Source organism: Halomonas sp. KX33721, assembly GCF_001596805.1.
Classification (GTDB): domain Bacteria; phylum Pseudomonadota; class Gammaproteobacteria; order Pseudomonadales; family Halomonadaceae; genus Vreelandella; species Vreelandella aquamarina.
In genome coordinates this window covers 1-57,671 of record NZ_LVIA01000029.1, presented here as the reverse complement: position 1 = coordinate 57,671, position 57,671 = coordinate 1, and the positions used below count along the sequence as shown (strand labels likewise).

The window sequence follows — 57,671 nt, the reverse complement described above, 5'->3', positions numbered from 1 at the left end:
AGAAGCCAGCCAATACGTGCAAACCATTGAACACCGCCAAGGCCTCAAAATAGCCTGCCTTGAGGAGATCGCCTGGCAGCAGAAGTGGATAAGCGACGAACGTCTAACCGAATTGGCAAAGCCACTCTCGAAAACTCAATACGGCAAGTACCTACAGCGCCTTTTGATAACCAAACGATAATATCTAGCCACAGACACTCACTGAAAACCTGTTTCGCCACGGACACTCACGGACGGCACGGACAAAACCTTAAATTCTTTATTGGTTTTTGACTTTATTGGTTGTTGCTTTTGACCTTGTCCGTGTTTTCCGTGAGTGTCCGTGGCCAATTAAAACGCAGCTAATTTAGGTGGTCTACCCGCTATGCAATACGAAAAACTCGCTATACCAGAAGTGGTCTTGCTCACCCCTCAAGTGTTCGGCGATGAACGCGGCTTCTTTATGGAAACTTTCCGCCAATCTGAATTTGAACAGCACTGCGGCAACCATACCTTCGTTCAGGATAACCACAGCCTTTCCAGCCATGGCATTTTACGCGGCTTGCACTACCAGCTTGAAAAGCCCCAGGGCAAATTAGTGCGCGTGACTCGGGGGGAGGTGTTTGATGTAGCGGTAGACTTACGCAAAAGCAGCCCCACCTTTGGCCAATGGGTAGGCGCAATGCTGAGCGCAGAGAACAAGCAATTACTCTGGGTGCCACCAGGCTTTGCCCACGCCTTCTACGTGACCAGTGAAGAAGCTGAGTTCCAGTACAAATGTACCGATTATTACAACCCAGGCGATGAATACTGTATTCGCTGGGATGACCCCACGTTAGCAATAGACTGGCCGCTGGTGGACAACAAACAGCCTGGAGTCTCAGAAAAGGATGCCCTAGGTGCACGCTTCAAAGATGCCAGAACATTTGTCTGAACCACTCTCTTTACGTCGTGATAAGTGAAAAACGGAGCTTTCTTGAATGACAGTGACTTTCGGCACAACCCCCTATAGCAACTGGCAATGCCTGGCCCCTTTGCTGGAAGCCTTAGGTTGTGTAATCCCAACGTCGAATGAGTCAAAGCAACATAGCGTTGACCCAATAAGCGAAATGCCTGCAGAAGGAAAGTTACTGTTAGCGTACGCCAGCCCCCAACAAACGCTGGTAAGCGCCATGGAGCAGGGAGCTGCACCCACAGAAGTGCTGACACAATGGGTAGCTCACACCAAGGCGATGATAGAGTGCTTCAAGGCTAACCGAAAGCGAGTGGTGCTCATCAATATCGATGCTGCCCGCCAACACCTGTCACAAAGTGCCATCACGTTAGAGAACCACTGGCAGCAGCAGATTGAATTGCCTGAAGGCCAACAGTCAGATAGCCAATACCCGCCAGCAGAAGCCAACCCTTACTATTGGATGCTGGCGACCCTGGCGGTTCATCAAAGCCAGGAACTGCCACTGTTACTGGCGCAGCTGGAAGCGTGCACCTTGCCCATTGGTGAGCCAGCAACTCCACCAATACAAGAAATTGATCACCTTTATTCAGAACTAACGGCACTTTTCCAGCAGTGTGAAAGCAGCCAAGTGCTAGCACAAGCGCATAAAGCACTGAAAAAAGAGTACCAAGCGTTGGAAACGCAGCATACTAACCTGCTGCAAACACAGCAAAAAGACCAAACGGCTATCAATAATGTTCAAGCCGAACGTGAAGCGCTTCAGCGCCAACTGGAAAAAGAACAGGCCGATCACGCGGCACTCAATGCATCAAACGCTACGCTAGAAAAAGAACACACCACGCTTCAGGCGGCAAAAAAAGCGCAGGAAATCGTACTTACTAATGCCAGTGAAGAGCATCAACTGTTGCTAGAGCAGCTGCATCTAGTGCAAGAAGAACTGGAGCGTTACATAACGGCAGGTAAAGAAGCCGCCTCCGAAAAGGTAAACCTGCAACGCCAGTTAGAAACACACCAAAAAGCGCATCAGAAACTTGAGATAGCGCATGCAGCTCTCAAGCAAGCTCAGCAAAAAGACCAATCCATCATCAAAGAAGTTAACGCAGAGCGAGAAAAGCTCCAAAGCGCACTAAAAAAAAGAGCAGCTGGCGCTTACCAAGATTAACGCTGAAAAATCTACCCTAGCGCATCAGCTAACGGCGTTAAACGCTACCCATGAAGACCAAGCAAAACAGCTCACAGATCTACAGGCCCAAAAAACGGAGCTTCTAAAACAGTGTGAAGCTGCTGAAAAGCAAAAGGCAATGCTGCAAAAAGAGCAAGCTGCCCATGCACAAACGAAAGCTGAAAAATTATCCCTGGAAGGCCAGCATAGAGAAGCACAGCAGGAAGCAGAAGCCAGCCTTTCAACTGTAGAACACGAAAACCAGCTACTTCTACAGCAACTGCACCTAGTGCAGGAAGCATTCGAGGCCAAGTTCCTACAAGCGAAAGAGCAAGAAAAAGAACTTGCCAGAAGAGAATCCCAGCTTAAATACAGCGAACAACAGCACCAGCACAGCGTTAACGCACATCATGCCAGCCAGAAAGAGAGTCAGCTGTTACAACGCCGCCTCGCCAAGCTGCGAGAAATAATGGAAGGCCTAGAGCGCAGTAACAAAGCCTTGAACGGTAATATGTCAGAAGTCAAAAACCAGCTGGCAGCGGCCAAAAAGCACCAGTCAGACTGGGAGCACAAATACCAGCTTGCCGAACGTGAAGGCGCCTTGGCCCTAGCGTCAGCCAACCGGCGTATTTATGAGCTAAGCAAAGAGCTTAACAGTATTACCAAAAGCCCCCGCTGGAAGCTGGTCAGCCCGCTTAATAGCCATGGCAAAAAGAATAAAAAGGTGCGTGCTGAACAGCTTCAGCAGCAGAAAAAACAGGTGGCTCACTCTGGCCTGTTTGATGTGGAATGGTACCTGCAGGCCTATCCCGATATTGCGGAAGCTGGCATAGACCCCATCGAACACTACCTCACGATGGGTGCGTACGAAGGTCGTAATCCCAGCGAAGTATTTGATACTAGTTGGTACCTGCTTTACTACCAAGATGTAACAGATAGTGGCCAGAACCCCCTGGTTCACTATATCCGTTATGGCCAGAAGGAAAACAGAGCCACCCGGCCGGGTGCCTTGGCCTCACTACCCGCGCCAATACAGCAACCGGTTGAAAAGGGGTAAACCAACACCATGTCGATGATTCTTCATATAGGGGCTGGCCAAGCAAGTGAACTCCCCCAGTGGCGAAAAAGTGGTGCCACGCGCATTGTACTGGTAGAACCAAACCCCATGTTGGCACAGCAGCTGCGACACAAAGCAGCAGGTGACGCCACTCTTACCATTGTGGAAGCCGCTGTCACGCCAAGCTCGGCCAACACTCAGCTGTATGAATATAACCTGCCCGAAGCGAATAGCCTGCGCCCAGCCACAGGGCTTAAGAGCCTGTTCCCAGGGTTGAAAACCACGGCAACGCACAGTGTGGCCACCCTTACCCCAACCCAGCTGCTAGCCGACTACGGGCCAGCACAAGGTGAACGGGCCCAGCTGGTGCTGCAAACACCGGGGGAAGAGGGGGCCATCCTCAACGAGCTGATTGAAACAGGCCAGCTCAACCAGTTTCAGCAATTGCACCTATATGCCAACCCAGAACCCTATTACCAGGGTAGCATTGCGGCAAAAGACATTCTGCAGCAACTTGCAGAAGCAGGGTTCGATATCACTGACGTCAATCAGCAAGACCCAGACTGGCCGTATTGGCAACTTACTCGCCATCCACTGAAAGATCAGCTGCTCAGCCTGCAAGAAGAAACAACTGCCCTGAAACAGCAACTTCAAGAACGCCAGCAACAGCTAGAAGCCAATCAACGGCAAAGCAAAAAACAGCAGCAGAAAGCGGAAGAAGTGGCACAGCAAACACAAGCGCAGCTGAAAGAAAAAGCGAACCAACTGGCTGAAGCTCATGCGCAGTGTCAGCAACTAAAAGAAGACAACGAAACGCTAAAAAAAACAGCTCAACCAAGCACAGAAAGTAAGCCAACAGCATCAGCAAACACAGAGTGAAACGGCAAAGCAGCTGGAACAGATTCAACAGCAACAGGTTAATACGCAGCAAACGTTGTCGGCCACCGAAAGCAAGCTAAAAAAAATAGAAGAGCAGCGTCAGGTGGAACAAAGAGCCCATAAAGAACTGCAGCACAAATTTGAAGAAACCCACGGCTGGTTTGTAGGCCGCAAACAGCAAGCAGAAGAGCGCGCTGAAAAGCTAAAAAGCCTGCAAAATGAGCTGAACACTAAGGCAGAGCAGGCGGCTAGCCTAGAAGAAAAGCTAAAAGCAAGTGAAGAAGAGCGTGAAAAATACAAAAATTATTTTGCCAATCGCAAAAAACAGCACGAAGCGTCTCAAGCTCAATTAACAGAAGCTCAGCAAACGCTAAAAGAAAAAGATACCATCATCAGTCAGCTCAGCGAACAGCTCACCACGTTACAACAAAGTAACGAACGCGTTGGGCGACTGGAAAGCAAGTTGGAATCCCTGTTCGGCGAACAGCGCAGCTACATTCAGCAAACCACCAACGCCCTTGGCCAACATGTCACGCGTAGTGCCCGCCAGCAGCGTGATGAACACGCACTAACGCATTACTTACAGCATGGCCAGCGCCCGGTAAGTACTCAGCTGCCTCCCGGCTACGCAGTAGCATTACTAGAACACTACGACGCCACCCAGCATGACGTTGTCGTCGTGTTGGGAAGCGCGAACACTACAGAGTTACTGGCGCAAGGGCTGCTCAACACTCGTTCACACGCGCCAAGGCTTAAAAGTAGCCAGCAGGAATCAGCAGAAAACGAAGTCACGCTTTCTCATGCGGATCTACCACAAGCCATTGTCAGCATTGAGCACCAAAACGCGGCCAGCGAAGCCTTAAAGCAGCGCTTACACAACAAAGGCACGGCCAGAGCCGTGAATACAGTGTATGCCCCCTGGGTAGAGTGCCAAGCGAATGGGCAAGCCACGCTGTTCTACGCAGTAGAACCTACGCTGAAACGGCTTAACCAATGGCTATCAGAAAACGCCCGTGTATTGGTGATAATAGGCGAAGACCTGCCCCAGGCCGGCCACAGCCGCGAAATAGCGCTCGCACTATTGCTACAACAACTGCCCACCCAGCGGCTGGATATAGTGCTGGAAGGTAACCAGTACCCGCAGGAAACCAGCTTGAAAGAAAGCTGGGATAAACTACTTGAAACCCGTCAGCGCCCCGGTCAATGGCTAACGCTCCCCAACGCTTACAGCCTAAGAGTGGAAGGCTAGGTGATGCATTTTAACTAACCTTCATCTTACAACTTAACCAAGAGCCAACCATGGAAAAAGATCTCGTTAAACGCGCCCATGCCGCTTTCAACCAGGGCGACTACCAAAACGCAATTAAACTTTACCAAAATGCTGCTTCCCAATATGGCAAAAACCTTTTTGATGTTAATGTTCGTCTTTGTGAACAAAAGTTAGGTAATCCAGGCCAGGCCATCAAAACAGCATCGCGCAGTGTAGACAATACCCCTGTTGCCAAGCAGCTAGCAGAAACCCAAGCACTGCTGGAACATTACTACCGCCGCTGTCAAGAGCTGGAATATCACCTGCAAGATGCCAGTTAAGTAAGGTAGCTAAGCAAGGAATAGTGCAACACTTCTGCCAAAAACTGCACGGTAGTGATGTCGCCAGCTAAAACGATAACCGATTGAAAAGAAGGCAAGGAATGAAAGTACTGACCGTATTCGGTACCCGCCCGGAAGCCATTAAAATGGCCCCGCTGGCGCTACAGCTCGCCACGGATGAACGCTTTGAAGCTCGGGTGTGCGTTACTGCTCAACACCGCGAAATGCTAGATCAAGTGCTGGCACTTTTCGAACTGACCCCAAACTATGACCTTAATATCATGAAACCGGGTCAAGACCTCAACGATGTAACCTGTGGCATTCTGCAAGGGCTAAAGCCAGTACTGGAAGATTTTAAGCCAGATATGGTACTGGTTCACGGTGATACGGCTACCACCTTTGCCACCACGCTTGCTTGTTACTACCAGCAAATCCCGGTGGGCCACGTAGAAGCAGGGCTGCGCACCGGTAATTTATACTCCCCTTGGCCTGAAGAGGGTAACCGTAAGTTAACCGGCGCCCTGGCCGGCGTGCATTTCGCACCCACGTCCACGTCGCAGCAGAATCTGCTCAACGAAGGCATAGCCCCGGCCAGCATTCATATCACCGGTAACACCGTGATTGATGCGCTTCTTGAAGTTGCGCATAAGCTAGAAACGACCCCTTCGCTTGCTGCCGAACAGGCCAAACGCTTCCCCATGCTGGATGAAAGCAAGCGGCTGATTCTGGTGACCGGCCACCGGCGTGAGAGTTTTGGCGGTGGTTTTGAGCGTATCTGCCAAGCACTGGCAGATACCGCTGAACGCCACCCAGACACCCAAATTCTCTATCCGGTGCACCTCAACCCTAACGTGCGTGAGCCGGTTAACCGCCTGCTGGCCAAGGTAGATAACGTTCACCTGATTGAACCACAAGATTACCTGCCGTTTGTTTACCTAATGAACCAAGCGCATATCATTTTGACTGATTCCGGTGGTATTCAAGAAGAAGCCCCTTCGCTCGGTAAGCCCGTATTGGTAATGCGCGACACGACGGAGCGCCCCGAAGCCGTAGCAGCAGGCACCGTTAAGCTAGTAGGCACCAACGTAGACACCATCACCAGCGAACTTACCCGTTTGTTAAACGATGAAGACGCCTATCAAGCGATGAGCTACGCCCATAACCCCTATGGCGACGGCAAAGCCTGCCAACGCATCCGCGACGTGCTAGCAAGCTCATAAGCTGACAACTTTTTTGCCACAGATTTTCCCACGGACGCTCACGGAAAACACGGACAAGGTCAAAAGCAACCTAAAAACTTAAAAGCTAAAAAGTATTTATGGTTTTGTCCGTGTCGTCCGTGAGGGTCCGTGGCTAATAAATTTTATCAAGGAATCAAACATGCAATTCGACACTATCTCCATGATTGGTCTGGGCTATATTGGCTTGCCTACCGCCGCAGTGTTCGCCTCACGTAAGAAAAAGGTAATTGGTGTAGATGTTAACCAACATGCCGTCGACACGATCAACAATGGCGACATCCATATTGTAGAACCAGAGCTAGATATGGTTGTGCATGCTGCCGTTACTGAAGGATACCTGCGTGCAACCATCACGCCTGAACCGGCGGATGCCTTTATGGTGGCGGTGCCAACGCCGTTTCACACCGACGAAAACGGCCAAAACCACAAAGCAGATCTCAGTTACATTGAAGCGGCTGCAAAATCCATTGCCCCAGTACTGAAAACAGGTAACTTGGTGGTGTTGGAGTCCACCAGCCCTATCGGCGCAACAGAACAAATGGCCGCGTGGCTAGCCGAAGCGCGGCCCGATCTCACTTTCCCCCAAACTCACGGCGAAGCTTCCGATATTCGCATTGCCCACTGCCCCGAGCGCGTGCTACCTGGCCATGTCATTCGTGAGTTAGTCGAAAACGACCGCGTGATTGGCGGTATGACACCCAAGTGTGCGGAAGTCGCCTGCTCGCTTTACAAAATTGTAGTGGAAGGCGAGTGCGTTGCAACGACCGCACGCACCGCTGAAATGGCCAAGCTCACTGAAAATAGCTTCCGCGATGTAAATATTGCTTTCGCCAATGAGCTTTCCACCATCTGCCATGAGCTAGATATTAATGTGTGGGAACTGATTGCCCTGGCCAACCGCCATCCGCGTGTCAATATTTTGACCCCAGGCGCTGGCGTAGGTGGTCACTGCATTGCCGTAGACCCCTGGTTTATTGTAGATGCCTGCCCAGAGCAAGCTAAAATTGTGCGTGCCGCCCGTGAAGTTAACGACGCCAAGCCCCAATGGGTATTAGGCCGGGTGAAAGAGGCGTTAGAGGCTTACCACCAGCAAAACCCCAAAGCACGTCGTAGCGACCTAACCGTAGCCTGCCTGGGTGTGGCGTTTAAACCGGATATCGACGACTTGCGCGAAAGCCCCGCCCTAGGCATTGCCAAACAAGTGGCAGAACTGGGCGCCCAGGTGCAAATTGTGGAACCCAACATCCACCAACTGCCCAAAAGCCTGCAGCACAACAACGTAACCCTGGCCAGCCTGGAACAGGCCCTGGAAGAGGCAGACGTAGTGTGCGTGCTGGTAAAACACAAACCCTTTATTGAAAGCGCCGAACAAATTAAAACAAAAGCCAACGTGGTCGACGCCGTAGGGCTGCTGGGTTAACAGCCAGCACACCAACAGAAGCACCCCTTACAGTAAAGCAGTAGATAACGGACGATCATGGACGCACTCATCAGCAAAGCGATTGAACTGGCCCGGCAACCCCAAACCCCGATAACCCCTATACCCGGCCGCATAGCCTACGTAGTGAGCCACGGCCAGAGCTACGCCAGCAACGGCTACGCCATACGCACCCAGGGCGTGGCCAGGGCACTGAACCAGCACGGCCTGGAAACCCTGTGCTTTGTGCGGCCAGGGCGGCCGTGGGAGCTGGGCGTACTGCAGGGCTCGGTTCAGCCAGAGATGCTGGTAGACGGGGTTAAGTATATTCACTCCCGTTGGCCCCAGGATCAGTCGCCGGAAACGGATCTGGATCGGTTTGAAGCCACCGTGGCGCAATTTGTAAATCTGTTCCGCATCTACCGGCCACAGGTAGTGATGGCGGCGTCTAATCACGAGGTAGGTCTACCTGCAATTACTGCGGCGCGCATGCTCGGGCTGCCATTTCAGTACGAAGTGCGTGGATTTTGGGAAATTTCCAGATCGTCCCGTGAGCCGGGCTGGGAGCAAACGGCTGAATATCAGAAGCACTATGCCCGGGAAACCTGGGTGTGTAACCAGGCCGATTTGCTCTACACGCTCAACCCCATGATGAAGCAGGAGCTTCGCAACCGGGGAGCGCGGGCGCCCATCCGGCTGGTGCCCAATAGCGTTAGTGACGCGGGCCAACCTGCGGAAGCTACAAACCCCGCCCTGCGGCAACAACTCGGCTTGCCAGCCGATGCCTACGTTCTGGGTTATGTGGGTGCGATTACCCAATACGAAGGCCTGGAGCAATTGGTGGAAGCCGTCGCTCGCCTGAAGGCCCACAACGTATACGCACTGATTGTGGGTGGCTACAGCCCCGTAAACAATCAGGCAGCGCCGGAGAAGGCGGGCATAAGTGAAGAGCTGAGGCAGTTGGCTGAAGAACTGCAAGTAGCTGATAGAGTCGTCTTCACAGGGCGGGTAGAGCACAGCAGACTGGCGGGTTACTTTGCCGCCCTTGATGCCACCGTCATTCCCCGCCGGCCGCTGCCAGTATGTGAGCTGGTCAGCGCCATCAAACCGCTGGAATACTTGGCTTCCGGCAAGCCACTTATCGCATCGGATGTCGCCCCCCAAGCTAACCTGCTGGAGCAGGGGCGGCTCGGCTGGCTGTTCCCCAAGGGCAATGTTGAAGCCCTTGCACAAACAATCCTGAAGGTAATGAACGCCCAGCCGGAAGAGCTTACCGCTAAAACCGACGCGGGCAGGGCCGTTGTCGCAGACCACTACCTGTGGGACACCACAGTAGCGCCCATGGTGCGTGGCCTTGAAAACCCGATAGCCAGAAAACCCGGCCCTCGCATCGCCTGTATCATGGACGACTTCACTTACCAGTCTTACAGCCCGGAGGCGAATTTCTATCAGCTTACTCCGCAGAACTGGCAGCAGGAACTGGAAGATTGCGAGCCTGAGCTGTTGTTTATTGAGTCTGCATGGCGCGGTAAAGACGAACTCTGGGGCAGTAAAGTCGGTCACAAGAGTCAGGAAGTACAGGGTATTGTTGAGTGGTGTAAGCGCAACAATGTACCCACCATGTTCTGGAACAAAGAAGACCCGGTACACTTTGAAACCTTCCTGAACACGGCAAAGCTGTTTGACCACGTATTCACAACTGATCTGGACTGCATCCACCGCTACAAAGCAGCGCTGGGCCATAACCGGGTATATTTCCTGCCATTTGCCTGCCAACCCAGACTAACCAACCCCATAGAAACCTACGATCGCAAAGATGCCTTCTGTTTTGCCGGTGCTTATTACGTTCGTTATCCAGACAGAACCAAAGACCTCGAAACCTTCGTGGAAGAGTTCCCCAAGTTCAAACCACTGGAAATCTACGACCGCAACTACGGCAAGAACGACCCCAACTACCAGTTCCCGGCCAACTACCAGCCTTACATCGTTGGCACCCTGCCATTCAGTGAGATCGACAAAGCCTACAAAGGCTACCGCTATGCCATCAACCTGAACTCCATTAAGCAGTCGCAAACCATGTTTGCGCGCCGTGTATACGAACTGCTGGGCAGCAACACCATTACCGTGAGTAACTTCTCGCGGGGCGTACGACTGATGTTTGGTGAACTGGTGCTGACCTCAGACAGCGGTGCAGAAATTGTAAACCGTCTGCAAAAGCTGGAAGAAAATCCGGCCAAGGCAGAAAAGTATCGCCTGGCAGGCCTGCGCAAAGTACTCCGTGAGCACACCTACCAGAACCGGCTGGATTACATCCTGAGTAAGGTGACAGGAAAGCCACACAGCCACCCGCTGCCGGGCTATACGGTGATCAGCCCCGTAGCAGATGAGCCGCAGCTGAAAAACACACTGAACAACTTCAAACGCCAGAACCATGAAGACAAACAACTGCTTCTGGTGTTGTGTGACGGTTTCAACGAAGCCAAGGTAAAAGAGCAGATTTCAGCAGAAGGCTTAACCCATTGCTGCACATGCGTCGCAGAAGAACGGCTGGCCGGTAAGCAGCTTAAAGACCTTACCGACGGCGACCGCTGGGCTGCGGGCTTCAGCCCTGAAGATTACTACGGCCCGAATTATCTTACTGACCTGGCACTGGCAACCCGGTTTACACCTGCCCCGATTATCGGCAAGGCCAGTTACTATCAGGCGCAAGAGGGCGAGCTGCGACAGCAAGGCAAACAGCACGTCTATGCTGGCAGGGTGGCCACGCCGGTGCGGGCCAGTGCCCAGGCGCCGGAAACTCAGGCCGTAGCGGCCAATAAATGGCTAAGTAGCATTATTACGGGCTGGCACACCGGCACAAATCAGCAGGCAATTGATCCGTTTAACTATGTATGGCAAGGCTTGGCGCCCACTGAACCGGCAATAAGCGCTGAGCAGCTGCAGGCGGACGTGGACGATGCACAATTTGATGAGGGCATACCGCTGAATGACCTCACCCAATTGGCCGAACGTACCGTACCTACAGGGGCAACAGAAGACCAGATTCCAACATACAGCGCCGAGGAGCTTTACCAGGTATTTGATAATCCCGGCACCAAGAACGTACAGTTGAAAGTGACGGAAGATGGCATCGTCGTAACCTCAGATCTTGAAGACGGAAAACACGAATACATCTACGTGAAAGGCGGAAATGACCTGCCGCTGAACAAGCTGCAAGACCCCGCCATTGCCGATGATAAGCTTCGCTTCCACCTAGAGATGACTCCTGGCCTGAACCTTAGCTTTGTAGTGATTTTCTTTGGTGAGAACGGCGACCGCTTGCACCACAACATCATTCAGGCTAACAAGAACAATGAGCTGGATGTACCAGAAGGTACTGCAACAGTCCGCCTTGGCTTCAGGGTGTATCAAGCCGGTGAAGGAACCATAAAAAAAGCTCTTGTTGGGCAAGAAAGACTTGTCGCCCGCAAGTGTGCTGGGCCGATCCGATGTGTTGCTGGTGACAAATCATTACCCAAGTTACGACGACCTTTACCGCAACGGCTTTGTGCACAGTCGGATAAAAGCTTACCAAGAAAGAGACGTAGGGGTGGACGTTTTCCGGTTCCGCAAAGACCAGGCAGTAAGTTGGCATGAATTTCAGGATGTAGATGTAATCACAGGCTCACCCACGGCCCTGAGGCGAATGCTGGAAAGCGGAAAGTACCGGCACGTTTTGGTCCACTTCCTGGATGCCGATATGTGGGAAGTGCTTGGTGATTTTATTGATGAGATTAAGGTGACGGTGTGGGTGCATGGGGCTGAAGTTCAACCCTGGTGGCGCCGTGAATACAACTACACCAATGAAAAAGACTTAGAACTGGCCAAAGTCCAAAGTGCTAAGCGCCTCGGCTTCTGGCAGGAATTGCTGAACCCAATGCCTGAGCACTTGTCGCTAGTTTTTGTGTCGCAGTATTTTGCTGAAGAAGTAATGGAGGATGTCGGGTTTAGGTTGCCAGGAAACCAATACAGAATTATTCATAACCCAGTCGATACAGACCTCTTCTCGTTTATTGAAAAATCACCTGAGCAGCGCAAGAAAATACTATCAATAAGGCCCTATGCATCTAGAAAGTATGCGAATGACCTAAGTGTGAAAGCTGTATTAGAGCTGTCAAAAGAGCCCTTTTTTAATGAGCTAGACTTTCGATTTATAGGTGATGGAATATTGTTTGATGAAACACTCTCGCCATTACGGGAATTTCCAAATGTGACGATTGAGCGTGGGTTCTTGGCGCAACCTGATATTGCAAAATTACACAAAGAATATGGTGTATTTCTGTGCCCAACTCGAATGGATGCTCAAGGAGTGTCTAAAGATGAGGCTATGTCATCCGGTTTGGTTGTTATCTCGAACAGTGTGACAGCAATTCCCGAATTCGTGGATGATAGTTGTGGGGTTTTAGCCAAGGAGGATGACTATATTGGAATGGCTGAAGGAATGAAGCGCGTTTTTTTGGATACTGAAAGGTTCAATGGTATGTCGAAAGCTGCTGCAAAGAGGGCAAGAGTCCAAGTCTCTAAAACAAAGATAGTGAAAGAGGAGATTGATGTCTTTTCCGAGAGATAGTTGTGGTTCTTGGGCTTATATTTTGAGGAGATAGCGTGAGATATCATTTTGATTTGTTTGGTGATGGTAAGTTTGTTTATGTGTACATGTATAAAAATGCATGCAGTGTATTTAAAAAAAATAGTATTCGAATCTTTTGAGTCATCAAGAAGATTGACCCCTTTGGAGGCACTTGGTCAGCGCAGAGTGACTATCGAAGCTGCAAAGAACGCTGACGTTCGTCTTTTTTGTTGCTAGAGAACCTATTGGTAGAGTGGTTTCCGGATTTTTGAACCAAGTGGTTACAAAAATTGATCGAAGTTATCCAGAAATGTTTGATCAGTTAGAGGCTGCCACACAAAAGCCAGTTTATGAGATTACATTTCGAGATTTCGTTTTGGAGTATCTAGTGAAAAGCGATTGGTCAAAGGTAAACGCTCATTTCTTGCCCATGAGTGAATGCCTGGCTCCGTTATACTATGATGCCGCGATAGATATTGATAGTTTGTATGAGTCGGCAGTGGTTTTGTTTGGTCAGGATTTTGCTGGCAAAAATTTTAAAAAGAAAATTAATTCAACGTCAGAGAGCGTTGCTGATGAATTCATTAATTTGACGGATATAAATTCATTAGATTTGTTCCATAAAGTGAAGTCGGAGAAAAAATATCCCGACAAAAAGTGTTTTATTGATGATGAGATTGCCACTGTTCTTTCAAAGATATACGCTAAAGATATTGAAGTGTACAGCGAAATATCTGGCGGATCTCCATTTAAGCATTTCGATAATAGGATGAATCGTGCTTCTAAATAGTATAACAAAACTTTTCGATACCAGGAATTTTGGTGACTCAATAGAAGGGGTTTATAAATATAAGTACGAACACCTTTTGTTTTCGTTAAAGCTTAAGCCCGAAGTTTCTTCTTTAACCGTGATTTTCAGTGGTGTTGACCAAAAGCCAGCTCGTTGCTCAATGTCTTATTATGGGCTAAGGGAGGAGCTCAATACGAACGTGTTGCATATAAAAGATAATTTTGGCGCGCACGGATGTTACTTTGCCTGTGTAGCAGGGGACCCTTGGATTCAAGAAGCGGTTAAGGCGCTTATTTTGCATGTTGTGAATATCTTGGGTTCCAGTAAGGATCAAGTTAATCTGATAGGAACATCTAAGGGCGGTACAGAAGCGATCCTGAGTGGGTTTAATTTAGGGTTTGGGAATGTGATAGCTGGTGAGCCACAGATAAGGCTAGGCAATTATCTTATGGCTAGAGGATGGGAGGATTCGGAGGTGTTCAAGTCGATAGTTTATTCAATTTGCGGTAGTGTTCGGCAAGAAAATAAAGAGATTTTGAATAGAGTTTTTATAGATAGAATATGCGAGTTGGCTGAGCATTTCTGTGGGAAATTGACATTGCTTCATGGGGACACTGGATATTATCCCATTCACATAGAACCATTAATTGATGCTATTAATGGGTTTGATGTTGGGTGTGATGTGATCTCCTATGATACGAAGAATCACAATGACATAATACCGGTGTTCTTAGAATATATCAAAGATCAGGAGTTATGATTATTTTTCAATCGGTCATCTAGGTTTGGCTAAATGATTTCGCTTATTAATAATCGCCGTTGCCATAGTCGAGAAGCTTTTCAGATCAACAGATTTAATGATCCTGGAAAGTCTATTAAGGACCTATTGTGTCAGGGGTTCGCGCCTTTCGGAAGAATCCTTCTTAAAAAAGTAATTATCGCCCCGCCTTTTTCCTGGTCTTCCGATCCGTTTCAAGATCGTAACTGGATGTACCAACTCCACGGCTGGCGAATGCTTGATGCGTTTTTCAATCGTATGGTGCCCTCGGACGTTCAGTTCATCGGCGAAGTTATGGCTGACTGGTGGCAATTCTACAAGGCAAACCCCGGTTCAACACCTTGGTTCTGGTACGACATGTCCACAGGTTTACGTGCCTCAAAAATCGCCTATTTGCTCTTTTGGTGCCAGGCAAATAATCAGCCAATACCATTGGCCGAAAAGGTGCTTCAAGGGTTAGTGAACGAACATGTAGCTCATCTTACCAATCCCGAAGAGCTTAACCACGGCAACCATGGCCTGTCCCAGCTTCAGGGCCTGGTGGGATTATTGGCTGCATTGGACAAAACCGGGCGAACATTGCCAAACCAGAGTGCAGCAACGGAATTTGCGGTTAGTAATATGCGGAGCATTTTACTGAGCCAGCTGGGAGAGCAAGGGGTCCACACCGAAGACGCGCCCGACTATCACTTCTTTGCCTTGTCCAAGATCCGGCAGATTCTGGAGGCACCGTGGTGGCAGCGGGATGACATGGCAGATATTCATGCCTTGTTTGATCGGGCGGAGGTCGCCAAAGAGTGGCTGGTAACGCCCTCGATGCATTGTCCGCCAGTCGGCGATTCTGCAGAGGCGGTCAAGCTCAAACGTCACACTCGGTTGGGTCAGTGGCCCCATCAGGTTCAGGAAGAGAGCATGGCCGCCCAGTTGGATGGCTATGGCGTAGTTCGCTCTTTGCCAGAGGTGGCGCTGGCGGACTCCCATTACTTGTTTTTTCAGGGCAGCTTCCACAGCAGTGGCCATAAGCATGCCGATTGCTTGTCGTTTGTATGGCAGGAAGGCAACCGGTACCGGCTTTGGGATTCCGGCAAGTATGGTTATCAGAAAGATGACATGCGCGCTTATTTTCAAAGTACCCGGGCGCATAACACCTTGGAGATTGATGGTAAGGATTTCAGCCGCTCGAAGGCGGATGGTTATGGAAGTGCTATTCAAGAGGTGGCTGCCTGTGCCGGCGGCTGGTTACTCTCTGGAAAGGTATTCCATAAGCGATTGCAGGTTACTCATCAGCGCATTCTGTTTTACCGGCCGGGTATTGGCGTGGATGTGTTGGATAAAGTGGTTAACCACACGCAGGCCATGCGGCGGTATCAGTTGTGGTGGCATTTGGGTGAGGAAACGGAGGTCGCTGTTTCGGGCCAGTCTGCAAATGTTTTATTTCAGGGTGAGCCAGATCTAGTGTTTTCTACTGCGAGCAGTGTGGATTGTTCACCTGAACTGTCAGTATTCCGCGGAGAGGAAAAGCCGAGGCTATCGGGGTGGATTTCACGTGAGTACCTAAAATTCCAGCCTTCAACATGCATGTCTGTTGGCTGGGAATCTCGAGAACCGGAACGGTTTTTTGCAACTTGTTGGCGATTGGCTTCCTGCCCCGATGTACCGCCGGCATTTGAGGTTAGTCCGGCGGGCGTTCAGGCGGATAATCCGGAGCTCTCGGCAAAACTAACTGCCTTGTCGGTTGTATGAGCTGTTCCCGGCGTATGCACCCCAGGGGGTTAAGTGGCCGATAACATATTTGAGATTTCTGTAGATGACCATGCTTACCGCATGGTTCTACCCCATTGGCAAACCGACTACATTCAGGGTTTGCTGGCCACTAAGCACGAACCGTATGAACTGGAAATGTTGCGGGCCATGGCTGGCTTGCTAAAACCCGGTGAGGTGGTTCTGGATGTTGGTGCCAATATTGGTAACCACAGCATGTATCTGGCGGTGGTTGCTGGCTGCAGGGTTTGGGCATTCGAGCCGAACCCGGAGCTTTGTAGCGCATTCCAGAAGAGTATCCGGTTGAACCGTTTGGGGCGCCAGATCACCCACCACTGTAAAGCGATAGGGCGTGGCAAGGGCAGAGCCCGGTTTGTAGAGTTGCTTCCTGAGAATATTGGTGCTCAAGCCCTGGAGTTGCTTGCCCCTGATGATGAGGGTGACGATTCCTACGATGTGATCGCACTGGACATCTTGCGTTTTCGCAAACCGGTGCGGGCGATAAAGGCTGACGTTGAGGGTATGGAGCTCGATGTTCTGGAAGGCGCACGAAAGCTTATTTCCAAAGACAAGCCATTACTGTTCATTGAAGCCCAGGCAGAAGACGATTTTGAGGCGTTGCACACGATATTGGTGGAGTTAGGGTATGTGTATTGGGATACCTTCAACGCAACGCCCACCCATTGCTTTATTCACCGGGATGAATTGGGTGAAGATCAGATCATCGACCACTATTACAGCAAAGGAAAAGACAGCTATAAGCTGTTACTTCAACTGCGACAGACGAAAGATCAGCTGAATTCCGCCAACCTCAAGTATAGGGATGCCATTGCGCGAATCGACACATTGAAACAGAAGTTGTCGGATGCGACCGCAGCCCGCCAAAAGACTGCTGAACAGTATTCAGTGTTGAAGGAAAAGTATGTTGCGGTTGTTGAGCGGCTGAAGGCTCAGATTGAGCGGTTGCGCTCTGGTGGTGACAAAAAATAATGGATATGTAAGCTGCTTAGGAATCGACAGTGTAGCATGATGATCAGGATTCTCACCCAACACGCCCAAACCCTGAATACAACCCCGCTCCGCAGGAAAACGACGCCGGAACACGGCAGTTGTTGCAGCGGGTTTTGGAGTGGCGGCAATAAGCCAGCAGCCCCACGCTCGATATGATGGCGGTTTATCCTATCCATTGGTCGGGCTTTATGTTATTGCTCTGGGCGGCATCTGGGCCAGCCGGCTGGGGCATTTGTCTCAAGGCGTGGGGCTTATGCTTGCGTATGTGTCACTGCTGGCGGCGGCGTTTCTGGTGGGTGAAATACTGCTCACTGTGTTCGAGCTTATGGGTGAAATTCATGTTGGGCTTTGGGCAAACCTGCTGTTCGCCTCGGTGTTCGGGATGTGGGCATTGGTGCATGAAACATTCCTGAAGCCCAAAGGTCAGTGACGGCAAGCTCTGTGTCCGTGAGTGATGCGCCAATCACTGCACAAAACCAACTCCAGGGAAAGGAGCCACATGAAAAACATCATCATTTGTTCAGACGGAACCTGGCAATCTCCGGAATCCGATACCACTACCCACGTACTGCGCCTGGCGGAGGGCATTGCTCCGCAGGACAGCGCCGGCAACAAGCAGGTGGTGTTCTACGATTGGGGCGTAGGCTCGGAGGGCGATAAGTTCTCTGGCGGCATTACCGGCCAGGGGCTGGATAAGAACATTCAGGACTGCTACCGCTTTCTGGTGCACAACTACGAGCCGGGCGATGCCATTTACCTGTTCGGTTTCAGCCGCGGGGCCTATACCGTACGCTCGCTGGCGGGGCTGGTGCGCAATTGCGGCATTCTGCGGCGGGAACATGCGGAAAAGGTGGGCCACGCCTACGCCCTTTACCGCAACCGTGGCCCGGCCAGTGCGCCCGGGCGTGAGAAAGCCGGTGTCTTTCGCAAGAATTATGCGCTGGCGGATATCAGCCGCATTCACTTCATTGGTGTGTTCGACACCGTGGGTGCCCTGGGCATTCCGGCGCCTTTTCTGGGTACTTTGGGTTCCGACAAGTACCTGTTCCACGACACCGAGCCCAGCAGCATCATCAACCACGCCCGCCACGCGGTGGCCATTGATGAAAACCGGCTGGATTTCGAGCCTACCCTGTGGTCTGCAAAAGCCGGCATCGATCTGAAGCAGGTGTGGTTTGCCGGCGTGCACACCGACATTGGCGGCGGTTACCCCAATCACACCCTGGGCGACATTCCCGGGCAGTGGATGGCCGAAGAAGCCGAAGCCTGTGGCCTGGCCCTGGAGCCGCACCTGCTGCTGCGTATGAACCCGGACTACACTGGCCCCAAGCACAATGAATACAAAGGTTTTTACAAGGCTATGCGCCGCAAACACACCCGCCAGCCTGAACCGCTGCTGCATGTGAGTGTAAAGCAGCGCTGGCAGGATGATGCGGTGAAGTACCAAAGCCCGGGGTTGAGGGCTTTGGTTGAGCAGCTGGGGTGGGAGGGTATTGAGCTGGAAGGCTGAGTAGTGTCAGTCACCAGAATACCGCACCCCCACGATAATCTGATAACCTCCCTTTCCACGAATTCACCAACAAGGACCTGTTAAGGCATGGCACGAAGAAAATCCAGAAAGAAGTCGACCCCCAAAACCCAGACCACTCAGACTCAAGCAAGCACAACCACCACACAGGCAACCCCCATGACCAGTTACAACGCCCCTGAAGCCACCGCCACTGCCACCACTGAAGCCCCCGAGCGCAGCCGCACCACCGTGCGCCCGGTAGACCTGGCCGCAGGCATCACCAAAGGCCTGAACGAGCAGCATGAAAACCTGCAAACCAAGGCCAACGCGATTGTGATCAAAGAAGTGTTCGAGCAGATCCGCGCCCAGGTGGAAAGCACCGAAGATGGCGTAATCAGCATTCCCGGCCTGGGTACCTTCAACTGCCGCACGGTTACCCGTGAAGGCGAAGAAGGTGCAGAGCCGGTGCAGGTTAAGCGGGTGAACTTCCGGGTGGCTAAAGCGCCGCAGTAAGTTATGGCTAAGAGCGTGTTGTTGCGCTCACCTTGCATTAATTGGGTACCCCTGTGTCTATTTTGCTAAAATAACTCAAGGATTGGATATGGGGGTATCTGATGATTAGTTTGGTATCGGGGCGGGATGTTCAGTCTGCATTGGCGGGCTACGTACAACAGCGCCGGAAGGCTTTGAAGTGGTCTCGGGCTGCACTGGCTGATCGCAGCACGGTGCCAGCACCCACCATCAAGAAGTTCGAAACCACCGGGCAGATTTCGCTGCGGCAATTTTTGCTGTTGTGGCAATGCGTAGACGACCTGCAGCGTGTTCAAAGCCTGACTCAGGCCTCCGAACAAGAACCGCTGCCGCGTACCCTGGATGAGGTGCTCGCTCAGTGAGCTTCGAGCCTGTTCGTAAACTGATTAAAATACAGGACACCCACTTTTTTGACAGCCTGCTTCGGCGGGCTATGTTGAGATAAATCCCGCCTGACGGACACCGTCATGACTCAGCCTCGTGCCACCCTTATCTCGCTGGAAGCCACGCCCTGGTATCACCTCGTCAATCGCTGCGTGCGCCGTGCCTTCCTGTGTGGCACGGATTCCGTGAGCGGACAGTGCTATGAGCACCGCCGTGGCTGGATCGTGGACAGGCTGCATCAGCTGGCCGGGGTGTTCGCCATCGATGTGGCGGCGTATGCGGTGATGAGCAACCACTATCACTTGGTGGTGCGAGTGGATGCGGCGCGGGCAGGGGAGTGGAGCGATGACGAGGTGCTGCGCCGCTGGACAGCGCTGTTCACCGGCCCGCTGCTGGTGCAGCGCTATCGGGCGGGGGCCGACCTGTTGCCGGCGGAGCGGCAGGCGGTGACGGCGCTGGCAGCCACCTACCGCGAGCGGCTGGCCGATGTCTCCTGGTTCATGCGCCTGCTCAACGAGGCCATCGCCCGCCAGGCCAACGCCGAGGATGGCGTGAAGGGGTGTTTCTGGGAGGGGCGTTTCAAGAGCCAGGCGCTGCTCGACGAGGCGGCGATCCTCAGCGCCATGGCCTATGTCGATCTTAATCCCATCCGCGCCGGTATGGCCGATACGCCGGAGCGTTCCGTGCATACTTCGGTGGCCGAGCGCCTTGGCGAGTTGATGCCCCAACGTGATTCCGTGATGCCGGTGGCGCCGCCAGCGGTGTCCGCTGCTTCGGGCAGGGCGCCGGCCTGGAGTGACATGCTGCCTCGGCAGCCGCTGATGCCCTTCGATGCCACCGCACGGCTGTCCACCGCCATTCCCTTCAGCCTCGAGGACTATCTCGAGGTGGTCGAGACCACCGGGCGCTCGCGGCGAGCCGACAAGCGGGGGCTGATCGAGGCGCGCGTACCGCGGCTTCTTGAACGCCTGAGCATCGACCCCGAGGCCTTCATTGCGGCTTCCACCACACTGCTCAAACGCTTCGGTAGTGCCGTAGGCTCGCCCACCAGCCTGACCGCCTGCTGCGCTTCCCGCCAGGCACGACACCTGAGAGGCATGCGCGCGGCGCGGGAGGTGTTCGCGCGGCGGGTGGCGTGATGGACGCTGGCGTAGATAGAATGCTTGTTATTGCTTGGGGAGTGAGGAAGCATGCCTACGATATCGGCATTCTTTGGCATCCTGAGTAAGATAGAGCCACTGGAGTGAAGGCGATGTATAGAGCTGTACAGGTCGAAGCTCTGCCGGGTTATCGGCTGCGTGTCACCTTCGAGGATGGAACTGAGGGTGAGGTCTCCTTGGCTGATCGTCTTTTTGGGCCTATGTTCGAGCCACTTCGAGATACTTCCTTCTTCAATCAGGTCAGTGTGGATGCATTCGGCGCTGTTTGCTGGCCCAACGGGGCGGATCTTGCCCCTGACGCGCTATACCGTCATGTGGCTGAGGCAGCCTAAGCTTTTTGCGGATATATCGCGGACAGGTTCTGGAGCACGACCCGCTACCTCTGCAGCCGCTGATGCCTTTCTATTCAACCGCACGGCTGCCCAACCCCATTCCCTTCAGCCTCGAGATATCTCGAAGGGCAGCTTCGAACTGGTCGAGACCATCGGGGCGGGCGCTCACACCCAGCCGACAAGCGGGGGCTGATCGAGGCTCACGCCAGGCGCGGTACCTGAGGGGTATGCACGCCGCGCGGGAATTGTTCAATAGGCGGGCAGTGTGACAGTGGGGCCCGCATACCTCGGCAACACCACCTTCGCGCAGCAAGCTGCGCCCCCACTATGGCTCGGGAGACCCCTCAGGGCTGGGCTGTCACACAGTCCCCCTTACAGCTTACGGCTTAAAGCTTACAGCTCCCGGCGCAGCCGGGTTCACCACTCACCACTCACAGGAATCACCATGTGCGGAATTGTCGGCGCCGTGGGCGCTATGGAATGTACGCCCTTTTTGCTTTCGGGCTTAAAGGTTCTTGAATATCGCGGTTATGACTCTGCAGGGTTAGCGGTGCTAACGGCTTCTGGTGCGCTGGTGCGTGCCCGCGCAGAAGGCCGTGTCGCGGAGCTGGAAGCCCGCGTTGCGGAACAGGGTGTTGTGGGTAAGGTGGGTATTGCCCATACCCGTTGGGCGACCCATGGCGTGCCTGCGGAGCGTAATGCCCACCCGCATATTTCCAGTGGCTTGGCGGTGGTACACAACGGCATCATCGAAAACTACGAAACCCTGCGTGAACAGCTTCAAGGCCTGGGGTATACGTTCACCTCAGACACCGACACCGAAACCATTGCCCATCTTATTCAAGCCTGTTTTAAGGGCCAGATTGGCGAACCCGCTGAAAATCTATTCTCTGCCGTGCAGTGCGCCGTGGCGCATTTGCAAGGTGCGTTTGCGCTAGCGGTGGTGAGTGAAGAAGAGCCGGATTGCTTGGTCGTGGCCCGTGAAGGCTCACCGTTAATGCTCGGCATTGCAGAAGACGGCCACTACGCCGCTTCTGATGCCTCGGCGCTGCTGTCCGTCACCCAGCAAATGATGTACCTGGAAAACGGCGATGTGGCGCGGTTAACCCGTGAATCGATCACCCTGGTCGATGCCCTTGGTCAGCCAGCCCAGCGGAAAGTGATGACCTTAAGCCTGTCTGCGAATGCAGTAGAGCTGGGTGAGTTTAATCACTACATGCAAAAAGAGATGTTCGAGCAGCCCCAGGCGTTGGGTAATACCCTAGAAATGCTCAGCGGTGCAGGCCAGCTGCAGCCAGGTATTTTTGGTGCTGAGGCGCACGCTGTTTTTGAGCAGGTGGATTCCGTGCTGATCCTGGCGTGTGGTACGTCTAGTTATGCGGGCATGACGGCTAAGTACTGGATTGAGCAAGTCGCTGGCATACCGTGCAACGTGGAAATTGCCAGTGAATACCGGTACCGCGTTAGCGTGGCGAACCCTAACCAGTTGGTGGTGGTTATTTCTCAGTCTGGTGAAACCGCGGATACGTTGGCTGCGTTGCAGCATGCGAAATCTATGGGGCATGCCCATACGCTGGCGATTTGTAACGTGCCTGAATCTGCCATTGTGCGTGAAACCCTGCTGCGCTTTATTACCCGTGCTGGCCCGGAAATTGGCGTGGCCTCTACCAAAGCGTTTACCACTCAGCTGAGCGCGCTGTTTTTGCTCACGCTGTTGTTGGCAAAAGCGAAACAGCGGTTAGCTGACACTGATGAAAAAGCCTATCTGGATGAACTACGCCACTTACCCATTGCGGTTGAAAAAGTACTGGCGCTAGAGCCAAGCATTAAGGCGTGGGCGCAGCATTTTGCCAATAAGCATCATGCGCTGTTCTTAGGTCGTGGCCGCCACTTCCCCATTGCGTTGGAAGGCGCGCTGAAGCTAAAAGAAATTTCCTATATTCATGCAGAAGCCTACCCCGCAGGGGAGCTAAAGCATGGGCCGTTAGCGCTGGTGGATGCGGATATGCCGGTGGTAGTAGTGGCCCCTAATGATGAGCTGCTCGAAAAGCTCAAAGCCAATATGCAGGAAGTCAGCGCCCGTGGCGGCCAGCTGTATGTGTTTGCCGATGGTGACAGTGCCGTGAAACCGAGTGAAGGCGTTAATGTGCTGGTGATGCCGGAGCATTATGATTTTAAGGTCAGTGGTCTGCTGTCGCCCGTCTTACACGTGGTGGCGCTACAGTTGCTTTCTTACCACGTGGCGCTGGTGAAAGGCACCGATGTGGATAAGCCGAGGAACCTGGCCAAGAGCGTGACAGTGGAGTGAGGGACTCTTACTAACCTTGCTATGGATAAAACCTTTTTTATGCCACGGACGACACGGACAAGAAAAATTCAAAAATAAAACCTTAAAAAGATTTTTGAGGTTTTAGGTTTTCGTCCGTGTTTTCCGTCAGTGTCCGTGGCTCTATAGACTTACTTGCATGTTCAAGCAAGTTGAGTACTAGGTGTATGCGCCTGCGACAACCCCACCCTCTCGGGAAGGACGGTTTGGAAAACATCTCTAAATCTGCCTCGCATTTCACAATATTTTTAATGGTTTGATTTTATGCGTAAATATTTTGGCACCGATGGCGTGCGTGGCCGTGTTGGCGAATTCCCCATGACTCCTAGCTTTGCGATGAAACTGGGCTGGGCGGCTGGTAAGGTTCTTGGGGCGGAAGGCATTAAAGAAGTATTGATTGGTAAAGATACCCGCGCGAGCGGTTATATGCTGGAGTCTGCTTTAGAGGCTGGCTTTTCGGCAGCAGGCGTGAACGTTGCCTTGGTGGGGCCGTTGCCGACACCTGCGGTGGCGTATCTTACCTCCACCTTCCGTGCCGACGCTGGGGTGGTGATCAGTGCGTCTCATAACCCCTTTGACGACAACGGTATTAAGATCTTCGGGCAGGGGGGCTATAAGCTAACCGACGTTCAAGAGCAGGAAATTGAAAGCAAACTGCGTATTGCCTTGGAAGGTGGGATGGAGTGCGTCAGTTCAGACGCGCTAGGCAAAGCGCGACGTATTGAAGATGCCGCGGGTCGCTATATTGAATACTGTAAAGCGGTATTGCCCAGTACATTAAGCTTAAGTGGCTTGAAGATTGTAGTGGATAGTGCCAATGGCGCTGGCTACAAAGTTGCCCCAGCGGTTTATAAAGAATTAGGTGCTGAGGTGCTTAGCATTCACGACCAGCCCAATGGGATGAACATTAATGCAGGCTGCGGCGCGACGGCTATGCGTAGCCTGTGTGCGGCGGTGTTAGAACATGAAGCGGACCTTGGGATTGCGCTAGATGGCGACGCGGACCGCCTGATGATGGTAGACCATACAGGGGCGGTGGTAGATGGTGATGAGCTGCTGTTCCTTCTAGCGAAAGATGCCAAAGCAGCAGGTTACGCGGGGGGCGTTGTTGGCACCCAGATGAGTAACTTAGGGTTGGAGCAGGCGTTAGCCGCGATTGATATCCCGTTTGTGCGCGCAAAAGTTGGCGACCGCTATGTGATGGAGCAGCTTAAAAACACCGGCTGGCGCTTAGGCGGTGAAGGCTCTGGCCATTTGCTAAGCCTGGACCATGCGTCTACAGGGGATGCGGTCATTGCATCGCTACGTGTCCTCACTTCGCTGTTAAACCAGGGCACCACGCTGCATAAGGCGAAGCAAGGCATGAACAAGCTACCCCAGGTGTTGGTGAACGTTCGCTTTAAAGCCAGCACAAATGAAGACCCGCTTGAACGTGCAGCGGTTCAGCAAACCCTTACTGAAGCAGAAGAGAAGCTGGCTACCAATGGCCGCGTGCTGCTGCGTAAGTCTGGCACTGAGCCACTCATCCGTGTGATGGTGGAAGCCAACGACGCTCAGCTTGCTCAGTGGTGTGCTGATCATATTGCTGGTGCGTTGAGGTGAAAATAACACGATGTCAGTAGACAACCTTCCTATGTGGTTTGACAGTACCTGGTACTGCAAACAATACCCAGATGTAGCGGTAGCTGGCGTTGATCCTTATGATCACTACATGCATCACGGTATCAAAGAAGGGCGTCTGCCGTGTCCTTTGCAAGCGCTTAAATGGGATGAGGCGCTTTGGCAACAAACCGATGATGGCGCTGAATGTATCCAGGGATTGCACCGCTTGCTTGAACATGCCAACCCACTAGAAGCGTCTTTCGCGGGGTTTGCACTCGGCCGTTGGTATGCTTGGAAACAGGCGTGGGCGGAAGCAGCGCGAGTATTGGCATGCAGGCCAGTAGATGACGTGTGTTTACCGAACCATTCAGGGCCTGCACTGTTGGAAATAGAGGCGTATACGCGTAGCGGGGCATTTTCCCTGGCCTGGCGAAAGGTAGCTCAGTTGCGTGACCAAGTGCCTGGCTATAAAGATACGTTCCTGGCGGTATCTAACCTGCTCCAGGCGACAGCTGAGCAGTCGGCAGGGGTTGCGGGGCACGTTCAAGCGGCGTTACAGGCGCAGCGTCTTGCATGGTTGAATAATGTTTGGCTTGCAGCAGGGCTTGTGCCTGTGGCGTTGCGCAATCGGCAGCAGCCGTTAAGTATTGATAACCTAGATTCAGTGCGGGCGCATACAAATAAGGCTGACGGGGCTGATCAGCGCCAACGTGCAATAGAAAGTGCAACAAAAAATGCAACAAAAAGTGCCACAGTGTCAGGAGCCGTACCTTTGGTCTCGGTCATTGTGCCAGTATTTAATGCCGGTGATGGGGTGTTAACCGCTTTAAGAAGCCTGGCGGCACAAACCCTTCGGCACCGCTTTGTAGATGCGGTGGAAGTGATCGTGGTGGATGATGCATCTACCGATAACACGGTAGCCGTGGCAGAAGCGTTTGCGGCCCAAACGCCAGGCTTTCGGGTGCTACGTCAGCCAGAAAATCTAGGGGCTTATGCAGCCCGTAACCGTGGGCTTGCGGAAGCTAAAGGGGAGTGCGTTACCGTACACGACAGCGATGATTGGTCGCATCCTCAGAAACTGGAAATCCAGTGGCGTGGGTTGCAGCAGCATCCTGAGTGGATGGCCTGTAACTCTTACTGGGTACGCTGTACGTCTGACCTTGTCTTTACTTCATGGCGGATGGAGCAAGGCTGGATATATCGAAATACGTCATCGTTGATGTTTCGGCGCAAGGTCTTTGAAACATTGGGTTACTGGGATAGAGTCCGTGTAGAAGCGGATACTGAGTACTATTATCGGATCCAAGCTGCTTTTGGCCCCCAGAGTCTAGGTGAAGTGCTGCCTGGCGTGCCCCTTGCGTTTGGCCGAATGGTGCCTACGGCGCTAACCATGCAATCTAGCACGCATTTGGTAACCCAGTTTTCAGGGGTTCGAGCTGATTACCGCAAAGCCAGCGAAGCATGGCACCGTGATGCGTTATCTCCTGAAGATCTTTATCTTCCGGAAGCGCCACGTAAACGCCCGTTTTGGGCACCCATGGTTATCACTGTTTGACGTGTCAAACATTTGATTACAAACAAAGTTGCATGATCAATAAAGTTATAAGGAATACATTGTGTCTGAACACGTACAGCCTTCAAGGGAAGCGCTTCAGCAACAATTACAGAGCCTAAATAAACAGCTGGAGCAGGTTCGTACCTCAATCAAAGCGCGCTTTGAAGAAATAGCCCGTTTGACTGAGCAGTTAGCAAAAGAGCAAGAGGAGGAGACGCGCCTAGTTAATCAGGTCCAGGCGGTAAATCAACAGTTGGCATCGTCAGCAAGCTCGGTCGCATCGCCAGACAGTAAGGAGGCGAAAAGCCAGCAAGAGGACATTGACCTAGTTGCCGCTAGCAATCTCTTTGATGTTGATTGGTACCTAGCAACCTACCAAGACGTTGCAAAGGCGGAAGAGTTCGCCCAGCAGCCCGCGACACACTACACCTTATTTGGCGGTTTTGAAGGGCGTAATCCCTGCCCAGAGTTTGATTCACGCTTTTATCTTCAGCAGTATGATGATGTGCGTGATTCTGGCATTAACCCTCTGGTTCACTACCTGAAATATGGCCGGGATGAGGGACGTTTAATGTCTGCGCAAGTAGAAGATGAATGAGTTTAGCCCCTGAGCTTAAAGACAGGTTGGTAGCGCTGCGGTTGTTTGATGCTGCTTGGTATCTTGAACATTATCGTGATGTTCAGGAGAGCGGTATGGATGCGTTGGGCCATTTTATTAGCCATGGCCTAGATGAAGGCCGTCAGCCAGGCCCAGCATTTGACCCTAATGCTTACTGGCAGGCGAACCCAGATGTAAGAGCGCTTGGGGTGCCGGCGCTGCGCCACTATCTTCAAAGCGGCTATAAAGAAGGGCGGCCGTTAACGGTTAACGAGAAACTGTCTAGTCAACAGACGAGGTCTATCTGGCCAGAATGGCCGTTACCTGGTGGGCTGCCTCATTGGTATAAGCAACATACTAGGCCGCTGGATGATGGTACCGTGCGCATCATGTATGTACTCTCAATACAATCGGGTGGTACACCGCAAACCAATCAAGATTTAATGACGGCGTTAGGTAATCGTTTAGGCGATAACGTTGAATGTTTTGTACTGCGCTGTGTTGAAACCAGCCTGACGCTTTATCTGTTTCGAGACGGTATCTACTTACCGATTGAGCGGCATCAGTTGGCTAAGAAAGTACCCGCATTAGATCATTACTTGGATGGATATGATTTAGCGGTTGAAAAATGGCTGGTTTATTATCGCATTAACGTGATTCATGTTAGGCATATGGTCTGGCAAAGCCTTGGATTAATGGAGGTTGCCTACCAGTCAGACATTCCTGTTGTGTACTCTTTTCATGATTATTATTCCGTCTGCCCGTCAGTGAAATTGCTGGATGAGAATAACCACTTTTGTGCAGGGCGTTGTACCCCCAGCCGCGGTGAGTGCTTCCAGGAATTTTGGCCATCGAATGAAATAACCGCACTTAAGCATGATGCTGTTTATCGTTGGCAACAGCAGTTTGCAGGCAGCCTTGCTTTGTGTCGGGGCTTTGTAGCCACAACAGAGCAAGTGCGTAACGTCATGCAGGATATTTTTCCAGCGCTGCTTAATAAACCCTTTAAGGTTATTCCCCACGGCAGAGACTTTAATAATCTTACCGATTTAGCGGTGGCACCTGCACCCAACATGCCTTTACGGGTAGTGATACCTGGGCATATCTCACGTGCTAAAGGTGCCGAGGTGTTACTTCAGCTAGCTGCTGATAAACGCCTAGCGCATGTCGAGTGGCATGTGCTAGGTACGCTTGATGCAACTCTGATAGACCAAGCACCTAACTCGCTGGTAGTACACGGCCCCTACCAGCGGGATGATTTTACTTCCCTTATCGCTCAAATTCGCCCTCATCTTGGGGCTGTGCTATCCATTTGGCCTGAGACATGGTGCCATACCTTGACAGAGCTATGGGCCGCTGGGCTGCCTGTTATTGGTTTTGACATTGGTGCGGTTGGCGAGCGTCTAAGGGAAACCCAGGCAGGCTGGTTGGCAGACGATATCACGGCAGAATCTGTTGTATTGATGCTGTTAAAGGCGAGTGAAGCGAAGGAGTGGCAACAAGCAAAGCGGCAATTAACCCAATGGCAATTATCTGGTCAGCATTCCTGTTCTTATATGGCAGATAACTATTGGAATTTTTATCAGTCGATTTTAAAGCGTTGAGTGCCGTCAGCTTGAAGGTGAAAAGACACCTGCGATAATCGGTAATAATTCAATACAGTATATGATCAATGCATGGTCAATACATGGAAAGGAATGCTTATGTTCAATATGTCTTCTGCAAAGAAAGGTGAAGGGAAATATAAGGTGGTGAAGCATAATATCGTAAATTCACCTTATACCCTAAAGGTGAAAGGTAAGACGGTTGGTGCTGTTAAAGTTGATGAGCTTGTTAAAGCAGGCGGTAAGTATCGCATTGAGGGTTGGGTGTCAGCGTTGGATGATAATCTTTCACTAGACATTCGCTCTGGCGATATACTTATCAATACAACGTTTAGCCATAAAATTCGTAATGACGTTGCTCAAAGTATGCAGGCGAGTAATCCAGCACTGCTAAGCCAAGGGTTTTTACTCGATTGGGAAGATAGTGAGTTAACGGTCTCTAAAGGGGCGCTAGAATTGGTCTGTCGGTTTGGGTCAGGCATGGACCCCGTCACTTTTACTTTACCTGATGTGACCACCTTCACAGATACCACTGAACGACTACCTGAAACATCCAGTATTGATGGTCAGGTTGAAACAACCAGCCAGACATTACTGCCTGCTTTTTTAACGAGCGCTAATTGGCAAACGCCCGACCCCCTTAAAGCGGCCGCACATATCGACAGCTTTGGTCTTATTCCCTCGCGCTGCGGTTTGATGGCTGGATGGATGGTCGCGCAGCCTGGTTGGGAAATGTGGGGGGTAGATAGCCAAGGTAACGTGCTCAACCTAGCGAGCGCGTTGCGCTACCAGCGCGAAGATATTGTTAGCCTCTTTCGTGATACGTTTGGCCAACGCACCGTCGATGCTGGGTTTGTCACACAGTGGCCCTATCCTATTTCGATAACGGATACTGTGGGAATAGTGGCGTACCACCCCGAAAGCAAGCGGGCCTTTGAAGTCATGCGTAATCAAGCGGTTGAAGTACCTAATGAGCCTGAAGGCTACGCCCGCTGGGCATTTACCGTGCCAACACCTGCCGAAAAGTTTAATGAGCGGTTAAACGGTTGGGAAGGCGAGCTAATCGAAACGATGCTGGCAGAGCGTAGCCGCGCCTTTTCTCACGATGAGAAAGCCCCTGAAGTGATGACCTTAGGGAAGGTACCAGAATCTCCTGATATAAGCTTGATTATCCCTTTATACAGCCGCTGGGACTTTATAGAGCACCAGCTGTTAGCGTTCTCTAAAGACACAACGCTGCTTGAAACCACGGAAATTATTTATGTGGTGGATGATCCACGTATTTTGACGGCCATTTCCAACGAAGTTGAAAATTTACATCGGCTTTACAACGTGCCTTTCAAAGTTGTGTGGGGGCATCGTAATCGTGGTTTTTCAGGCGCTAACAATCTAGGGGTGAGCGTTAGCCGTGGCCGCCAAGTACTGTTACTAAATAGTGATGCGTTTCCAACGTCACCGGGCTGGGCAAACCAATTAAGTACCTTGTTGGACGAAAATCCGCAGTATGGCTTACTGGGTGCTCGTTTGCTGAACCCGGAAGGTGGCTTGCAACATGCGGGCATGGTGTTTTTCTATTCGCAGTCGTGGCAAGTGTGGTTGAATAAGCATCCCTTGGCGGGGTTAGCGCCTGAGCTAGATGACGTCCCAGAAGGTGCTCAAATCGTCGATAAACCTGCCGTGACCGGCGCGTGCGTGATGATGCAACGTTCACTTTATGATCAGCTGGGCGGTTTAGATGAAGGTTATCTGATTGGTGATTTTGAGGATTCAGATCTCTGCCTGAAAGTGCTGAGTGAAGGGTATCAGCTAGGCTACGTGCCTGGGGTGTCGCTGGTTCACTTGGAGCGCCAGTCGTTCTCATCACTGGGCGATACCTCCTTCCGCACGCTGGTGGTGCGGTTTAACGCTTGGCGACATACCAAGCGCTGGGGTAAACAAATTCAATCTGTCATGCAGTCATTTAGCTAAGGAGCACTTTTTACATGGATTCATTGGTAAACCAAGCGGCTCCGCAGCGTGTGTTGGTGATGGCACATGGGCATCCCGATTTTTCCCTCGGCGGCGGCGAGCTTGCCGCCTATAACGTATTCAAGGCCCTGCGCGATGATGATAGCATTGAGCAGGCATGGTTTATCGCGCGACATGACAGCGGCAACGGCCCCACCGGCGCATTTACCCTGCGCCGGGAAAATGAATACCTGTGGCAGCAGTCGCTGGGCGACTCCTTCTTGCTCAAGGCGGCCAACAGCTATGCGGTATGGAATGATTTTCGTCAGCTGATACGCGTGCTGAAGCCTACTGTGGTGAACCTGCATCACTACTTCCATTTGGGCATCGAGCTGCTGCGCATCATCAAGGAAGAGGACCCCAGCATTCGCGTGGTGCTGACCCTGCACGAGTATATGGCGATCTGTCATCAGCAGGGGCAGATGGTCAAACGTGGCTCCAATAAGCTGTGCTTCCGTTCGTCGCTGGAGGACTGCCACCGCTGCTTCCCGGAGTTTTCCAAGGAGCAGTTCTGGCTGCGCCGCAGCTTTATCGGTCAGCACTTCGACTATGTTGATCACTTCGTGTCGCCGTCCCACTTCCTCAAGCAGCGTTATGTGGAGTGGGGGATTCCCGAAGACAAGATCAGCGTGATCGAGAATGGCCAGTCTCCAGAACCCAAGCTTTCACCGCGGATACTGCCTGCCATCGAAGACGCTGATGATATTGTGGACAATAGCATTCGCACGGATGCTGAGAAATATGATATCGAGTATCGTGGTATCCAGCGGGGAGCAAAAGCCCGCGTTACACCACCCAAGCCAACGCGTAATCGCTTGGCGTTCTTCGGCCAGATCAACCCCTTCAAGGGCATCGATATTCTGATGCATGCCATGCTGTCGATGGAGAAAGAAGAGCGCGATAAATTTGTGGTCGAGATACATGGGGCCAACTTCGAACATCAGGCCGACGAGTTCAAGACCTCGGTGATGCAGATGGCAAATATGCTGATGGAGGAGGGCTCGCTGCGCTGGGTCGGCTCCTACGAGCCTTTCCAGGTGCGGGAGCGAATGCGCAACGTCGACTGGGTGATCATTCCCTCCATCTGGTGGGAAAACTCACCCATGGTGATTCAGGAAGCCTTTGTCAATGGGCGTCCGGTCATCGCTTCAGATATTGGTGGCATGAAGGAGAAGATCACACATGAAATCGATGGTTTGCACTTCGAAGCGAGAAACCCGCTTAGTTTGGCACAGGTATTGAAGAAAGCCGCCAGTATGCAGGACGAGGAATGGATGGCATTCCATCAAAATATTCAGGCGCCACTTACATATGAAGAGTGTGCAGTTGAGTATAAAGCGTTTTTTTAATTTTCCGCTTTGTTAACTCTATTGATATTGGTTGCGTAAAATTGGGTGTGCCATGGAAAACGTGAAACTTTATGTTCACATAGGTAACGGAAAAACGGGCTCTACGTCTATTCAGAAGGCTCTTGAGAAAAAACAGGGTGAACTGTTGAAAAATGGCATACTCTATGTTGGTAGATTTATGGAGCTAGCGCCTGTAAAACTATATGAGTGGCAGAACTTCAGAAAAAAAAGAACTTTTCTGGACGTTGAATGACGATGAAAGACTTGAGCAAGCTTCGGCCGTCTTACGTGCTAGTTTAGAAAAACTAGAAAATGTATCTTGTGTTGTATGGAGTCATGAGTCATTTATTAATCGTCATATAACCATGGCGCCTCTCTTGTACGATTTGCAGAAAGAAATACCATGTGACGTATATCCTGTTGCCTATGTGAGACGGCACGAAGATTGGAGTGTCTCTGCTTATTTTCAATGGGGTCTTAAACATAAGACAACACAGGGTTTTGCAATCCCATCGTTCAAAGAGTGGATGCAGTCAAAGCCTGCTAATTTATTTTCAGTAGTGCTAAGTAAGTGGCAAACGACTTTCGGCGAAAATTTTATTTTAAAGAATTTTGATGCAGTAAAAAAATCCTGTTGATGACTTTTTGAAAATATTAGATATGAATGATCTTGATAGCGTGAAAGAGCATTCATATAAATCGCCAAGTTCTGAAGAGCTGTTTTTTAGAACAGTATATAATTTTAGTCATACGGGTGAAGTGCTGCCTGGTAAATTTGATAGAGAAGTGGAAAGTTTTCCATTTCGTCGGCATGTTTTAAAACCTTCTGAATTTAGTAATGAAATACTTCCACATAAGAAAGTGATGGAAGAGGTAAGCTTACGTCTTGAAGAAGATAAAAAGAAAGTAAACTCGTTGCTGGTTAAAAAAAGGCCAGCCCGCTTTGACTGATTCTGGTTCTGATTTTGATTGTTCAGTAGACCAGGAGAAGCTTCTTTCCATCGCTATTCATATGATTGTTAATCAAGAGAAAAAGATTTTCTCACTTGAAAAACGCCTTTCTGAAATTGAATCTAAAAAAGATGATATGGTGCTTTAATGGTAACTCCTGTTTTGTTACGTTCGTTTGGCCGCTCTGGATCAACTTTTATGATGCAGCTATTAGGTAGTCACGAAAATGTATTGTTTGAACGAGCATATCCTTTTGAAAACAGATATTTAACTTATCTGGCGAGAGTCGCTGCGTTAACCGGGATGGCTCCTAATAACGATGATGGCTGGAATCATGATCGTTTGATGCATAATAATATTAAACGAGTTGGGCCACTGCCTTATCAAAATGTATCTGCTTTTGATAAATCCAGCATGCCGAAAACCGTTTTCTCATCACTTTGGGGTGGTTTTTCTAAGTCTTTACATTGCCCGAAAAATGATCTTCCTGTTTTTTACGCTGAAAAAGTGGCACATGATATATGTGCTTTAGTAAATCAGTCTGTCTATACGAAAAATCTCTTCTTGATAAGGGATCCACGAGATGAATTTCTTTCCATAAAAAGCTTTAATAAGAAAAGAGGTTTTAACGGCTTTGGGTGGCAGGAAAATGATACAGACGAAAGTTTTGCATTAAGGCTTTGTCGGTCAAGAAAGAAGTTTATGCAAACAATTTCGAAAATTGATGAAAAAGAAGAGCGCCGTATAATGGTAAGGTATGAGGATGCCATTGAAAATGCAGATAAAACCTGTGTTCGGTTATCTGATTGGCTAGGTGTTCAGTTGGATGCTGAGAGTGTTCAGAAAAACGCCAAGAATTTTCAGCATCATATGACGTCTGAGAAAGTATCAGATTCAGTGCAACGTTGGAAAAAGGAGATGAATGATAGCCTAAAAGACGTTTTCGCCACTGAGCTAGGTGAAGAAATGACTGCTTTAGGCTATGAAAAAAGGTGAGACAGATGTCTAATTCTTTTATTTTGGGTGCCCCTACTCGTGTTTTTCCACATGCAGGTGAAACACCTAGTGACCTTTTCGCTATTACTGGAAATAATACTGGTAATAGTATTTTCAGATACGCCGTACATAAAGCTATAGGCTGGGAGGCGCCACTATTATCTTGGCGACATAGCAGTTCTGATACAAGAAGCTCTATGGTAATACCTTGTGCGAATTTTCTCGGTCCTCAGCAGGACTTAAAAAATAGAGCGGATATACTATCCAAAATACGGAATAGCCTTGTCGCACTAGGGCCCCCCAGAAGGGATCGAGACCATCAACGCCATCGGCCATCGTGCTTATGTGGGCGGGCTGTGGGAAGAAGTTGGCCAGTTGCAGTTTAATTTCCTGGTAGCCCAGGGGCTAAAGCCTGAACACACCCTTCTCGATATCGCCTGCGGCTCACTGCGCGGTGGGGTGCACTTTATCAACTACCTAAACCCCGGCAATTACTTGGGTCTGGATAAAGAACAAGCGCTAATCAACCGCGGTATTGAACATGAGCTAGGCAAAGCCGAACAGTCAGAAAAACAGCCAGAATTTGTAATAAGCGATTGCTTTGAGTTTGATCACTTTAGCAAAGTGCCCGACTATGCCATTGCCCAATCGTTGTTTACGCACCTGGTGGAAGAGGACATTAAGGCCTGCCTGAAAAATCTCAAAGCCTTCGCAGGCGACAAGCCGCTTACGTTTTTTGCAACTTTCTTTGAGTGCGAAACCCCTCAAATGGGCGAGATGGACACCAGCCACAGCCATGCCAAATTTGAATACACTCGAGCGCAGATGGAACAGTTTGGAATAGAGGCTGGTTGGCAGGCGGAATATATAGGTGACTGGAACCACCCGCGTGGGCAGAAGATGGTTTGCTACGTTACTAGCACGGGAGAATTAAATGAGTGAACAAATAGATCGTTTTTTAAGCTCTCTTGAGAACTGGAAAGAAAGTTTTGAGGTTAAGAATTTTGACACAACAGGTGACGATGAGTTAAGCCAGATTATCGCTATGCAGCGAAATAAAGATGTGGATGGTTTGCTAAAAATATGGGAGCGAAAATTAGAGCAAGATTATTTTGAACTTCCGCATCCAATTTTCTCCGATGTAATAACTAGAGCTGTCTATAGTGTTCAGCATGGAATGGCTAATTTTGTTTTTATGGTAGATAGTGGGAACAAGTTTCCATGGGTTTTCGGGCAATGCCAAGGATTTATAGATTATATACTGACTAATGAGTATCATTTTAAAGCATCCTTATCTATTGAAAGTCCAGTTGTTGATAAAATTAAAAATCTTCATAAATTGAAGTCAAAATATTTGAGGTTTGAAAATAGGCGTTTTGGATTTTTGCTCGGCCAGGCTAGGCCGTATCATTTTTTTTTACGACCATTTGAAATATTTTTGTTTTTTAAAAGAATTAAATAATGGCGAATTATATAAACCCCTTCGTGAGGAAAAAAGTTTTTTTAAAATTAATGAAGTGAGTAGCTTTGTTGACGATAATGTTCTCTTATTTCCAGCCGTAATAGGGAATAATACATTAAGCCAGAGAAGTAGTGGTCGAGTAAAAGAGCTTAATGAAAAAATGGAAAAGGCTGTTTATAACAATGCTGTTAAAAATTTTGTTTTTTCAGGAGAAGTTAATGCACTCAGGATTTGGTATGGGATAACTGGCCAGAAAAGAAGTTGGCTGCAACAAGTCGATGGTGCAGAAAATATAATCAAAAAACTATTGCCTCACTTTAATGAGATTGAATTATACGTAGATGGCATGACAGCGTCTGAAGGTAACACCATACGCAATGCCGATGACGAAGCCGTTCTTAAAAAAATAGAGAATCGGTTAGAAGGTCAATGTAGAATACAATCACTCATTGGGCAGGATTATCGCCATAAAGTTCGGGTTTGTAGTACTGTCGATCTCTTTATAGCCAATGCTGGCACAGGTTGCATGGTACCACTGCGCTTCTGTAAAAAGCCAGGAACCCTTCACTCAAACACAAGGTTTTTCACGTTCCCTGATAGTTATCCAGAAACCATAAAGAAGTCTGATAAAAAGTATGTTATCGATGTACAAATAGAAGGTAAAGAAAGAGCGGACTTGTCTAGCTATCACATTCCTTGGCAGCACATTTTTAATCTTACAGCAGAAGTGCTCAATAAAATTAAGGGTACCAATATTAAACCGCTTGAAGTTCCTCCAGTTGAAGAAGTTGCTAAACACTATGATAAACAACAAAAGGCTCAAAAGCAGAAGCTAATGGCGTTCACAGCTATTGAAAATCGAGTCAAGCCCACACACAAAAGCCCTGATATCCTGCGTGAAGTCGCGTTATCTTTCGAGCAGTCTGGTGATATTGAAACCGCCCTCAAAATAATGCAAAAAGCATTGGAGCTTCGGCCCTCAGGCCCTTTTATCAAGAGAAAGGTGCTTGAGTATCAGGCTATTATTGAGAGCGCCAGCCAAAAGGAAAAATGATGAATCTTATGTTTCTAGACTGCACCTTCCGCGACGGCGGCTACTACAATGCTTGGGATTTCTCTCCCGAGCTGATCCATCAATACCTCGACGCCATGCAGGCCGCCGGGGTGGATGTGGTGGAGCTAGGCTTCCGCACGCTGAAGAATCAGGGCTTTCAGGGCCCCTGCGCTTTCACTACCGATGCGTTTATCCGCAGCCTGACCATTCCGCCCGGCTTGACCGTGGGCGTGATGGTCAACGGCAACGAGCTGGTGGGCGAAGTGCCCCAGCAGGAGGCACTGGCGCGGCTGTTCCCCAATGTGGCGGCGGATTCTCCCGTAGACTTGGTACGTATCGCCTGCCATGTGCATGAATTCGAGAAGGCGCTGCCGGCGGTCACCTGGCTCAAGGAGCGCGGTTATCAGGTCGGTTTCAACCTGATGCAGGTGGCGGATCGCACCGAGGAGGAGGTGAAGGCACTAGCCCGTCAGGCCAAGGCCTACCCGATGGATGCGCTCTACTTCGCCGACAGCATGGGCAGTATGAACCCGGATCAGGCGGCGCAGATCATCCAGTGGTTCCGCAGCGAGTGGGAGGGTCCCATGGGCATTCATACCCATGACAACCTGGGCCTGGCGCTCTCCAACACCCTGCGCGCGCTTGACGAGGGGGTGACCTGGGTGGATTCCACCGTTACCGGCATGGGCCGTGGGCCGGGTAACGCGCGCACCGAGGAATTAGCCATCGAGATCGCCGAGCGTCGTGGCAAGCCGGTCAACATGGTGCCGCTGATGGTGCTGCTGCGTGAGCACTTCAAGCCCATGCAGGCTCACTATGGCTGGGGCACCAACCCCTACTACTACCTGGCGGGTAAGTACGGCATTCACCCCACCTACATCCAGGAGATGCTCAGCGACTCCCGCTACAGCGAGGAAGACGTGCTGGCGGTGATCGAGCACCTGCGGGTGGAGGGCGGCAAGAAGTTTAGCCTTAACACCCTGGATGCAGCCCGCCACTTCTACCGCGGCGAACCGAAGGGGCAATGGTCACCCAAGGAGCACTTTGCCGGGCGCGAGGTGCTGCTGCTGGGTACCGGGCCGGGCGTGGCCCGCCACCGCGGGGCCCTGGAGCGCTACATTCGCGACCATAAACCGCTGGTACTGGCCCTCAACACCCAGAGCGCCATCGATGCCGAACTGATCGACCTGCGGGTGGCCTGTCACCCGGTGCGCCTGCTGGCGGACTGCGAGGCGCATACCCGGCTGCCCCAGCCGCTGATTACGCCTTACTCTATGCTGCCGTCAGATGTGCGTGACTCGCTGGGCGAGAAGCAGGTGCTGGACTTCGGCCTGAACGTGCAGGCGGATGGCTTTGCGTTTGCCGAGACGCACTGTACGGCACCTACATCGCTGGTGGTGGCCTATGCCCTGGCGGTCGCCACCAGCGGCCAGGCCTCCCGCATCCTGATGGCCGGTTTCGACGGCTATGGCGCCGACGATCCGCGCAGCCGCGAGATGCAGCAGCTGCTGGAGCAGTACCAGGCCGCCGATGGGGCCCTGCCGATCACGGCGATTACTCCTACACGCTACGGGCTGCACAGCGAGTCGGTCTATGCGCTCTGAGGTGCTTACACGTTCAATCTCATGGAACATTTCTTTTTAACTTCACGAACAAGAGGCCGCTATGCGTAGTGTGGTCATGATTCCCGCCCGCTATGGCTCTAGCCGCTATCCGGGCAAACCGCTGGTGCCCCTGCTGGGCAAGCCAATGGTCCTGTGGGTTGCTGAACTCTCGGCCCGTGCCGTCGGAGCCGAGAATGTTTATGTCGCCACCGAAGATAGCCGCATTGCCGAGGTCGTCGAAGCCGCCGGCTTTCAGGCAGTGATGACCAGCGATGATGCGCTGACCGGCACCGACCGCCTGGCCCAGGCCGCCGAGCAGGTTGAGGCGGATATCTACATCAACGTTCAGGGCGATGAACCGCTGGCCGATCCGGCCGATATTCTCAAGGTGCGCGACGCCAAGCTGGCTAACATGGATGCCATCATCAACGGCGTCAGCTGGGTGGGCGACAACGAAGACCCGCACAGCGTCAATATTCCCAAGGTGATCACCAACGAGCGTGACGAGCTGGTCTACATGTCGCGGGTGGCCCTGCCGGGCTTCAAGGACGCCAAGTGCGCGCCCAAGCGGTACAAGAAACAGGTGTGCGTCTACGCCTTCACCCGGGAGGAGCTGGCCGCCTTCCGTGCTTTCGGCCGCAAGAGCGAACTGGAGCACGCCGAGGATATCGAGATCCTGCGCTTCCTGGAGCTGGGCAAGACCATCCGCATGGTGGAAACCCAGCCCGGTAGCCTGGCGGTGGATGTGCCCGAGGATGTGGCCAAGGTGGAGGCCGCGCTGCGCCAGGCCGGCCGGGTGCCCGCATGAACCACCCGGTCACCGACTACACCACCCTGGTCTTTGACTGCGATGGTGTGGTGCTGGACTCCAACAAGGTCAAGACCGCAGCCTTCTACCAGGCCACCTTGCCCTACGGGGAAGCCGCTGCCCAGTCCATGGTCGATTATCACGTCGCCAACGGCGGGGTGTCGCGCTACAAGAAGTTTGCCCATTTCCTGGAGCAGATCGTTCCTGACTATGCAGAGCAGCGGAATCCCGCCGGCCCAGTGCCTGGCCTGGGGCGGCTGCTGCAGGCCTATGCCGGTTATGTGCAAGATGGGCTCTTGAGCTGCGAGGTGGCCCCGGGGTTGAAAGCGCTCCGAGAGCAGACCCCCAACGCTCGTTGGTTGATCGTCTCCGGCGGCGACCAAGCCGAGCTGCGTGACGTGTTTGCCCAACGCGGCATTGCAGAGTGGTTTGACGGCGGCATTTTCGGCAGCCCCGATACCAAGGACGAGATCCTGGCCCGTGAGCTGACCTCTGCCAATATCCAGCAGCCGGCGCTCTTCCTGGGGGATAGCAAGTACGACTATCAAGCTGCGAGCGCCGCCGGGCTGGATTTCGTGTTTCTGAGCGGCTGGAGCGAGGTGGGGAACTGGCAGCGCTGGGTGGCCAGTGAAGGCATTACAGTACGACAGGATATCCAGGCGTTAACGGAGTAACCCATGCAGATTCTTGTAGTAGGCGGCGCCGGATATATCGGTTCCCATATGGTCAAACAGCTGGCCCGGGCTGGCCACTCGGTGGTGGTGCTGGATAACCTCACCACAGGCTTTCGCGAGCTGGCCTGTCATGGCGAGTTGGTGGTAGGCGATCTAGCGGATACCGCGCTGTTGGAAAGGCTGTTTGCCGAGCACCGCTTCGATGGGGTGATGCACTTTGCCGCGGCAAGCCTGGTGGGCGAGTCGATGCAGGATCCGGGCAAGTACTACCGCAACAACGTGGCCAATACCCTCAACCTGCTGGAGGTGATGGTGCGCCACGACGTGAAGCACTTCATCTTCTCCTCCACCGCGGCGACCTTCGGCGAGCCGGAGTATGTGCCCATCGACGAGGCGCATCCGCAGCGGCCGATCAATCCCTATGGCGCCAGCAAGTGGATGGTGGAGCGCATGCTGCAGGATTTCCATGCGGCCCACGGCCTTAACTCGGTATGCCTGCGCTACTTCAATGCCTGCGGAGCAGATCCGGAAGGCGAGCTCGGCGAGTGCCACGACCCGGAAACCCACCTGATCCCGCTGATCCTGCAGGCGGCCTCCGGCCGACGGGACAGCATCACCGTGTTTGGCCGGGATTACGCTACCGCGGATGGCACCTGCATTCGCGACTATATCCACATCGAGGATCTGTGCAGCGCCCATGCCCTGGCACTGGGTGCCCTGGTGCAGGGCGACAAGCAGGGGGCGCTGGCCTATAACCTGGGCAATGGCCAGGGCTACTCCGTCCAGCAGGTGATCGAGGCGGTGGAGCGCGTGGTGGCTGAGGATGGCCGCACGCTGAGGGTGGAGGAGGGCAGCCGTCGCCCCGGCGACCCGGCCCAGCTGGTGGCCGATGCCACCCTGGCCCGGCGCGAGCTCGGCTGGCAGCCGCAGTATGCGGATCTCGACACCATCATCCGCCACGCCTGGGCGTGGGAAAAGAAGATGCTTCACTAACGAGCAGTGGCATGACTACCACATCATGGTGAAGCGGAGTCTCGTCCGGTCGCCATGCGTCTCGAGTCGATTTCACCAATCGAGTGTTTTTTCAATGATCAAAAATGCCATTAAGAGCTTGCGTTCTGCTGCAAGCTCCGCAAGGCCCGCCGAGGTCGTGCTCCACATCGGTGCTCCCAAGTGTGGCTCTTCTGCTATCCAGCGTTTCTGCGTCGGCCAGCGTGATGAGCTGCTGACATTGGGTTACTACTACCCCGAGCATCCGTTGGATGTCAACGGCGTGTCCGGCGGCCACACCCAGCTCGCCGGAGCCTTGTTGAACGGCAAGCATGAGCAGGCGGCTGCGACTCTACAACGCTGGCTGAAGGAAGCACGCGCGCGCAAGGCGGCTCTTCTGCTCTCTGCCGAGGCGCTGTATGGCCAGCATGAGGCCATGGCCGAGCTATGCCGGGGGCTGCGGGTCAAGGTGGTGGCGTTTCTGCGTCACCCGGTCGAGTATCTGCTGGCCAACCATAATCAGGGCATCAAGCGCCATTTCAGCACCCAGCGCTTGGGGGCGCTGTTGCCTGATCTGTTAGGGCGTTCCACTGGCCATCTGGCTGGTTTGCCGTTGCTACAGTGGGCCGACGCATTTGGGGATGATAACTGCCACTTTATGGCCTACCAGTCGCCCAGCGCTGGTGGTTTGCCTGTAGAAGAGCGCTTCTTGCAGGCTCTGGGCATTCCAGAGAAGCGGATTAGTGGATTGCTGGAGCAAACTCAGGGCATGACCAACCGCAGTTATGTGAAGTCCGCGCTCGAGCTAAAACGGCTTCTCAATACCGTATTGGAGAGTATGCCCTCTGCGCTAGCTCACCAGGTAGATTGGAGCCTTCAAGGCTATTCAGATCGCGCGCGCGGAGAGACTGGCTATACCATGGCCGATCTTACTGAGGAAGTGCGCGAGCGCCTTGAAGAGCATCTGCTTAAGCAAATGGCGCACGTGGTTGAACGTTTCCCTGAACTGCAAGCGGCCGCTGAGGTGCCGCTCGAACAGAGCCACGCACCAGACACTCACTGGCTGGATCTGGCGGCTCCGTTGGCAGCGCTAGAAGCCGATGCGCCGGAGGTCGCACTGGAAATTCAACAGCGCGCAGTGGCCCTGCGCGACCAAGGGCGCAACGACTATGCCTTCTGCAAGCTACTGGACATACTCGGCATTGAATTTAGTGAACCGAGCGGTGCGAAATCAACACCTGGTTTGACTGCGCACCAGCGCAATACGCTGAATAAAGAAAACGCTCGCGAAGCCGACTGTCTGAGAGAGATGGCCGTACTGCTTGAGCGCCAGGGTCTTTTTGAGGATGCGCTATTTGTGATAGAGCGCGCCTCTGCCAAGCGCCCCGAAGGTAAAGGGATACAGCACATTAAGGCTCGCATTGAGCAGAAACACTGGGGGCAGCAGGCTAGCCGAGCGGCACTGATGGATCAGGCGCCCAAGGCAGGTCGTTCATGACCATGCGTAATTCCCAGCTTGTGGAAAAAGCCTCGGTATTACTGGCTAAAAGCCTGCAAGATACCCCGTTGGTACGCCGCCCGATCGTTGACTTTAAGGCTCGTAACCACCTGGTTCGCGCAGATACTCAGATGACTGGTTATACCTGGGAAGCTACGGGTGAGGACCCGCAGTTTTGGCTTACTCGCCATCTGCCGCTACCTGGCTGGCAGATGCTGGAGGTGGCCATGGAGCATGACCAGGCCACGGTGTCGGTGAAGCTCTATCTGGATACCGGCACAGGCTTCAGCGAGGCGCAGAGCGTCTATCTGCCGCTGAAGAGCGGGCGGATCAGCAAGCGACTTTTCTATGTGCCGCGAAAGCTCAAGGCGTTGCGCTTCGACCCCATGGACACTGAGGGATGCTTTTCGCTGACCCATTTGCGAATCGCATGGTTGACCCCTATGTTTGCCCACGACCGCCTAGCGCAGCGCTTGGCCAATATGCACCATGCATACCGCGGCGTGGCAAAGGGCGAGGTGCTACCTGAATTGAGGCGCCAGGCCCGTGAAGCCGGCGTGCACTGGCGTGAACTGGCTCTGAGACACTATGAGGCTACCTTCGAGCGGCAAACTGCGCGCTATAGTTACAACAAATGGTTGGAAGGGCGCCGTGAGCTTTCGGCCGAGCGTGTGCAGCGGGTGATTGAGAAGCTGCCGAGAAAGCCGTTGATTTCGGTGGTGGTGCCGGTCTATAACCCACGCATCGAATGGCTTCGCGAGTGCTTGGAGTCGGTACTGGCGCAGCACTACCCTCATTGGCAGCTGTGCATCGCCGATGATGCCTCGACGAACGCAGAGGTTCGCCAAGTACTGGCGGAGTTTGCCCAACGGGACTCACGTATTCAGGTCGACTATCGTCAGCATAACGGCCATATCTGTGCGGCTAGCAACAGCGCTCTTGAATTGGCGCAAGGTGAATTCGTCGCGCTGTTGGACCACGATGATTGCCTTACCCCTTATGCGTTGTTTCATGTTGCCGAGGCGCTGCACCGTCATCCCGATGTAGGCCTACTCTACAGCGATGAGGACAAGCTCAACGAGGCCGGTGAGCGTTTCGACCCACACTTCAAACCGCAGTGGAACCCGGACTTACTGCTGGCGCAGAACTATATTGGCCACCTTGCCGTGTATCGCACTGGGCTGGTGCGCGAGGTGGGTGGCTTCCGAGAGGGTTTCGAGGGCAGTCAGGATCATGATTTGGCGCTACGAGTGTGCGAGCGACTGGCACCCGAGCAGATTGTGCATGTCCCCTATGTACTTTACAACTGGCGTGCCGGGGCGGGTTCCACGGCGCTGGAGAGCGGCGAGAAGGATTATACCAGCACGGCGGGACTTAAGGCGGTGCACGATAACCTGGTGCAAAAGATTCCGGATGTACAGGTACAGCTTGGCCACTTCGCTAATACCTACCAGGTGCGTTGGCCATTACCTGAGCAGCCACCGCTGGTTAGCCTGATGATTCCCACCCGGGATCGAGTGGAGATCCTCAAACCGTGTGTGGATGCTATTCTCGAGCGTACCGATTATCCGCGCCTGGAAGTGCTGATTCTCGATAACCAGAGTAGCTGTACCGCTACGCTGGACTATATGCGTGACGTGACAAGCCGCGATAAGCGGGTACGCGTGTTGCACTGGAATGAGCCATTTAACTACTCGGCGATCAATAATTTCGGGGCGCGCTATGCCCGCGGTGAGATCCTGGGTCTGGTGAATAATGATATCGAGCCAATCAACAGTGAATGGCTGGATGAAATGGTGCGTCAGGTGTGCCGGCCGGAGATCGGTTGCGTGGGGGCGAAGCTCTATTACCCTAACGATACGGTTCAACACGCAGGCGTTATTCTTGGCATCGGCGGGGTAGCAGGGCACGCCCACAAATATTTCGACCGTAACTCGCCGGGCTACTTCACGCGGCTGCATCTGGCGCATAACCTCTCAGCAGTCACTGCGGCCTGCTTGTTGTTACGTAAGGCAGTGTTCGAGGAAGTGGGCGGCCTTAACGAAGAGCACTTGGCTATCGCTTTCAACGATGTTGACCTCTGCCTGAAGGTGCGTGAGGCCGGTTACCGTAACCTGTGGACCCCCTATGCCGAGCTTTATCACCATGAGTCTATCTCACGCGGGGCCGACGACAACGCTAAGAAGCGTGCCCGTGCTGCTGGGGAAGTTGCCTACATGCGTGAGACGTGGGCAGCTCAGTTGGATAATGACCCTGCTTATAATCCTAATTTAACGCTGGTGCATGAAGATTTTTCGCTCCGTTAGGGATGAGTACTGAAGGGTGAGGAGTTGTGTCGCGAGCGGTAAGCGAAGTGGTGCCGGGGCTGGTGGGGGCCAGTATCGGTTACGCGCTACGGTGTGTGCATCACTCGATTAATGGATTAAAAAAGGATGCATCGTGAGTAGCCACATTCACTGGGTCGTTCTCAGCGACGGTGCGCGGCCAACCGAAGATATCTATTTCCATGAGTCCGCCGCGCCTGCACTGAATTACCAGGGCGTGTTAACCGAGCGCTGTCCTGTTTCTCGCTCTTTTGGCGCTGCGCGGCTGCACGGGCGCTCCTTCAAGCACCGCTTCGCCGGGGTAAACCTGCTGTTATGCCGCTCGCTGCCGTTAAGCTGGCTGCGCTGGCTAGAGCGCAACCGTAATGCTTTTGGTTATATCGTTTATTTGATTGATGATGATATTGCCGCTGCCGCCGTTGATGCCACGCTACCCAGCGCTTATCGCAAACGTATGGCGGGGATCGCCAGCCTTCAGCCCCGCTTACTGGCCCTGGCCGATGAGGTGGTGGCATGCAGCGACCAACTGGCAAGCTACTTTACCCCGCGCCACGCCAAGGTTTCAGTGCTTACACCGCCGTTGCTGGCGCCATTGCCGAGCCAGGAGCACTTATCGGTTACCGCTTCTTCAGAAACGCCGTGGCAGATAGGCTTTCACGGTACGCGGGCGCACCTTCAGGATTTACTGCATATCACACCTGCCTTGGAAGCACTGCAAAAGCAGCGTGATGATACCGAGCTTGAAATCATGCTAGGCCAACATATTCCCAAGCGGTTGGCGGCGCTGCCACGGGTAAAAGCCCCAGCGCCGTTACCCTGGCAGGCTTTTCAGCAGTACCAACGCCAGCGACGAATACACATTGGTTTGGCACCGCTATTAGCAACGCCGTTCAATCAGGGAAAATCGTTTATCAAGTTTTTGGATATTGCTGCTATGGGCGGAGTAGGCATCTACTCCAATCGCTACCCCTATACAGAGGTGGTTCGCCATGGCGAAAACGGCCTGCTAGCAGGGGATTCCCCTGACGAATGGCACACCGCGATGCAGCAATTGCTCAACCACCCTGAGGCGACCGTTAAAATGGCAAAACAGGCGGCCATGGATGCACAGCGCATCGGTGACCCAGCGCACACAATTACTTTTTGGCAGGCGCGGTAGCGTGGTTGAGAACTGAGAAAGCACGCTTCGTTCGTGTGGGCCCGTCAGGCCTTACGGAAGTCGAGTGGTTAATGGTGATTTGTGAGTGGTGAGTGGTGAGTGGTGATTTGTGAATGGTGAATAGGTGATGAAATCAAAAATATCTTCGGAATACACATCCCAGCCCTCACCGCCAACGAGGCAAGTTATCTCGTCGGCTTTAGAACCGCTGACGAGATCCGAAATCGATGCGTTAAGGCAGAAAAAGAAACAGCTAAGCGCCTATTATCAAAAGGTTATACGAGATCAGCTGGCCAATAGGTGAGTTCAGGCCGTCTACAAGCGTTTACCCTCGGTGCCTGATGACAAGGCGGCGTAGCCCGGCTATAATGTGGCTACAAAGTGGCTACGAAAGAGAAGGAGAGAGTCATGAGTGCTGATACCGTGGTCCGAGCCCGCATCGACAGCGAAACCAAAGAGCGCGCCACCGTTGCCCTGGAGGCTATGGGTCTGTCCGTGTCCGACGCCATACGCCTGTTGATGCTGCGGATCGCCGACGAAAAGCGCCTGCCGTTTGCCGTGCAGGTGCCGAACGCCACTACGGCCAAGGTTCTGGAAGAGCTGGAAGCCGGCAAGGGCAAGCGCTTTGATAGCGCGGATGCGCTGTTCGAGGACCTGGGCATCTGATGCTAACCCCAGTACGTTCCAGCCAGTTCAAGCGAGATGTGAAGCGGGTCCAGAAACGCGGCAAGGACATGGATAAGCTCCGGTGCTTGCTGGGTCTGCTGCTCGAGCAAGCTCCCTTGCCGGATGCTTACCAGGATCACCCATTACGGGGGAACTGGAAGGGATACCGAGATGCCCACATCGAACCCGATTGGTTGCTGCTGTATCGCGTAGTGGATGAGGAACTGCACTTGGCTCGTACTGGTAGTCACGCTGATCTCTTCCGCGAGTAGACAAGGCAAGAAAGGATGATACTTTACCTTGCCGGCATGACTGCTCCTGACCATAAATCAAGGGGTTAGGCACCATCATAGGATGATATTCTTTTTTCATCCCACAGGAAGCCGTAAGCCTTAAGCTGTAAGGGGTGAGAGCTTCGCTTGTAAGGGTAAGGGGGAGGAGCGCGGGCAGTCTCCTTTGCCCGCAGCACGGGTCAGTGGGAGGCGAGCTCGTTGAAGAAGGCTGGGTTGTCAAATATTCAGCATCAAACACTTATGGGTAACTGCAAGGTTGGTGGAGCGCTTACTGAAAATGTGTCCGCTCTGACTTGACCAGAACAAAGTGTGGGTTAGTCTTGAATTGTTTTTATTCATGAGTCATGTCGTCATGTTGAAAGGTGCGCGTTGGATAACGCACAACAGGAGTGGCGATTCACGCAAGGGAGAAGCAGATGGACGCCATTATCCAGGCATTTCATGAGCAAACGCCGAATGCCAGTGTCGTGAAGGAACGCATCGCCTTTGGTACGTCTGGCCACCGTGGCCGCGCCACCGAGCGTACGTTCAACGCGGCACATATCATCGCGATTACCCAGGCGGTGGTGGACTACCGCAAGGAAGAGAACTATCAGGGGCCGCTGTTTCTGGGCGTAGATACCCACGCACTTTCACGCCCCGCTTGGGAGTGTGCGCTGCGTGTGCTGGTGGCCAACCAGGTGCCGGTGTTGGTTGAGAAGGGGCATGGTTATACGGCAACCCCGCTGGTCAGCCAGGCCATCATCCATTACAACACTCAGCACCCGCTGGGTGACCCTGCTGCCAAGGCCGATGGGTTGATCATCACGCCTTCGCACAATCCGCCGGAAGATGGCGGCATCAAGTACAACCTGTACCACGGTGGCCCCGCCGATACCGAAGCGACCCGCTGGATCGAACTGCGTGCCAATGCCTACCTGCTGTGCCAACTGAGCGATATTGCTCTGGTGTCGTTGGAAGAGGCGCTGGCCCAGGTGCAGGAGTATGACTTCACCGCGCATTATGTAGCGCAGTTGGGCAGCGTGGTGGATATGGCGGCGATTCAAAAAGCTAACTTAACTCTGGGCGTGGACCCCATGGGTGGCACGGCGTTGCCGGTGTGGCAGGCGATTGGTGAGCATTTCGGCCTGCACCTGGAAGTCGTGAACACCACTATTGATGCCAGCTTCAGCTTTATGCCGCCCGATCACGATGGCAAGATCCGCATGGACTGCTCCAGCGCGGATGCCATGTTGAATCTGCTGAAGATTAAAGACCGCTTCGATATCGCCTTTGGCAACGACCCGGACGCCGACCGCCACGGCATTGTGGATGCCAACGGGTTGATGAATCCGAACCACTTTTTAGCGGTGTGTGTGGATTACCTGATTAGCCATCGCCCGCAGTGGAGCGATTCGCTGAAAATCGGTAAAACGCTGGTCTCTTCTTCGATGATCGACCGCGTTGTGGCTTCGCACAACCGTGAGCTGTTTGAAGTGCCGGTTGGCTTCAAGTGGTTCGTGGATGGCCTGCATGAAGGCTGGTTAGCCTTTGGTGGTGAAGAGAGCGCTGGCGCGAGCCTACTTACCCAAGAAGGGAAAGCGTGGTCTACCGATAAAGACGGTATCGCGCTGTGCTTGCTGGCCGCTGAGATTATGGCCGTTACCGGCAAAACGCCCAGTGAGTATTACCAAACCCTCACCGAACGCTTTGGCGAGCCGTTCTATAAACGGGTTGATACCGCCTGCAGCGCAGAAGAGAAAGCCGCATTTAAAAACCTCACCGCCGATAGCATCACCGACACCACCTTGGCAGGCGACCCCATCACCGCCGTATTGGTCAAAGCACCGGGTAACCAAGCCGCCATTGGTGGTTTGAAAGTCACCACCGAAAACGGCTGGTTCGCGGCACGCCCTAGTGGCACGGAATCGCTCTATAAAGTGTACGCCGAAAGCTTCAAAGGGCCGCAGCATCTCGACGAGCTGATTGAAAGTGCCACCTCGCTGTTATCTGGCGTGTTGAAAGGGTAAGTAGTTCACGTAGCGCGTGGTAAGCGGAGCGCACCCGCGAAGCACTCCGTTAGGAGTGCCGATTTTGGTACTGAGGTGTGAGCCTTCACGGTGGCCTTATCCAGGCGGCTATCGCCGCCTTCGCGGGTGCCTCATTCGCTCGTTGCTCTCGCTCTTTCGTTACGCCGCGCTACGGGGATGTGCAGACACTCGTAGCGCGTGGTAAGCGGAGCGCACCCGCGAAGCACTCCGTTAGGAGTGCCGATTTTGGTACTGAGGTGTGATCCTTCACGGTGGCTTCATCCAGGCGGCTATCGCCGCCCTCGCGGGTGCCTCATTCGCTCGTTGCTCTCGCTCAGTCGTTACGCCGCGCTACGGGGCAAGCACTCCGCTCTAATGGTCCGCGGCACTCTAGGTAGGAACCTGTAGCGCGGCGTAAGCGGAGCGCACCCGCGAAGCACTCCGCCAGGAGTGCCGATGGTGGCACCTAGATGTGATCATTCGCGGTGGCTTGATCCAGGCGGCTATCGCCGCCTTCGCGGGTGCCTCCTTCGCTCGTTGCTCTCGCTCAGTCGTTACGCCGCGCTACGGGGCGGTGCAGACACTCGTAGCGCGTGGTAAGCGATAGCGCACCCGCGAAGCACTCCGCCAGGAGTGCCGATCTTGGCATCGAGGTGTGATCATTCACGGTGGCTTCATCCAGGCGGCTACTCGCCGCCCTCGCGGGTGCCTCATTTCGCTCGTTGCTCTCGCTCAGTCGTTACGCCGCGCTACGGGGCAAGCACTCCGCTCTAATGGTCTGCGGCACTCTAGGTAGGAACCTGTAGCGCGGCGTAAGCGGAGCGCACCCGCGAAGCACTCCTCCAGGAGTGCCGATCTTGGCACTGAGTTGTGATCATTCACGGCGGCTTCATCCAGGCGGCTACCCGCCGCCTTCGCGGGTGCCTCATTTGCTCGTTGCTCTCGCTCAGTCGTTACGCCGCGCTACGGGGCAGGCACTCCGCTCTAATGGTCCGCGGCACTCTAGGCAGGCCCCCGTAGCGCGGCGTAAGCGGAGCGCACCCGCGAAGCACTCCGCCAGGAGTGCCGATGGTGGCACAGAGGTATGATCATTCACGGCGGCTTCATCCAGGCGGCTACCCGCCGCCTTCGCGGGTGCCTCCTTCGCTCGTTGCTCTCGCTCAGTCGTTACGCCGCGCTACGGGGCAGGCACTCCGCTCTAATGGTTCGCAGCACTCTAGGTAGGCCCCCGTAGCGCGGCGTAAGCGAAGCGCACCCGCGAAGCACTCCGCAGGAGTGCCGATGGTGGCACCCAGGCTCGCGCCGGTAGCTGCGTTCCTGCTATATTGTTCGGCATGTCTATTGCATATCGTTTGGCGTGGTTCGATGTTTATGACTTCTCGTGGAAGGCACGCTCAATAAAAGGACGTTAATGATGACTCAAGTACGCAAAGCGATTATTCCGGTCGCGGGGTTTGGCACCCGCCTGCTGCCGATCAGTAAGGCGATTCCTAAAGAGATGGTGCCGGTGGTGGATCGTCCTCTTATCCAACACGTAGTGGAAGAAGCGCTGGCGGCGGGTATCAACGAAATTATTTTGGTTACACGTGCGGGCAAGTCGGCGATTGAAGACCACTTCGATGTCCATTTCGAACTCGAACACTCCCTGGCCAGCAAGGGTAAAAATGCGCTGTTGGAAACGCTTTCGGCCATTTCTCCTAAAAAGTTGAAAGTGACCAGCGTTCGTCAGCCCAATGCGAAAGGGCTAGGCCATGCCATTTACTGCGCTTCCCACCTGTTAGATAAAGACGAGCCGTTCGCGGTGATCCTGCCGGACGTGCTGGTCAAGCCGCAGGTAGGCAGCAGCGCGTGTGATTTAGGCAGTATGGTCGAGCGCTGGGAAGCCTCCGATGCGTCGCAAATCATGGTAGAAGCAGTACCGCAAGAAGACGTTTACCGTTACGGCATTGTGGATTGCGACGAGCCAGCGGCGGGGGAGAGCGCCACTATGCGTGGCGTGGTGGAAAAGCCCCAACCGGAAGACGCGCCGTCACGGCTTTCGGTGATTGGCCGCTATGTGCTGCCGTACCGCATTATGGAGCTGCTGCGCGATCAGCCGCCGGGTGCGGGTAATGAAATCCAGCTAACCGATGCCATCGACCGCTTGATGCAGGAAGGCCAAACCGTGCAGGCGTTCCGTATGCATGGCCGCACCTTTGATTGCGGGCACATCGAGGGCTGGCTGCAGGCCAATACTACGCTTGCCCGCGAGGCGGGTTACGACGTATAACGCATCTCCAAGCAACAAAAAAGCCGCTCAGCTCTCGCTGCAGCGGCTTTTTTGTAAAAATCTATCCATCACTAAAAGGGGAATACTAGCGGCGTAATTAGCAGCACTGCCGCTGAATAGGTGAGGCTAATAGGCAAGCCGATCTTGAAAAAGTCGGTGATTTTGTAGCGCCCTGGTGAATACACCATGAGGTGGGTTTGGTAGCCAAACGGAATTAGGAAGCAAGCACTCGCACCGTAGGCAACGGCCATGACAAAGGGAAGTGGATCCGCCCCAAACGCGTGTGCTGTGCTCCATGCAATGGGAAAGGCCAGCGCGGCGGCGGCGTTGTTGGTGACCGTTTCCGTGAGCAGTAATGTCAATAAATAGCAGCCGATAAAGGCGGCATAAATGCCATAACCGCTGAATATGGCCTGCATGCCATCGGCGAGCAATGCCGCCGCGCCGGAGTTTTCCAGTGCCTGGGCGATGGCCAGGGCAGAGCCAATGATGAGCCATAGTTCGAAAGGGAAACGCCTGCGCAGTTCGGCCATGCTGATCACTTTCAGCAGTAGTAGCGCGCCTAGCAGAATGAGTAAACCGTGAAACAGCGGCAGCCAGTTAGCCGCCGCCAAAGAAATGACGGCCGCAAAACCACCTAGGGTGATCAGGCTTTCCTTACGGTTAAGTTGTGGGCGTGTAAAGCTGCCGCTCAGTAAATGAAAGTTACGGTCGAGGTTACGGTGCTGACGAAAATCCGCGCTGACGGCCAATAATAAACAGTCGCCTACCCGGAGAGGGATTTTACCTAATTGTCCCTCTAAACGTTTGTCTCCGCGACGAATACCCACCACACCTGCGCTAAACATACTGCGAAAATCGACGTCTTGCAGTGTCTTACCCGCTAATTCCGACTCATGCGAGATCACCACTTCGACCAGGTTGGTAGCGAGCAGGTTATCGGCTTGGTGCCCAAACAGGTTGAGGCCAGGAAAGCGCTGCAGTGCCTGCACTTTGCTGACTTCACCGGTAAATACCAGCGTGTCGTCAGCCTGTAGCTGTTCATCGGGAGCCACGGGGCTGATCAGCCTGCCTTGACGCTCAATTTCTAGTAGGTAGAGACCATCTAGGCTGCGTAGCCCGTTCTGCTCGATGCTTTGGCCAATCATGGGAGATTCGGCTTCCACATCGGCGGCCAAGAAATACGAGAGCTTCTCTTCCGTGTCTTCCGGGCGGTGGTGGGGGAGCGCGTTGGCACGCCATAGCAGAACAGCCAGGGTGATCAAGGCAACCGGGATGCCCACCAGGCTAAACTGAAACATTCCCAGCTCGCTGCCGCTGGCGTTCAGATGAAAAGAGTTCACCACGAGGTTCGTCGAGGTGCCCACCAGCGTGGTAATGCCGCCAAGAATCGATGCGTAAGAGAGTGGGATCAGTAGCCGTGAAGGGGCAATGCCTTGCTGGCGCGTAATGGCCCCTAGAAAGGCGGCAACGACGGCGGTGTTGTTCAAAAAAGCCGATAGTACGGCAGTGCTGCCCATCAGCCGTGCCGTCGCCAATTTCGGGTGGCCCTTGAGTAAATGCTTAGACAGCCAGTCGAGCAGCGGCGAGCGCTCCAGCGCCAGCGATACCAGCAAGAGTAACAGCAGCGTAGCCAGTGCTGGGTTGGTGTACTGTACGAGTAACGTGCTCGTATCGATGAATCCCACCAGCAGGTAACCGGCAGCCAATGACACAAACGCAATGGCAGGTTTTATCTTTCCGCTAATCAATAAAACTAACAACAAGGTAATGGATAACAAGACGGCCCAGGGGGTCATGTGGGGTCCTTATGTCAACAGAAAATACATGTCTACTTGCTGGATTTTACGCAGGCTTTTATGATGGTGTCTAATAATTACCATTAGCAGTGTTATTTTTCGCTTTGTTTTTGTTTTTAAAGCAAGGGGTTATGTTTAAAGTTGAGCGCTAAACATTTGTCGCCTGAAGCCCTGAATGAGCAGCGTAAAAAAGCTGTCAGGCTGCGTTTGGATGGCCATACGGTAGCGGTGGCCAGCCAACGTACGGGGTTGTCTGCGCCTACGGTTTCGGCGGCGTGGAAGTCCTTTCGCGAAGGGGGATGGGCTGCCGTACCCGTTAAGCCGCGTGGCCGGACGAAGGGGCAGGGCAATACGCTGGGCGCTACCGCGCAGACCGTACTTTGGGAGGCGCTTTATGGTGCGCCTCCTCAAGGCATGCCGGGCTGGAGTAGCGCTGCGCTGGCCGACTTGGTGAATGTGCACTTGGGGCTAAAGCTCACCCAGCGTGCCATTGAGCACTGGTGGGAAACCGAAGGGTTGCTGCATGCCCCCTGGGAGCTGAATGCGCTAGCCAAAAAGCGCACTCGTGCAGGGCGGTGGTTCGAGAAAACGGTCGCCCCGACGTTCTCTCTCTACCCGAGCGCCGAGCAGCGCTGGCAGGGCGGCGTACGACGTGTGGCGCATGTGCAGCGGGCGCTCTATCAAGTGTACCTGCACGGGGCACGCGGAAAGCTCTACATGCGCTGTTACGAGCGTCCGCCTGCCGCGTTCGATTATCAGGCGGTGTGGGCATCGCTGCCTCGGCCTGCCGCCGTGGTGTTTCATGGCGCGCTGTTCTCGGCGAGCCAAACGCTCACCGAGTGGCTCGACCGCCAAACGACGTTAACGGTCGTGGCGGTACCGGCAGATATCGGTTTGGAACACCGCTAAGGCTTTTTATCCATAGGTTTTTAAGGCAGTGCCGCGAGCGGCCACTTGAAAACGGTTTTTCACACAACGTTGGGAAAGATGATGACATCACTCACCCATTTACAGCGGCTGGAAGCGGAAAGCATCCAGATCATGCGCGAAGTGGTCGCCGAGACCGAAAACCCGGTGATGCTCTACTCCGTCGGTAAGGATTCAGCGGTGATGCTGCATCTGGCGCGTAAGGCCTTTGCCCCCTCGCCGCCTCCTTTCCCGCTGCTGCACGTCGATACCCGCTGGAAATTCCAAGCGATGTACGAATTCCGCGACAAGATGGCCGAAGAGATCGGCATGGAATTGATCGTGCATATCAATCCGGAAGGGGTGGAGAAAGACATCAACCCCTTCACTCACGGTTCGGCCATTCATACCGATGTAATGAAGACCGAAGGCTTGAAGCAAGCACTGGACAAGTATGGCTTCGATGCGGCATTTGGCGGGGCACGGCGCGATGAAGAGAAGTCCCGTGCCAAAGAGCGCGTGTTCTCTTTTCGCACCGCACAGCACCGCTGGGATCCGAAAAATCAGCGGCCGGAACTGTGGAAGCTTTACAACACGCGCAAGCACCCTAAAGAGTCCATTCGTGTCTTCCCGCTCTCGAACTGGACCGAGCTGGATATTTGGCAGTACATCCACCTGCAGAACATTCCCATTGTTCCGCTTTATTACGCTGCCGAGCGTCCGGTGGTGGAGCGTGATGGCGCGCTGATCATGGTCGATGATGACCGCATGCCGTTGGAGCCGGGTGAAGTGCCCATGATGCGCAAGGTACGTTTCCGTACCTTAGGCTGCTACCCGCTGACCGGTGCCGTGGAGTCGGAAGCCGACACGCTACCCGCGATCATTCAAGAGATGCTGTTGACCAAAACATCCGAGCGCCAGGGCCGTGTGATCGACCATGACAGCGCGGCGTCCATGGAGAAGAAGAAGCAAGAGGGGTACTTCTAATGTCGCACTCATCCGATCTGATTGCTGAAGATATCGAGGGCTACCTGAAGTCCCACGAGCATAAAGGTTTGTTGCGCTTCATCACTTGTGGAAGCGTGGACGATGGCAAAAGTACCCTGATTGGCCGTTTGCTGTTCGAATCCAAGCTGCTGTTCGAAGACCAGCTGGCTGCCATCGAAGCCGATTCCAAAAAGTACGGAACGCAAGGCGGTGAGATGGACTTTGCGCTGCTGGTCGATGGCCTAGCCGCTGAGCGCGAACAGGGTATTACCATCGATGTGGCGTACCGCTTCTTCTCCACCGAGAAACGCAAATTCATCGTGGCGGACACGCCAGGGCACGAGCAGTACACCCGCAACATGGTGACCGGGGCGTCTACGGCCGATGCGGCGATTCTGATGGTGGATGCTCGCCACGGCATTCTGACCCAAACCCGCCGCCACAGCTTTTTGATGTCGCTCATGGGCATGCGACACATCATCGTCGCCATCAATAAAATGGACTTGGTGGATTACTCGAAAGCGCGTTACGACCAAATCGTCGAGGAGTACCGCGCGTTCGCCAAGCAGTTGGGGCTTGAAAACATCACCTTCATTCCGATGTCGGCATTGAAGGGCGATAACGTCATCGAGCACAGCGCGAAGATGCCGTGGTATCACGGCACCACGTTGATGGGCTACTTGGAGACCGTCGAGGTAGATGACGAGCGCTTGCAGCGTTCACCGTTCCGTATGCCCGTGCAGTGGGTCAACCGCCCGAATCTCGATTTCCGGGGTTTTACCGGTATGATCGCCAGCGGCGTCGTTCGTCCTGGTGATCCTATTCGTGTACAGCCCTCGGGTAAAACCAGCACCGTCTCGCGCATCTATACGTTCGATGGCGATTTGGAGGAAGCGGTCGCAGGGCAGTCCATCACGCTGCTGCTCGATGACGAGATCGATATTTCCCGTGGGGACATCATTTCTGGCGTCGACCAGCCCGCACACACCGCCGACCAGTTCGAAACCACGCTGGTATGGATGCATGAGGCGCCGCTGCTGCCGGGACGTCCCTACCTAATGAAACTAGGGACTCAGCTCGTATCTGCCACGGTCACCGATATCAAGTACCAAGTAAACGTCAATACGCTTGAGCACACAGCGGGTAAGCAGCTGGACTTGAATGGGATCGGCGTGTGTACGATTAGCTTGAACCGCGCCGTCGCGTTCGATGCGTATAAAGAGAACCAGGATACCGGTGGTTTCATCCTCATTGACCGTATGACGAACAATACGGTCGGCGCTGGCATGCTGCACTTTGCGCTACGCCGCAGCCAGAACATTCATATGCAGCACGTGGATATCGACAAGCAAGCACGCGCGCTAGCCAAAGGTCAAAAGCCTGCGGTGCTATGGTTCACAGGGTTGTCTGGCGCGGGTAAGTCGACCATTGCCAACTTGGTGGAAAAGAAGCTGTTTGGTAACGGCCAGCATACTTACTTGCTGGATGGCGATAACGTCCGCCATGGCTTGAACCGTGACCTGGGGTTCACCGATGCCGACCGGGTCGAGAACGTGCGCCGGGTGGCAGAAACCGCCAAGCTGATGGTCGATGCGGGCCTGATCGTCATGTCGGCCTTCATTTCACCGTTCCGCAGTGAGCGGCAGTTGGCCCGTGATCTGTTGGAAGAGGGTGAGTTCATCGAGATTTATGTGGATGCGCCGTTGGACGTGGTGGAAGCGCGTGATCCAAAAGGCCTCTACAAAAAGGCGCGCCGTGGCGAATTGAAGAACTTTACGGGGATCGATTCCGTCTATGAAGCGCCCGAGTCGCCCGACGTTCATTTGAAGACGTCTGAAATGAGTGCCGAAGAAGCCGCCGATGCGGTAATCGAGGCGCTACGTGAGCGCGGCTTGATCAGCTAACGACACGCAGTTGACGTCGCGATAGGGGGAGTCAGCCTCTGTCGTCATACCGCCAACGACTTAGCATCTTTGGGTTGTTGGCGGTTTTTTAATGTCGAATGTAAAGGATGGATACGATGATCGATCAAACACTGCTGGAGGCGGTAGAGCGCATTGCACGCGAGGCGGGCGATGCCATCATGAAGGTCTATGGCCGTGACTTCAGTGTCGAAGAGAAAGAGGATAAAAGCCCGCTGACCGAGGCGGATCAAGCGGCTCATCACGTCATCGTGCGGGGCCTTCAGTCGCTGCCGGTTCGACTACCGGTTCTCTCTGAAGAGGACATGGAAGGGTTTGCGGGCGTGGATGCCGACGGACGCTATTGGCTAGTCGACCCCTTAGATGGCACCAAAGAGTTCATCAAGCGTAACGGTGAGTTCACCGTCAATATTGCGCTGATCGAAAACGGTGTGCCTGTGCTCGGCGTGGTGACTGCCCCGGCGTTAGGGACGGCTTATGTGGCGGCCGAAGGCGTAGGTGCGTTTAAGGTTGAGAAAGACGGCCAACGTCATGCCATCCAAGTGGCTGGACAGCCTGCTGAAGGCTCAACTTGGCGCGTCGTGGGCAGTCGCTCCCACCCCAGCCCAGATTTAGCAGCTTGGCTGGATACATTAGGCGAACATGAAATGCTCCCCATGGGTAGCTCACTCAAGCTTTGCTTGATTGCCGAAGGCAAAGCCGATGCTTATCCGCGCTTAGGCCCCACCTGCCTTTGGGACACTGGCGCCGCTCATGCGGTCGTGCGCTATGCAGGCGGACGCGTCGAGACCTTGGAAGGCGAACCGCTCAGCTATGCCAACCCTGCTGAAAAGCTAAACCCCTACTTTGTGGTGTGGGGCCACTAAATTACCCGTGTTGATAGGTGCCACCGCACTTGAGGTAGGCACCCGTAGCGCGGTGTAAGCGGAGCGCACCCGCGAAGCACTCCGTTAGGAGTGCCGAAGGTGGCACTGTGGTGTGATAATTTTCGGTGGCTTGATCAGGCGACTATCCGCCGCCTTCGCGGGTGCCTCATTTGCTCGTCCCTCACAAGATTCGTTACGCCGCGCTACGGGTATGTGCAGTTGCTCTGTGTTGATAGGTTTTACGGCA

Annotated in this window: 52 protein-coding genes (1 of these 52 running past the window's edge); 51 read left to right on the top strand and 1 reads right to left on the bottom strand. The window is 53.3% G+C overall.

Annotation, left to right across the window (positions count from 1 at the left end; translation table 11 throughout):
- From rfbA to A3220_RS11400, 47 genes are all read left to right on the top strand, one after another.
- Window positions 1–181 carry the final stretch of a glucose-1-phosphate thymidylyltransferase RfbA gene (gene rfbA, locus A3220_RS11610; protein ID WP_062374983.1) on the top strand. Its footprint begins 710 nt before the window's first position, so the window shows 181 of its 891 coding nt (coding positions 711–891); its start codon lies off the left edge, out of view; its stop codon occupies window positions 179–181.
- Between the two features lie 183 nt (window positions 182–364).
- Window positions 365–913: a dTDP-4-dehydrorhamnose 3,5-epimerase gene (gene rfbC / locus A3220_RS11605; protein ID WP_062374981.1), complete on the top strand. Its 549-nt coding sequence runs from the start codon at window positions 365–367 to the stop codon at window positions 911–913.
- 100 nt (window positions 914–1,013) lie between these two features.
- Window positions 1,014–2,096: a hypothetical protein gene (locus A3220_RS11600; protein ID WP_128082431.1), complete on the top strand. Its 1,083-nt coding sequence runs from the start codon at window positions 1,014–1,016 to the stop codon at window positions 2,094–2,096.
- Between the two features lie 139 nt (window positions 2,097–2,235).
- Window positions 2,236–3,153 (top strand): hypothetical protein, encoded by a 918-nt coding sequence (locus A3220_RS11595; protein WP_062374978.1) that lies wholly within the window; start codon window positions 2,236–2,238, stop codon window positions 3,151–3,153.
- Window positions 3,154–3,162: 9 nt separating this feature from the next.
- On the top strand, window positions 3,163–4,032 hold the full coding sequence (locus A3220_RS11590) for a hypothetical protein (protein ID WP_062374976.1): 870 nt from the start codon (window positions 3,163–3,165) through the stop codon (window positions 4,030–4,032).
- Between the two features lie 103 nt (window positions 4,033–4,135).
- The gene (locus A3220_RS11585; RefSeq protein WP_128082430.1) at window positions 4,136–5,281 is read left to right on the top strand and encodes a hypothetical protein; all 1,146 of its coding nucleotides are present in this window, start codon (window positions 4,136–4,138) and stop codon (window positions 5,279–5,281) included.
- Between the two features lie 50 nt (window positions 5,282–5,331).
- On the top strand, window positions 5,332–5,622 hold the full coding sequence (locus A3220_RS11580) for a hypothetical protein (protein ID WP_062374973.1): 291 nt from the start codon (window positions 5,332–5,334) through the stop codon (window positions 5,620–5,622).
- A gap of 101 nt (window positions 5,623–5,723) precedes the next feature.
- Window positions 5,724–6,842 (top strand): UDP-N-acetylglucosamine 2-epimerase (non-hydrolyzing), encoded by a 1,119-nt coding sequence (wecB, locus tag A3220_RS11575; protein ID WP_062374972.1) that lies wholly within the window; start codon window positions 5,724–5,726, stop codon window positions 6,840–6,842.
- 160 nt (window positions 6,843–7,002) lie between these two features.
- Complete coding sequence (gene wecC / locus A3220_RS11570) at window positions 7,003–8,283, top strand: UDP-N-acetyl-D-mannosamine dehydrogenase (RefSeq protein WP_062374970.1); 1,281 nt, start codon at window positions 7,003–7,005, stop codon at window positions 8,281–8,283.
- A 57-nt stretch (window positions 8,284–8,340) separates the two neighbouring features.
- On the top strand, window positions 8,341–11,916 hold the full coding sequence (locus A3220_RS11565; protein ID WP_062374969.1) for a glycosyltransferase: 3,576 nt from the start codon (window positions 8,341–8,343) through the stop codon (window positions 11,914–11,916).
- 103 nt (window positions 11,917–12,019) lie between these two features.
- Window positions 12,020–12,889 (top strand): glycosyltransferase family 4 protein, encoded by an 870-nt coding sequence (locus tag A3220_RS11560; RefSeq protein ID WP_164834389.1) that lies wholly within the window; start codon window positions 12,020–12,022, stop codon window positions 12,887–12,889.
- A 199-nt stretch (window positions 12,890–13,088) separates the two neighbouring features.
- Entirely contained in the window at window positions 13,089–13,679 is a 591-nt protein-coding gene (locus A3220_RS11555; RefSeq protein WP_128082429.1) for a sulfotransferase family 2 domain-containing protein, read from the top strand.
- On the top strand, window positions 13,666–14,439 hold the full coding sequence (locus A3220_RS11550) for a hypothetical protein (RefSeq protein WP_062374964.1): 774 nt from the start codon (window positions 13,666–13,668) through the stop codon (window positions 14,437–14,439). Before A3220_RS11555 ends, A3220_RS11550 begins: the two co-directional genes overlap by 14 nt.
- Before the next feature lie 33 nt (window positions 14,440–14,472).
- Window positions 14,473–16,200, top strand: coding sequence for a heparinase II/III-family protein (locus A3220_RS11545; protein WP_084812779.1), 1,728 nt, complete (start codon window positions 14,473–14,475; stop codon window positions 16,198–16,200).
- Window positions 16,201–16,233: 33 nt separating this feature from the next.
- A complete protein-coding gene (locus A3220_RS11540) occupies window positions 16,234–17,208 on the top strand; it encodes an FkbM family methyltransferase (protein ID WP_062374960.1) in 975 nt (324 codons plus the stop codon).
- A 139-nt stretch (window positions 17,209–17,347) separates the two neighbouring features.
- A complete protein-coding gene (locus A3220_RS17455) occupies window positions 17,348–17,659 on the top strand; it encodes a hypothetical protein (protein WP_164834387.1) in 312 nt (103 codons plus the stop codon).
- Between the two features lie 69 nt (window positions 17,660–17,728).
- Entirely contained in the window at window positions 17,729–18,739 is a 1,011-nt protein-coding gene (locus A3220_RS11535; RefSeq protein ID WP_128082428.1) for a DUF2235 domain-containing protein, read from the top strand.
- A 177-nt stretch (window positions 18,740–18,916) separates the two neighbouring features.
- The gene (locus A3220_RS11530) at window positions 18,917–19,252 is read left to right on the top strand and encodes a hypothetical protein (protein WP_062374959.1); all 336 of its coding nucleotides are present in this window, start codon (window positions 18,917–18,919) and stop codon (window positions 19,250–19,252) included.
- Window positions 19,253–19,350: 98 nt separating this feature from the next.
- Window positions 19,351–19,632 carry a transcriptional regulator gene (locus A3220_RS11525; protein WP_128082427.1) on the top strand — a complete coding sequence of 94 codons (282 nt, stop codon included), beginning with the start codon at window positions 19,351–19,353 and terminating at the stop codon, window positions 19,630–19,632.
- A 105-nt stretch (window positions 19,633–19,737) separates the two neighbouring features.
- Window positions 19,738–20,793, top strand: a complete 1,056-nt coding sequence (locus tag A3220_RS11520) for a transposase (RefSeq protein ID WP_062374956.1) — start codon at window positions 19,738–19,740, stop codon at window positions 20,791–20,793.
- Between the two features lie 113 nt (window positions 20,794–20,906).
- Window positions 20,907–21,146 carry a DUF2442 domain-containing protein gene (locus tag A3220_RS11515; protein ID WP_062374954.1) on the top strand — a complete coding sequence of 80 codons (240 nt, stop codon included), beginning with the start codon at window positions 20,907–20,909 and terminating at the stop codon, window positions 21,144–21,146.
- Window positions 21,147–21,591: 445 nt separating this feature from the next.
- Window positions 21,592–23,454 (top strand): glutamine--fructose-6-phosphate transaminase (isomerizing), encoded by a 1,863-nt coding sequence (gene glmS, locus A3220_RS11510; RefSeq protein ID WP_062374952.1) that lies wholly within the window; start codon window positions 21,592–21,594, stop codon window positions 23,452–23,454.
- Between the two features lie 282 nt (window positions 23,455–23,736).
- Window positions 23,737–25,074: a phosphoglucosamine mutase gene (gene glmM / locus A3220_RS11505; RefSeq protein WP_062374950.1), complete on the top strand. Its 1,338-nt coding sequence runs from the start codon at window positions 23,737–23,739 to the stop codon at window positions 25,072–25,074.
- 109 nt (window positions 25,075–25,183) lie between these two features.
- On the top strand, window positions 25,184–26,629 hold the full coding sequence (locus A3220_RS11500) for a glycosyltransferase family 2 protein (RefSeq protein ID WP_062374949.1): 1,446 nt from the start codon (window positions 25,184–25,186) through the stop codon (window positions 26,627–26,629).
- Window positions 26,630–26,690: 61 nt separating this feature from the next.
- Window positions 26,691–27,227: a hypothetical protein gene (locus A3220_RS11495; RefSeq protein WP_062374947.1), complete on the top strand. Its 537-nt coding sequence runs from the start codon at window positions 26,691–26,693 to the stop codon at window positions 27,225–27,227.
- On the top strand, window positions 27,224–28,831 hold the full coding sequence (locus A3220_RS11490) for a glycosyltransferase (protein WP_084812777.1): 1,608 nt from the start codon (window positions 27,224–27,226) through the stop codon (window positions 28,829–28,831). The genes A3220_RS11495 and A3220_RS11490 overlap by 4 nt, the downstream gene beginning before the upstream one ends.
- Before the next feature lie 99 nt (window positions 28,832–28,930).
- Complete coding sequence (locus tag A3220_RS11485) at window positions 28,931–30,799, top strand: glycosyltransferase (RefSeq protein ID WP_062374944.1); 1,869 nt, start codon at window positions 28,931–28,933, stop codon at window positions 30,797–30,799.
- Window positions 30,800–30,813: 14 nt separating this feature from the next.
- Entirely contained in the window at window positions 30,814–32,187 is a 1,374-nt protein-coding gene (locus tag A3220_RS11480; RefSeq protein ID WP_062374942.1) for a glycosyltransferase, read from the top strand.
- A gap of 52 nt (window positions 32,188–32,239) precedes the next feature.
- Window positions 32,240–32,440, top strand: a complete 201-nt coding sequence (locus tag A3220_RS11475) for a hypothetical protein (RefSeq protein WP_062374940.1) — start codon at window positions 32,240–32,242, stop codon at window positions 32,438–32,440.
- On the top strand, window positions 32,433–32,825 hold the full coding sequence (locus tag A3220_RS17290; RefSeq protein WP_128082426.1) for a hypothetical protein: 393 nt from the start codon (window positions 32,433–32,435) through the stop codon (window positions 32,823–32,825). The genes A3220_RS11475 and A3220_RS17290 overlap by 8 nt, the downstream gene beginning before the upstream one ends.
- A 22-nt stretch (window positions 32,826–32,847) precedes the next feature.
- The gene (locus A3220_RS17285) at window positions 32,848–33,138 is read left to right on the top strand and encodes a hypothetical protein (RefSeq protein WP_128082425.1); all 291 of its coding nucleotides are present in this window, start codon (window positions 32,848–32,850) and stop codon (window positions 33,136–33,138) included.
- Entirely contained in the window at window positions 33,131–33,286 is a 156-nt protein-coding gene (locus A3220_RS17450; protein ID WP_164834386.1) for a hypothetical protein, read from the top strand. Before A3220_RS17285 ends, A3220_RS17450 begins: the two co-directional genes overlap by 8 nt.
- Complete coding sequence (locus A3220_RS16970; RefSeq protein WP_084812775.1) at window positions 33,286–34,134, top strand: sulfotransferase domain-containing protein; 849 nt, start codon at window positions 33,286–33,288, stop codon at window positions 34,132–34,134. The genes A3220_RS17450 and A3220_RS16970 overlap by 1 nt, the downstream gene beginning before the upstream one ends.
- A 345-nt stretch (window positions 34,135–34,479) precedes the next feature.
- Complete coding sequence (locus A3220_RS11465) at window positions 34,480–35,076, top strand: class I SAM-dependent methyltransferase (RefSeq protein ID WP_062374936.1); 597 nt, start codon at window positions 34,480–34,482, stop codon at window positions 35,074–35,076.
- Window positions 35,069–35,596 (top strand): hypothetical protein, encoded by a 528-nt coding sequence (locus tag A3220_RS11460; RefSeq protein ID WP_062374934.1) that lies wholly within the window; start codon window positions 35,069–35,071, stop codon window positions 35,594–35,596. The genes A3220_RS11465 and A3220_RS11460 overlap by 8 nt, the downstream gene beginning before the upstream one ends.
- Window positions 35,562–36,650, top strand: coding sequence for a hypothetical protein (locus tag A3220_RS11455; RefSeq protein WP_128082424.1), 1,089 nt, complete (start codon window positions 35,562–35,564; stop codon window positions 36,648–36,650). Before A3220_RS11460 ends, A3220_RS11455 begins: the two co-directional genes overlap by 35 nt.
- Window positions 36,650–38,254 carry an aldolase catalytic domain-containing protein gene (locus A3220_RS11450; protein WP_252860462.1) on the top strand — a complete coding sequence of 535 codons (1,605 nt, stop codon included), beginning with the start codon at window positions 36,650–36,652 and terminating at the stop codon, window positions 38,252–38,254. The genes A3220_RS11455 and A3220_RS11450 overlap by 1 nt, the downstream gene beginning before the upstream one ends.
- 61 nt (window positions 38,255–38,315) lie before the next feature.
- On the top strand, window positions 38,316–39,062 hold the full coding sequence (locus A3220_RS11445; RefSeq protein WP_062374929.1) for a 3-deoxy-manno-octulosonate cytidylyltransferase: 747 nt from the start codon (window positions 38,316–38,318) through the stop codon (window positions 39,060–39,062).
- Window positions 39,059–39,736 (top strand): HAD family hydrolase, encoded by a 678-nt coding sequence (locus A3220_RS11440; RefSeq protein ID WP_062374928.1) that lies wholly within the window; start codon window positions 39,059–39,061, stop codon window positions 39,734–39,736. Before A3220_RS11445 ends, A3220_RS11440 begins: the two co-directional genes overlap by 4 nt.
- A gap of 3 nt (window positions 39,737–39,739) precedes the next feature.
- Complete coding sequence (galE, locus tag A3220_RS11435; RefSeq protein ID WP_062374926.1) at window positions 39,740–40,729, top strand: UDP-glucose 4-epimerase GalE; 990 nt, start codon at window positions 39,740–39,742, stop codon at window positions 40,727–40,729.
- Between the two features lie 94 nt (window positions 40,730–40,823).
- Window positions 40,824–42,224 (top strand): hypothetical protein, encoded by a 1,401-nt coding sequence (locus tag A3220_RS11430; RefSeq protein WP_062374925.1) that lies wholly within the window; start codon window positions 40,824–40,826, stop codon window positions 42,222–42,224.
- Window positions 42,221–44,530, top strand: a complete 2,310-nt coding sequence (locus A3220_RS11425) for a glycosyltransferase family 2 protein (protein ID WP_252860461.1) — start codon at window positions 42,221–42,223, stop codon at window positions 44,528–44,530. The genes A3220_RS11430 and A3220_RS11425 overlap by 4 nt, the downstream gene beginning before the upstream one ends.
- Before the next feature lie 133 nt (window positions 44,531–44,663).
- The gene (locus A3220_RS11420) at window positions 44,664–45,707 is read left to right on the top strand and encodes a glycosyltransferase (RefSeq protein WP_062374923.1); all 1,044 of its coding nucleotides are present in this window, start codon (window positions 44,664–44,666) and stop codon (window positions 45,705–45,707) included.
- Window positions 45,708–46,115: 408 nt separating this feature from the next.
- The gene (locus A3220_RS11415; protein ID WP_054641458.1) at window positions 46,116–46,373 is read left to right on the top strand and encodes a type II toxin-antitoxin system RelB/DinJ family antitoxin; all 258 of its coding nucleotides are present in this window, start codon (window positions 46,116–46,118) and stop codon (window positions 46,371–46,373) included.
- Entirely contained in the window at window positions 46,373–46,645 is a 273-nt protein-coding gene (locus A3220_RS11410) for a type II toxin-antitoxin system mRNA interferase toxin, RelE/StbE family (RefSeq protein ID WP_054641457.1), read from the top strand. The genes A3220_RS11415 and A3220_RS11410 overlap by 1 nt, the downstream gene beginning before the upstream one ends.
- A gap of 437 nt (window positions 46,646–47,082) precedes the next feature.
- Entirely contained in the window at window positions 47,083–48,675 is a 1,593-nt protein-coding gene (pgm, locus tag A3220_RS11405; protein ID WP_062374921.1) for a phosphoglucomutase (alpha-D-glucose-1,6-bisphosphate-dependent), read from the top strand.
- 1,414 nt (window positions 48,676–50,089) lie between these two features.
- Window positions 50,090–50,944 carry a UTP--glucose-1-phosphate uridylyltransferase gene (locus tag A3220_RS11400; protein WP_062374920.1) on the top strand — a complete coding sequence of 285 codons (855 nt, stop codon included), beginning with the start codon at window positions 50,090–50,092 and terminating at the stop codon, window positions 50,942–50,944.
- Between the two features lie 71 nt (window positions 50,945–51,015).
- Here the strand turns inward: A3220_RS11400 and A3220_RS11395 are convergent, their stop codons facing one another.
- Complete coding sequence (locus tag A3220_RS11395; protein WP_062374918.1) at window positions 51,016–52,743, bottom strand: SLC13 family permease; 1,728 nt, start codon at window positions 52,741–52,743, stop codon at window positions 51,016–51,018.
- Between the two features lie 141 nt (window positions 52,744–52,884).
- On the opposite strand from A3220_RS11395, the gene A3220_RS17980 reads away from it, so the two are divergent.
- From A3220_RS17980 to cysQ, 4 genes are all read left to right on the top strand, one after another.
- A complete protein-coding gene (locus tag A3220_RS17980) occupies window positions 52,885–53,652 on the top strand; it encodes a helix-turn-helix domain-containing protein (RefSeq protein ID WP_128082423.1) in 768 nt (255 codons plus the stop codon).
- A gap of 81 nt (window positions 53,653–53,733) precedes the next feature.
- Window positions 53,734–54,636: a sulfate adenylyltransferase subunit CysD gene (gene cysD / locus A3220_RS17975; RefSeq protein WP_054641454.1), complete on the top strand. Its 903-nt coding sequence runs from the start codon at window positions 53,734–53,736 to the stop codon at window positions 54,634–54,636.
- Window positions 54,636–56,540: a sulfate adenylyltransferase subunit CysN gene (cysN, locus tag A3220_RS11380; protein WP_062374914.1), complete on the top strand. Its 1,905-nt coding sequence runs from the start codon at window positions 54,636–54,638 to the stop codon at window positions 56,538–56,540. The genes cysD and cysN overlap by 1 nt, the downstream gene beginning before the upstream one ends.
- A 116-nt stretch (window positions 56,541–56,656) precedes the next feature.
- On the top strand, window positions 56,657–57,424 hold the full coding sequence (gene cysQ, locus A3220_RS11375) for a 3'(2'),5'-bisphosphate nucleotidase CysQ (protein WP_062374912.1): 768 nt from the start codon (window positions 56,657–56,659) through the stop codon (window positions 57,422–57,424).
- Window positions 57,425–57,671: the final 247 nt, after the last annotated feature.

Coding starts and splice junctions, on each gene's coding strand:
- A3220_RS11485 (WP_062374944.1), top strand. CDS start 28,931: ATGTTCAATATGTCTTCTGCAAAGAAAGGTGAAGGGAAATATAAGGTG.
- A3220_RS11450 (WP_252860462.1), top strand. CDS start 36,650: ATGAATCTTATGTTTCTAGACTGCACCTTCCGCGACGGCGGCTACTAC.
- A3220_RS16970 (WP_084812775.1), top strand. CDS start 33,286: ATGGTAACTCCTGTTTTGTTACGTTCGTTTGGCCGCTCTGGATCAACT.
- A3220_RS11430 (WP_062374925.1), top strand. CDS start 40,824: ATGATCAAAAATGCCATTAAGAGCTTGCGTTCTGCTGCAAGCTCCGCA.
- A3220_RS11520 (WP_062374956.1), top strand. CDS start 19,738: ATGACTCAGCCTCGTGCCACCCTTATCTCGCTGGAAGCCACGCCCTGG.
- cysQ (WP_062374912.1), top strand. CDS start 56,657: ATGATCGATCAAACACTGCTGGAGGCGGTAGAGCGCATTGCACGCGAG.
- A3220_RS11560 (WP_164834389.1), top strand. CDS start 12,020: ATGTGGGAAGTGCTTGGTGATTTTATTGATGAGATTAAGGTGACGGTG.
- A3220_RS11545 (WP_084812779.1), top strand. CDS start 14,473: ATGATTTCGCTTATTAATAATCGCCGTTGCCATAGTCGAGAAGCTTTT.
- A3220_RS11490 (WP_084812777.1), top strand. CDS start 27,224: ATGAGTTTAGCCCCTGAGCTTAAAGACAGGTTGGTAGCGCTGCGGTTG.
- A3220_RS11535 (WP_128082428.1), top strand. CDS start 17,729: ATGAAAAACATCATCATTTGTTCAGACGGAACCTGGCAATCTCCGGAA.
- A3220_RS11480 (WP_062374942.1), top strand. CDS start 30,814: ATGGATTCATTGGTAAACCAAGCGGCTCCGCAGCGTGTGTTGGTGATG.
- pgm (WP_062374921.1), top strand. CDS start 47,083: ATGGACGCCATTATCCAGGCATTTCATGAGCAAACGCCGAATGCCAGT.
- A3220_RS11530 (WP_062374959.1), top strand. CDS start 18,917: ATGACCAGTTACAACGCCCCTGAAGCCACCGCCACTGCCACCACTGAA.
- A3220_RS11515 (WP_062374954.1), top strand. CDS start 20,907: ATGTATAGAGCTGTACAGGTCGAAGCTCTGCCGGGTTATCGGCTGCGT.
- cysN (WP_062374914.1), top strand. CDS start 54,636: ATGTCGCACTCATCCGATCTGATTGCTGAAGATATCGAGGGCTACCTG.
- glmS (WP_062374952.1), top strand. CDS start 21,592: ATGTGCGGAATTGTCGGCGCCGTGGGCGCTATGGAATGTACGCCCTTT.
- A3220_RS11440 (WP_062374928.1), top strand. CDS start 39,059: ATGAACCACCCGGTCACCGACTACACCACCCTGGTCTTTGACTGCGAT.
- cysD (WP_054641454.1), top strand. CDS start 53,734: ATGACATCACTCACCCATTTACAGCGGCTGGAAGCGGAAAGCATCCAG.
- glmM (WP_062374950.1), top strand. CDS start 23,737: ATGCGTAAATATTTTGGCACCGATGGCGTGCGTGGCCGTGTTGGCGAA.
- A3220_RS11445 (WP_062374929.1), top strand. CDS start 38,316: ATGCGTAGTGTGGTCATGATTCCCGCCCGCTATGGCTCTAGCCGCTAT.
- A3220_RS11395 (WP_062374918.1), bottom strand. CDS start 52,743: ATGACCCCCTGGGCCGTCTTGTTATCCATTACCTTGTTGTTAGTTTTA.
- A3220_RS17285 (WP_128082425.1), top strand. CDS start 32,848: ATGAATGATCTTGATAGCGTGAAAGAGCATTCATATAAATCGCCAAGT.
- A3220_RS11565 (WP_062374969.1), top strand. CDS start 8,341: ATGGACGCACTCATCAGCAAAGCGATTGAACTGGCCCGGCAACCCCAA.
- wecC (WP_062374970.1), top strand. CDS start 7,003: ATGCAATTCGACACTATCTCCATGATTGGTCTGGGCTATATTGGCTTG.
- rfbC (WP_062374981.1), top strand. CDS start 365: ATGCAATACGAAAAACTCGCTATACCAGAAGTGGTCTTGCTCACCCCT.
- A3220_RS11580 (WP_062374973.1), top strand. CDS start 5,332: ATGGAAAAAGATCTCGTTAAACGCGCCCATGCCGCTTTCAACCAGGGC.
- galE (WP_062374926.1), top strand. CDS start 39,740: ATGCAGATTCTTGTAGTAGGCGGCGCCGGATATATCGGTTCCCATATG.
- A3220_RS11410 (WP_054641457.1), top strand. CDS start 46,373: ATGCTAACCCCAGTACGTTCCAGCCAGTTCAAGCGAGATGTGAAGCGG.
- A3220_RS11460 (WP_062374934.1), top strand. CDS start 35,069: ATGAGTGAACAAATAGATCGTTTTTTAAGCTCTCTTGAGAACTGGAAA.
- A3220_RS11400 (WP_062374920.1), top strand. CDS start 50,090: ATGACTCAAGTACGCAAAGCGATTATTCCGGTCGCGGGGTTTGGCACC.
- A3220_RS11415 (WP_054641458.1), top strand. CDS start 46,116: ATGAGTGCTGATACCGTGGTCCGAGCCCGCATCGACAGCGAAACCAAA.
- A3220_RS11590 (WP_062374976.1), top strand. CDS start 3,163: ATGTCGATGATTCTTCATATAGGGGCTGGCCAAGCAAGTGAACTCCCC.
- A3220_RS11595 (WP_062374978.1), top strand. CDS start 2,236: ATGCTGCAAAAAGAGCAAGCTGCCCATGCACAAACGAAAGCTGAAAAA.
- wecB (WP_062374972.1), top strand. CDS start 5,724: ATGAAAGTACTGACCGTATTCGGTACCCGCCCGGAAGCCATTAAAATG.
- A3220_RS11475 (WP_062374940.1), top strand. CDS start 32,240: ATGGAAAACGTGAAACTTTATGTTCACATAGGTAACGGAAAAACGGGC.
- A3220_RS11500 (WP_062374949.1), top strand. CDS start 25,184: ATGCATCACGGTATCAAAGAAGGGCGTCTGCCGTGTCCTTTGCAAGCG.
- A3220_RS11425 (WP_252860461.1), top strand. CDS start 42,221: ATGACCATGCGTAATTCCCAGCTTGTGGAAAAAGCCTCGGTATTACTG.